A 55929-nucleotide genomic window follows, 5' to 3' on the forward strand; every position below is an offset into this window, starting at 1 on the left:
TCGAGGACGAGGGCGATGCGCTCGAAGCGGCGCAGGCGATGATCGCGGACGGCGATCTCGCCGGCGCGGAATCGCTGCTGAGCGAACTCGCCGGCGGCGAACCGCCCAACGCCAGGGCCGCAGCCGTCTTGCTGCGTCTATATATCGACTCAGGGCGCTTCGATGAGGCGGGGGCGCTGTTTGAGGCCCTTCCCGACGCCATTCGCCGCGACAGCGGCGTCGCGGCGGCTGGGGCCGCGCTTCAGAACGCCCAGCAGGCCCAGGATCTCGGCGAGATCGACGAACTGAGAAATCGCGTCGATCGCCATCCTGACGACCTGCAGGCCTGTTTCGATCTCGCGCTCGCGCTCAACGCGAAAGGACTGCGCGAGGAAGCGGCGGATGCGCTGCTTGAAATCATCCGCCGCGACCGTAGTTGGAACGATGATGGCGCAAGAAAGCAGCTCATTCAGTTTTTTGAGGCGTGGGGACCGATGGATAAGGCGGCCGTGAACGCACGGCGGCGGCTGTCCACGCTGCTCTACTCCTAGGGAGGCGTTCGCCGACATGAGCCTGAACCGTCCCTACGCCGACATCGACGAATTGCCGAGGGTTCTACCGCTCTTCCCGCTTGCGGGCGCCATATTGCTGCCGCGCGGCGAACTGCCGCTCAATGTTTTTGAGCCGCGCTATCTCGCAATGGTCGACGACGCGATCGCCAGCGCGCGCCTGATCGGCATGATCCAGCCGCTGCCGGGCGACGAGACGATCGGCGAAGCGACGCAACTCTATGATGTAGGCTGCGCCGGACGGATCACGCGCCTCGCCGAAACCGGAGACGGCCGCTATCTCATCACCCTCACCGGCGTGGCGCGGTTTCGCGTTCTCGAGGAGCTTAGAGTTCGGACGCAATACCGGCAGTGTCAGGTCGGATATGACGAATTCTTAGAGGATTTGACGACAGGCGCCGGCGCCGACGCGGTCGACCGCGAAAGCATGGTGTCCATGTTGCGCAACTTCGCCGAATGTTCGAAACTTGAAGTCGACTGGGCGAGCATAGACGCGGCGCCGACGGAGACGCTCGTCAACGCGCTGGCGATGATGTGTCCGTTCGGCGCCAATGACAAGCAAGCGCTGATCGAAGCCATCGATCTGAAAACCCGCGCGGAAACGCTTATCGCGCTCGCGAAGCTCGATCTCGCGCAACGAAACGGCGACCGGCCGCAATGGCATTGAAGGAAATTAACGACCATGATTGACGAACGCGATTCCGGCGCCGAGAGACTCGAATCCCCTGCGGAGCCGACGCGGATTGATCCGCGCCTGCTCGAAATCCTCGTCTGTCCGCTGACGAAGACGACGCTCGAATATGACAACGCGCGCCAGGAACTCATTTCGCGATCGGCGCGGCTTGCCTATCCGATCCGGGACGGCATTCCGATCATGCTGCCCGAAGAGGCGCGCCAGATCGACTGACCGGCTCGTCCGCAATGGACGAAACCGCGCCATCCAAGCTTCTGGCGCTTCTCGATCTCGAGGAGGTCGGACCAGACCTCTTCCGCGGCCATAGCCCGGCCTCTTCCGGCCGTCAGGTCTATGGCGGTCAGGCCGTGGCTCAGGCGCTCGTCGCCGCGACGCGGACGGCGCCCAAAGACCGCCCCGTTCATTCGCTGCACGGCTATTTCGTCCTCGCCGGCGATCCCTCGATTCCGATCGACTTCACCGTCGAACGCGTCCGCGACGGCAGGAGCTTCACGACGCGGCGCTGTAACGCCATGCAGCGCGGACGCACGATCTTCTCAATGGAGGCGTCGTTCCAGCGGCGAGAAGAAGGTCTCGCGCACGCCGCCCCTATGCCGGACGCGCCGGACCCAGAGAGTCTCGACGACGTGCATGCGCTCGTCGAGCGTTTTCGCGCCTTCCTTCCGGAACAGGCCGAGAGCTGGCTGAAGCGGCGAAGCGCGCTCGATATGCGCGTCGTCGCGCCCGACGACGTATTTTTTCCCGAACGCCGCGCCGCCGGCCAGATGATCTGGTTTCGCGTGCGCGGCGCGGTCCCGGACGACCCCGCCATTCACACGGCGCTGCTCGCCTATCTTTCCGATATGACGCTGCTCAACACGGCGCTGCTCGTTCACGGCCTGACGATCTTCGATCCGAAGATCCAGGTGGCGAGCCTCGATCACGCCCTGTGGATTCACGGGCCGCTGCGCGTCGACGAATGGCTGCTCTATGCGCAGCAAAGCCCGTGGGCCGGCGGCGCGCGCGCCCTGACGCGCGGGCAGATCTTCACCCACGAGGGACGCCTCGTCGCCTCCGTGAGCCAGGAAGGCCTGGTGCGCCGGCGCGACTCGGCGCGATCCTGAGCCTGCCTAGATTTCAGGCAGCCGTCGAAAGTCTGCGTAACAACTAGGCGTCGAACCGGCCCGCGGCGCCCTAAGCGAAAGCGCTCGGGCGAGCCGCGGACGCCGCCGATCTCGCGCATAATTGAGGCCCGCAAAGGCAATAGCCAACCCGCTGCAAGCTGCGGCGCCGTCGCCGTCACAGCAGATACGCGTCCGGTCGGTAGATTTCAGGCGTCAGCGCGGCTGGCACGGCATTTGAAAGCGGCAAGTCGCCGACGCGGCGGCGTCCTCCCCGCGACTTGCAATCAAGAGACGCCGCCGTCACGCGAGCGACGCTCGCCAACGAGGTCGATAACCAACAGGATTGGCAGATGAAAATCGTCACAGCGATCATCAAGCCGTTCAAGCTCGATGAGGTCCGCGACGCGCTGACCAACATCGGCGTGCACGGCCTTACCGTGACTGAAGTCAAGGGCTACGGACGTCAGAAGGGACATACGGAAATCTATCGCGGCGCAGAGTATGCGATCAGTTTCTTGCCAAAGCTAAAAATCGAAGTCGCCGTCGACGCCGCCCTCGTCGAACAGGTGATCCAGGCAATCTCCAACACCGCGCGCACCGGACAGATCGGCGACGGAAAGATTTTCGTCACGCCGCTCGAACGCGCCATCCGCATCCGCACCGGCGAAACCGACACAGACGCGCTTTGATCGCCTCTCCGCAACATCAGGAGCTATTACACATGAAACTTCCTTCGCCTCGAAGCGCTTCTGTCGCTTCGATCATCGCGGGAGCGGCGATTTCGGCATCGTTGGCGTTTCCGGCCTTCGCCGCGAATGATCCGACTCCCAATCCCGGCGACACCGCCTGGATGCTGACGTCGTCGCTCTTGGTGCTGATGATGTCGATCCCGGGCCTCGCCCTGTTCTACGGCGGCCTGGTGCGCGCCAAGAACATGCTGTCCATCCTGTCGCAAACCTTCGCGATCGTCGCGCTCGTCGGCGTGATCTACACGGTTTATGGCTACTCGCTCGCCTTCGGCGACGGCGGTTCGCTCAGCAGCTATATCGGCGGGTTCAACAAGCTGTTTCTCAAGGGCGTGACGGCCGCTTCCAATGTGGCGACCTTCACCCCCGGCACCGTCATTCCGGAATATGCCTATTTCGTCTTCCAGATGACCTTCGCGATGATCACCCCGGCGCTGATCATCGGCGCTTTCGCCGAGCGCATGAAATTTTCGGCCGTTCTGCTGTTCGTCGCCTTCTGGGTGACGATCATCTACTTCCCCATCGCGCATTGGGTGTGGGGCGTCGCCGATCCGAACGCGCTTGTCGACGCGGCGACCCAACTCGCCGCAGCGGGCGACGAGGCGGCGAAAGCGGCCGCACAGACGAAGATCGATGAGATCAACGCCGCCGTGGGCTGGCTCGCCGGCAAGGGCGCGCTGGACTTCGCGGGCGGCACGGTGGTGCACATCAACGCCGGCATCGCGGGTCTCGTGGGCGCAATCATGGTTGGCAAGCGCATCGGCTACGGCAAAGAAGCCTTGCCGCCGCATTCGCTGACCCTGTCGATGGTCGGCGCCTCACTGCTGTGGGTCGGCTGGTTCGGCTTTAACGCCGGGTCCAATCTCGAGGCGAACGGCGCGACTGCGCTCGCATTCGTCAACACCATGGTGGCGACGGCGGCTGCGGCGCTCTCCTGGATGATCGTCGAGTGGTTGTTGAAGGGCAAACCGTCGATGCTCGGCCTCATCACCGGGGCCGTCGCCGGCCTCGTCGCGGTGACGCCGGCGTCGGGTTATGCAGGTCCGGTCGGCGCCATCGTCCTTGGTCTCGCGGTTTCGCCGATCTGCCTCTTCTTCGTCGACTTTGTGAAGAAGATGGCGGGCTACGACGACGCGCTCGACGTCTTCGGCGTGCACTGCATCGGCGGCATCACCGGCGCCTTGGCGACCGGAATTCTGGTCAGTCCCGACCTCGGCGGCGTCGGCATCACCGACTACACCAATCTGGAAAACTACGCCGGAACCTACGACATGATCGCGCAGATGAAGGCCCAGGGAATCGCCGTCATCGCGACTCTTCTGTGGTCCGGCATCGGGTCGGCGATCCTCTATAAGCTCGTCGATGTGATCGTCGGTCTGCGGCCGACTCCCGATCAAGAGCGCGAAGGCCTCGACATCAGCGATCACGGCGAGCGCGCTTACAACTACTAAGTTCGGTCTCCTGACACGATGCGAAGCGGCGCCCACGGGCGCCGTTTCTTTTTGTGTAGATGCGCTGGCTTCCAAGCGAGGGACTGGAGAAGAAGGGCGGCTATACCTCCCCCTTGCGGGGAGGTCGCGACGCGAAGCGGCGCCGGGTGGGGGTGATGACGTTTCTCCCGGCGCACGTCACCCCACCCGGTTCGCTTCGCAAACCACCCTCCCCGTCAAGGGGAGGGATTCCCACCAACACGTATTGCCCTCGTCATCGAGGGAAGGCAGATTGCGCGTCTTTCCAATCGGATCAGGGCTGGCCTATGTCGCGGTTTGTTAATCGGCGCGTTTTCCTTCTTTTCTTAGCTGTCGCGCTCGGAATCCCGATTCTTCCCGCCCGCGCAGCCGAGCGCGTGGTCAATCTCACCTTCGTCGTCTTTAGCGACATCTACGAAATGGCCGAGAGAGACGGACGCGGCGGCTTCGCCCGGATCGCCGGCGGGCTGAAAGGCGAGCGCGCAAAAGCAAAAAACATCATCGTCGCGCACGCCGGCGACACGCTGTCGCCCTCGCTCACTTCGAGCGTCGACAAGGGGGCGCATATCATCGACCTCCTCAATCGTATCGGCGTTGACGTGTTCACGCCTGGCAATCACGAGTTCGATTTCGGCGAAGCGGTTTTTCGCCAGCGCATGGGCGAAGCGAAGTTCGCTCTGCTCGCCGCGAATCTGCGCGACGCCTCCGGCCGCGCCCTCCCCGGCTTCGCCGACAGCAAGGTCATCGATGTCGACGGGGTGAAGGTCGGAATCTTTGGTCTGACCGACGACGAGTCCGCGAGACGGTCCAGTCCCGGAAGCCTGAAACTTCTGCCCGCGATCGAGACCGCCAAACGCGAGGCCAAGGCGCTGCGCGACGCCGGCGCCGATCTTGTCGTCGTCGTCACCCATTCCGAATGGCAGGATGATCTGCGCCTCGCGAAACTCGGACCGATCGACATTGTTCTGTCCGGGCATGACCATAATCTTCTTGTCGCCTATGACGGCCGCGCCGCCGTCGGCGAGACACAGGCCGACGGCGTCAATCTCGTCGCGATCGATGTCGAGATGCGGATCGCCGACGACGGCGTCAAGCGCTGGACGCCCAAGTTCCGCATCATCGACACGGCGGACGTGACGCCAGACGCCGCGATTGCAGAACGCGTCGCGCAATATGAAGCCGAGGTCGACAAGGCGCTCGACGTCGACATCGGACGCACAAAGACGCCGCTCGACAGCCGAAAGGCGAGCGTGCGCGGTGAAGAGACCGCGATCGGCGACTTTTTCGCCGACACGATGCGCGCCGCCGCCGGCGCCGACGTCGCGATCATCAACGGCGGCGGCATTCGGGGCAATCGCAACTATGCCGCCGGGACAAAACTGACGCGCAAGGACATCGCCAAGGAGCTGCCGTTCAACAATCAGCTGGTGACGCTGGCGCTTACAGGCGCCGATCTGCGTGCCGCCTTGGAAAACGCCGTATGGCTGATCGGCAAGGACGCGGGGCGATTCGCGCAGATTTCCGGCGCGCGCATCGTCGTGCGGCGCGACGCGGTGCCAGGCTCGCGGCTGGCTTCGATCGAGATCGGCGGCAAGCCGCTCGATGACGCAAAGCTCTACAAGGTCGCGACGATCGACTTCCTGGCGCGCGGAAAGGACGGCTATGTCGCGCTTGCGCGGGGGAAACCGCTGGTCAGCGACCTCGAGGGTCCGCTGCTGACGAACGTCATCATCGACGCCATCGAAAAGGCCGGCGCGATTGCGCCCGTGGTCGACGGCCGCATCCGAATCGAATGATCATATTCCACCGAGGCAGACATATTTGATCTCGATGTAATCATCGACGCCGTAGCGCGATCCTTCGCGTCCCAGGCCCGACTGTTTCACGCCGCCAAATGGCGCCACTTCCGTCGAGATCAGCGTCTCGTTGACGCCCACCATGCCGAATTCCAACTGCTCGGCGACGCGAATGACGCGCGAGACGTCGCGACTATAGAAGTAAGCGGCGAGACCGTAAGGCGTGGCGTTGGCGAGACGCACCGCTTCAGCCTCGCTTTCAAAGGAAATCAGCGGCGCGACGGGACCGAAGGTCTCCTCGTTGAAGATGAGCGCGTCGGCCGGCACATTGGCGAGCACCGTGGGTTGAAAGAAGGAGCCGCCGAGCGCGTGGCGGGCGCCTCCGGTGAGAACCTTCGCGCCGCGGGCGATGGCGTCGGCGATGTGACGCTCGACCTTTTCAACGGCCGCTTCTTCGATCAGCGGACCGATGGCGACGCCCTCCTCCGTCCCTTCGCCGACCTTTAACGCGCCAGCCGCCGCCGCGAGTTTTTCGGCGAAGACGTCGACGATCGACGCATGAACGAGGATGCGGTTCGCCGAAACGCAGGTCTGACCGCTGTTGCGGTATTTGGTGGCGACGGCGCCCTCGACGGCGCGATCGAGATCGGCGTCCTCGAATATGATCAGCGGCGCGTTGCCGCCAAGCTCCATCGAGCATTTCTGAATATTCTCGGCCGCCTGCCGCAGGAGAATTCTGCCCACCTCGGTCGAGCCGGTGAAGGTCAGCTTGCGCACGAGGGAATTTCGCGTGAATTCGAGCCCGACCGGCGCGGGGTCTTTCGCCGTCACCACATTGATCGCCCCGGCGGGCACGCCGGCGCGTTCTGCAAGTTCGGCTAGCGCAAGCGCGGAGAAGGGCGTCAGCTCCGCAGGCTTCACGACCATCGTGCAGCCGGCGCCGAGCGCCGCGCCGACCTTGCGCGCAAACATGGCGGACGGGAAATTCCACGGCGTAATCGCCGCGGTGACGCCGATCGCCTGTTTGAAGACGAGCAGGCGACGGTCGGTCGGACCCGGCACCACGTCGCCATAGATGCGCCGGCCCTCCTCCGCGAACCACTCAATAAAGCTCGCCGCATAGGCGATCTCCCCCCGCGCCTCGGCGAGCGGCTTGCCCATTTCCGCGGTGATGATGCGCGCCAGCCGCTCCTGATCGGCCATGATCAATTCGAACCAGCGGCGCATGATATGCGCGCGCTCCCTGGCGGCGCGATCGCGCCAGCCTGGCAGCGCCCGCGCACAAGACTCGATCGCCCGGCTTGTCTCGGCTGCGCCCATGTCGGGAACTTGGCCGAGAACCGCCCCGGTGGCTGGGTTGTTGACGGCGAAGGTTGCGCCGCTTTCGGCGCCGACCCAAAGCCCGCCGACGAATGCTTGCTCGCGAAGGCCTAGGCTGACAGAGTTCATTTCGACTTCCCCCTGGGCGCGCGTCGCGCATTTTTGCTACAAAGGGCCAAAGCGGCGTGACGGTCCTTAACGGGCCGCTCGCGAACCCGCAAAAAAACCGACATAATCGCGGCTCATGGGCAAGCGCCCTTCCGCCGCCAGAGGTCACATTTGGCTCGTTCCACAATCGTCGATCTGACGCGCATTCGCCTGTCCCGTCGCTCTGTTATCGGCGCCGGCGCCGCCGCCTTGATCGCGCCGCGCGTTCTGGCCAAGCCCGGAGCGCCGACCGCCGCCTCCAATCGCTTCGGCCCCCTCGCGCAGGGCGAAGTCGAGAGCCACGGCCTTTCGACCTTTGGCGACCTTGGCGAGCCGGCCGACTTCAAATTTTTCGGCTACGTGAATGCGAAAGCCCCCAAGGGAGGGACTTTGGCGCTGTCGCCGGCAAGCTCGACCTACGACAGTTTCAACGCCTATGTGCTGCGGGGCAATCCGGCGACGGGCATGACGCTCGTCTTCGACAGTCTGATGAATCAGAGCCTCGACGAACGCGACGCCTACTACGGCCTCGTCGCCAAGAAGGTGCGCATCTCGCCCGACAAGCTCACTTACGCTTTTCTGTTGCGTAAAGAGGCGCGCTTTCACGACGGCTCGCCGCTTACGGCGCATGACGCCGCCTTCTCGCTCAACATTCTCAAGAGCAAGGGCCATCCTGTCATCAGCCAGATGCTGCGTGACCTCGAAAGCGCCGAAGCCGAGGCGGACGACGTTCTCGTGCTGCGCTTCGCGCCTGACCGCACGCGCGATCTGCCGCTCAGCGTCGTGGGTCAGCCGATCTTTTCGCGCGCCTATTACAAGGACCGCGATTTCGCAGCGACGACGATGGAGCCGCCGCTCGGCTCCGGGCCCTACAAGGTCGGCGCCTTCGAGCAGGGCCGCTACATCGCCTATCATCGCAATCCCGACTATTGGGCGAAGGACCTGCCAATCGCGACAGGTCAGGCCAATTTCGACGTCGTGCGCTTCGAATATTTCGGCGACAGCCAGGTCGCCTTCGAAGCCTTCAAGGCCGGCGCATTCACCGAGCGAGAGGAAAACATCGCGCGCGTTTGGGCGACGGGCTATGATTTTCCGGCGTTCAAGGACGGGCGCGTCAAGCGAACCACGACGCCCAACAACAATATTCCGCAGATCCAGGGATGGTTCTTCAACACGCGCCGCAAGATTTTTAGAGATCCGCGGGTGCGCGAAGCGATCGGCTACGCCTTCGATTACGAATGGACAAGCCGCAACCTGATGTATGACGCCTATAAGCGCATCTCGTCCTATTTCGAGAACTCCGAGCTTGAAGCGAAAGGCTTGCCGAGCGAACAGGAAAAAGCGCTGCTGGAGCCCTTTCGCGCTGATCTGCCGGCGGAAGTTTTTGGCGAACCCTTCGTCGCGCCGGTTTCCGACGGCACGGGTCAGGATCGCGTCCTGCTCAAAAAGGCGAATGATCTGTTCGTCGCGGCCGGCTGCACGCGCAAGGATGGGGTTCTATGCTTGCCCGACGGAACGCCGCTGGAATTCGAGTTTCTCGACAATTCCAACGTCTTCGAGCGGCACACGCAGCCCTTCATCAAGAATTTGAAGCTGCTCGGAGTTAACGCCCACATCCGCGTCGTCGACGCCGCTCAATACAAGCAACGACTTGAAAACTTCGACTTCGACGTCGTTCATGACGTGCTGATGATGAGCTGGAACCCCGGAGAGGAGCTTCGCGCTTATTTCAGTTCGAAGACCGCCAATGTGCCCGGCTCGCGCAACCTGCCGGGGGTCTCCAATCCAGCGATTGATTCGCTCGTTGAAAAAGCGCTCCAGGCGCAAACGCGCGAAGAGCTCGTCACCTGCAGCCGCGCCCTCGACCGCGCTTTGCGCGCGCAGCGCTATTGGGTCCCGCACTGGTATAATCCGGTGCATCGCTTCGCCTATTGGGATCTCTTCGGCCAGCCCGAGCGCCCGCCGAAGTTCGACACCGGCGTGCTGTGGACCTGGTGGTGGGACGAAGATAAGGCGAAAAAAATCAACTTCACGGGACGCTAAGAGGATTTCCCGGCGCCGTCCGTCGGGAGCCGAAATGCGGCCGATGTAAAAGAACGCGAGACGTTAATGGGAGCCTATATCGCCCGCCGCGTGCTGCTGATGATCCCGACGATCCTCGGCATCATGCTCATCTCTTTCGTCATCGTGCAGTTCGCGCCGGGCGGTCCTGTGGAACGCATCATCGCGCAACTGCAAGGCTTCGACGTCGGCGCGACCGGACGCTTTTCCGGCGGGGGCGGCGACGTCGGACAGGGCGGCGCGAGCCAGACCGGAACGATGGCAGCCGAAACCGCCTCGAAATATCGCGGCGCGCAGGGGCTCGACCCGAAATTCATCGCGGAGCTCGAAAAGCAGTTCGGCTTCGACAAGCCGGCGTGGGAGCGATTCCTGCTGATGGTGAAGAATTATGCGATGTTCGATTTCGGGCGCAGCTATTTTCGCGACGAGAGCGTTCTCAAGCTGATCGCAGAAAAACTTCCCGTGTCGATTTCGCTCGGCCTCTGGATGACGCTTCTCTCCTATTCGATTTCAATTCCACTCGGCATCGCCAAAGCGGTGCGCGATGGAACGAAATTCGATATGTGGACATCCAACGCCATCATCGTCGGCTACGCCATTCCGAGTTTTCTGTTTGCGATGCTGCTGATCGTGCTCTTCGCCGGCGGCTCCTTCTGGCAGATCTTCCCGCTGCGCGGCCTGACCTCGGACGACTTCTGGCAGCTGTCGCTGTTTGGCAAGGTGAAGGACTATCTCTGGCACATCATTCTCCCCGTCTCCGCGATGACGCTGGGGGCCTTCGCAACGCAGACGTTTCTGACAAAGAACTCTTTCCTCGACGAGATCCGCAAGCAGTATGTCCAGACCGCGCGCATGAAGGGCCTGACCGAGCGGCGCGTGCTCTATGGACATGTCTTTCGCAACGCCATGCTGATCGTCATCGCCGGCTTTCCCGGCGCCTTCGTGCACGCCTTTCTCACCGGCTCGGTGCTGATCGAAACGATCTTTTCGCTTGATGGACTCGGCTATCTGTCTTTCGAGAGCATCGTCAATCGCGACTATCCGGTCGTCTTCGCCAACCTTTACATCTTCGCGCTGCTCGGACTTGTGGTGAATCTCATTTCCGATCTCACCTATACCTGGATTGATCCGCGCATCGATTTCGAAACGCGCGAGGTATGACGGTGAGCGCAGCAGCCGACGCCGAAACGCATCTCGCCCCGCCGCTTCATCGCGAGGGCTGGCTGCGGCTCACGCCGCTCGACCGGCGACGCCTCGACAGTTTCAAGGCGAACAAACGCGGCTATTGGTCGTTCTGGGTCTTCATGACGCTGTTCATCATGGCGCTTGGCTCGAACTTCCTGGCGAACGACCGGCCGATTCTGGCCTGGTATAAGGGCGAATTGCTGTTCCCCGCGTTCGTGTCCTATCCGGAAGATAAATTCGGCGGCTTCCTGGCCCGCACCGATTATCGCGACCCTGTGATCGCCGACGAGATCAAAGCGCATGGCTGGATGCTTTGGCCGCCAATTCGCTTCTCCTATGACACGCATAATCTCGAGCTGCCGACGCCCGCGCCCTCGCCGCCGACCTGGATGCTGACGCAGCAGCAATGCGAGGTCGCCGCGGCGAAAGGTCTGCGACCGGGCGAGCCCAATCGCGGCTGCGCCGCGCTGGAATATAACTGGCTCGGCACCGACGATCAGGGCCGCGACGTCGTCGCGCGCCTGCTTTATGGATTTCGTATCTCGGTGCTGTTCGGACTGATCCTGGCGACGATTTCCTCGATCGTCGGCGTCGCCGCGGGGGCGATACAGGGCTACTTCGGCGGGCGCGTCGATCTCGTGTTCCAACGCTTCATCGAAGTCTGGTCGTCGCTGCCGCAGCTCTATCTGCTCATCATCATTTCGTCCTTCCTGACGCCCGGCTTTTTCGTGCTGCTCGGCATCCTGCTGCTCTTTTCCTGGGTGTCGCTGGTGCATGTCGTTCGGGCCGAGTTCCTGCGCGCGCGCAACTTCGAATATGTCAACGCGGCGCGCGCGCTTGGGCTGAGCAATTTTAAGATTATCGTCAAGCACCTGCTGCCGAACGCCACCGTGGCGACACTGACCTTCTTGCCTTTCATTCTCAACTCGTCGATCACCACGCTGACGGCGCTGGACTTTCTGGGGTTTGGCCTGCCGCCGGGCTCGCCCTCCCTCGGCGAACTGTTGCTGCAGGCAAAATCCAATCTCCAGGCCCCATGGCTGGGACTGACCGGCTTTGCGATCATCGCGCTCATGCTGTCGCTTCTGGTCTTTGTCGGCGAGGCGGTCCGTGACGCCTTCGACCCAAGGAAGAATTTCCGGTGACGGCGTGGTAGATTGCAGGCGGAGCATCACGATGAACAGAATTGTGCGTGAACATTATCCGGCGGCGAAGCTTCCCGACGAACTAAGGGATGGCATCGATTCGAACGCCACCGTGACGATAACCGTCGAGATCGAACCCCCGCCTGAGCAAATTCTCTCTTTGGAGGAAATGTTTGCGCTTCGACGCGATGTGTTTATGTCAATTCGCGACGTCGACGAACACGTAAGCGCCATGAGAGACGAGTGGAGCCACTAGCAAAGTGCGCGCCCCGCCAGTCTATATCGACACAAATGTGTTTATCATTGGCTTCGAGTCGCCCCTTGAGCTGGCCACGCCGGTCCAGAAGCTGCTCCTTGCAATACGCGAAAAGCCGCTTTCGGCCGTAACAAGCGAACTAACGCTCGCAGAGTTGTTGGCGCCGGTCATCCGCCCACAGGCTCTGGTTCCGAGCCAAAGGCGGCGTCTATACCTCGATCTTCTTACTGGGAGTCGACTTGTCGAACTGAGGCCAGTGACTCCAGATATCCTCATCCAAACAGCTGAATTGAGAGAAACGACGCCCTGTAAGCTTCCTGATGCGATCCACGTCACAACGGCTGTTCAAGCCAAGTGCGGATTTTTCCTCTCCAAGGATAGGCGAATGCGACTTCCGCCAGGCATGATTCAAGTGGGGCCCGACCATTTTGGCGTTGATCGCATCCTAGCGGCTTCGTCGCAATTATCGTGATGCCAACGATGTCCCCTTCCCTCCTCAACATTCGCGATCTCTCGGTCACCTTTCGGCAAGGCGGGCACGAGACCAAGGCGGTCGACCGGGTCTCCTTCTCTCTTGAGCGGGGCAAGACGCTGGCGCTCGTCGGCGAATCCGGCTCCGGCAAGTCGATCAGCGCTCTGTCGATCGTACGCCTGCTTCCCCCTGGCGCGATCGCATCCGGCGAGGCGCTGTTCGACGGCGAGAATATGCTCACCGTCGACGACAATCGTCTGCGCGCCATTCGTGGCGCGGGCATTACGATGGTGTTCCAGGAGCCGATGACGTCGCTCAATCCGCTGCACATGATCGAGCGGCAGATTGCGGAGATTCTCGAACTGCACGGGATGCGCGGCGAAGATGCGGTTCGGAACCGAGTCGTTGAGCTTCTGGGCGAAGTCGGCATCCCTGATCCTCAGGCGCGGCTGAGCGCCTATCCGCATCAGCTCTCGGGCGGCCAGCGTCAGCGCGTCATGATCGCCATGGCGCTCGCCAACAAACCCGATCTGCTGATCGCCGACGAGCCGACCACCGCGCTCGACGTCACCGTTCAGGCGCAGATTCTCGCGCTGCTCGAGCGGCTTCAAAAAACCTACGGCATGGCGATGCTGTTCATCACCCACGACCTCCGGCTCGTGCGCCGTTTCGCCGATACGGTCTGCGTGATGCAGCAGGGCCGCATCGTCGAGCAGGGCGAGGTGGGAGAGGTCTTCACATCTCCGCAGCATCCCTACACCAAGGCGCTGCTCACGGCGGAGCCCAAGGGCGCGCCGATTATTGAAGACACGCAAGCGCCCGTCGTCGCATCGGCTGAGCAGCTGCGCGTCTGGTTTCCGATCCGCCGCGGCTTCATGCGTCGGATCGTCGGCCATGTGAAGGCGGTGGACGGCGTCACCCTTTCGGTGCGCGAGGGCGCGACCGTCGGCGTGGTCGGCGAGTCGGGCTCCGGCAAGACGACGCTGGCGCTGGCGATGCTGCGGCTCATTCGCTCGGAAGGTCCGATCGTCTTCCTCGGAGAACGCATCGACGGCAAGAGCGTCGACGCCATGCGTCCGCTTCGCCGCGACATGCAAATCGTCTTCCAAGACCCATACGGCTCTCTCTCGCCGCGCATGTCGGTCGCGGAAATCGTCGCCGAAGGACTGACCGTTCAGCGGCCCGAACTTACGCTCAATCAGCGCCGCGAGATCGTTGCGCGCGCGCTGCAGGAAACCGGGCTCGATCCATCGACGATGGATCGCTACCCGCACGAATTTTCCGGCGGCCAGCGGCAGCGGATCGCCATCGCCCGCGCCATTGTGCTCGAACCGAAATTCGTCGTGCTCGACGAGCCGACCTCGGCGCTCGACATGTCCGTGCAGGCGCAGATCATCGATCTCTTGCGCGACCTGCAGCGTCGCCGCTCGCTCGCCTATCTCTTTATCAGTCACGATCTGCGCGTCGTGAAGGCGCTCGCCGCCCATCTCATCGTCATGCGCTATGGCAAGGTGGTCGAGGAAGGGCCGGCGAGCCAGGTGTTTTCCCAGCCCAAGAGCGAGTATACGCGCGCGCTCTTCGCAGCGGCCTTTCGCAACGAGGCGGAGCCCGTTCCGGGCAACTCAGTCGGCGGAAAATGATCCCGGAATCGCCGTGGCGTCGTTTGAACTTACGCCTGCCCGCGCCGGGTCGCGGAAGGCGACGACCGTGACGCTCTGCGTCAGCACGACTTCGCCGCGCTGGTTATAGGTCGCCATGTCCATCGAAACGAAGCCGCGATCGGCATAGCGGCGCGGATGAACAATCCGCGTGACTTCGGCTTCCACCCTCAAGGAATCATCGGGCCGCACCGGGAGTTTCCAGGCGATATGCGCCTCGACGCCGACAAGCCCGCCGGCAAAAGGCGGGTCGGCGGAGTCGATGAGGAGCTTCACGCTCAGCGCGCCCGTTTGCCAACCGCTCGCCACGAGCCCGCCGAACATGCTGTCTTTGGCCGCCTCTTCGTCGAGATGAAAATACTGCGGATCACTGTCGCGCGCGAAGCGGATGATGTCCTGCGCGGTGATCGTGACGCTCGCTGTGCGCAAGCGCTGTCCAACGCGAAGATCTTCCAGATAAAGCCTTTTCGTCATGCCCAAACATCTTTTGCCAGGCGCTTGACGCTCGTGACCGGTCCCGCGCCTGCCGCCTCGTTGCGCGCTCGCACGACGTCGAGCGGCTCGCTGGTGACTTGCATATGCGTCGCGTTGGCGTGAAGCAGCGTCACGGCGTCGCGCATGACGCCGACATGCCCCTTCCAAAAGACGATGTCGCCGCGCATCAGCGGCACGCCGGGATCGAGCGTTGCGCCGAGCGCGGCCTCCTGCATATCGGTGTCGCGCGGCGCTTTCATCCCCGCCATCAGCAAGGAAACCTGCACCAGTCCCGAGCAATCAACGCCCATCCAAGACTTGCCGCCCCAGAGATAGGGCGCGCCTAGAAGCGTCTCGGCCACGGCGACAAAGTCCGGCGCTTTCGCCTCGCATGGCGCGAGATGTTTGCGATAGATGAATCCGAGTTCCGGCGTCACGCCAAAGCCGCCGCGCTCCTCGGCGATCGCGACTTCGGCGCCGAGCGGCAGCGCGTTGAGCGGCGGCAATTTAATGTTCGGACCCGGATAAATGAAGGTTCGCGGAACACAGATTCGATGCGTCGGCGCGCTCAATTCGCGCCACAGCGTATTGGCGGCGATCCAGCCGACATAATTGTCGCGCGCAAGTTGCGCCCACGCCCAGCCTTCCTCCTCATCGTAAACGGTGACGCGCTCGCCATAGATCGCCTGAGTGTCGACGGCGGCGTCGGGACGTGGTTCCCGCCGAAGGTCGACGACGCAGTCTCTGACCTCCATCGCGACGCCTTCGACATAGCGCTCGGCGCTCACGCGTCCCTTGAGATAGGCGGCGGCGACTTCTGGGCGCGCGGGCGTCAGCCGCCGATCGAAATCTTCGCTCACGGCTTCGCGTTCCTCTGCTCGGCGCGCGCCTCGATCAATTCATAAAGCAGGCGCGCCGCCTGCACCTCGCCGCCCTCCGGACGGCCGGGCTTCGTCGACGGATTCCAGCAGTAAACGTCGAAATGCGCCCAGCGTTTTGGGTCAGTCACGAAGCGCCTCAGAAACAGCGCGGCGGTGATCGATCCGGCGAAGGGGCCGCTTGTCACATTGACGAGATCGGAGATCTTGCCGTCGAGACCGCTGTCGTAACTGTCCCATAGAGGCATCCGCCACACCGGATCGTTCACGGCGCCAGCCTGCCCGGCGATCTCTTGGGCAAGCCCGTCATCGCCGGTATAGAACGGCGGAATCTCCGGACCGAGCGCGACGCGCGCGGCGCCGGTCAGCGTCGCGAAATCGAACAGCAGATCCGGCGGCGTTTCGCTCGCATAGGCGAGCGCATCGGCAAGGATGAGCCTGCCCTCGGCGTCGGTGTTGCCGATTTCGACGCTCAGGCCTTTGCGGCTGCGGTAAATGTCGCTCGTTCGAAACGCCGACGCCGAAATCGAATTCTCGACGATCGGAAGCAGCACGCGCAGACGGACGGGCGCATTCCCCTCAAGCAGCATCGCCGCAAGCGAGAGGGTTGTCGCGGCGCCGCCCATGTCCTTCTTCATCAGCGCCATCGCGCTCGAAGGCTTGATGTCGAGCCCGCCCGTGTCGAAGCAGACCCCCTTGCCGACGAGCGTGACGCGCAGACCGTCGTCCGGGCCGTGCTCAAATTCGACGAGCCTCGGCGCCTCCGCAGCCGCGCGCCCGACGGCGTGAATCAAGGGAAAGTTTTCCGTAAGCAGCGCGTCGCCGACAATGACGCGAGTCTTGGCGCCGTGTTTTGCGCCGAGAGCGAGCGCCGCTTCGGCGAGCGCCTCCGGCCCCATGTCGTTGGTCGGCGTATTCACGAGATCGCGCCCGAGGCCGACGGCGCCGGCGATGCGCTCGATGCGCGCGCGGTCGACGCCCTGCGGCGCGCACAGACGCGGGACTTCCCTCTTTGGCGCCTTGTAGCGCGAGAAGGAATAGGTCGACAGAATGAACGCCAGCGCCGCCTGCGCCGGCGCCTCGACGCCATCGCCAAACCGGTAGAGCCCCTTGGGCAGCGCCGTCGCGAGCTTTCCGGCAAAGAACGGATCGCGCGCCTTCGGCGCCCTGCCCTGCGCGCCAAAATAGACGCGCGGCGCGCCGTCGGCGCCCGGCGCGAAAAGAAGCGAGCCAGGCTTCGCCTCAAATCCCGCAAGCTCCGCGAGACGCGCTGTAGGCTCAGGAAGCTTCGCGCGGCGTTCGGGCCAGTCTTCCTTGTTAACGAAATCGATGGCGGTCGCCTCGGGCGACCAGTCTTCAAGCTTCATCCGCTTCCGCCGCTTTCTGCGCTCCCGACGATCGGCTTCTACCTCTACCGGGCGCCCGCATCACAAAAAAGCGAAAGATCGCCAATCTCAAGCGGCATACCGGCGAAGGCAGCGAGCCGCGCCCACACCGCTGACAATGTACGCATAGTGTATAAAACTTAGCCGCCTGGCGCCTTACGACTGGCCAGGCTCGAACTCGACGCCAGGATGCAAAACGATTATTTTATGCGCATAATGGCATGCCAATTGCTGAGACAATGTTCAATCCGCCATCCATGAGGGCATGTCTGCGCAAATGAAGATCATCACGGCGATTATCAAACCCTTCAAGCTCGACGAGGTGCGCGAGGCGCTGACGGAAATCGGCGTGCACGGAATGACCGCGACCGAGGTGAAAGGCTATGGCCGACAGAAGGGCCATGCCGAAATCTATCGCGGCGCCGAATATATCGTCGCGTTCCTGCCCAAGGTTAAGATCGACATCGCGCTCCCTGAAGCGCTCGTCGATCGCGCCATCGAGGCGATCAGACTCGCCGCCTATACCGGCCATATCGGCGACGGAAAAATTTTCGTCTCGCCGCTGGAGCGCGCCATGCGCATTCGCACCGGCGAGACCGATTCCGACGCGCTCTAAGCGCCTTCCCCATCATCAATCAGGATTCACGATGCAGAGCTCGTTTGCGCGCGCGGCTATAACATTCGTCGGCTCGAGGATTCCGCGAGTCCGGTGGGATCGTTTTGGCGCGGCGCTTGGCGCAACCCTTGTGGCCGGCCCAGCCCTCGCGCAGGACGGCGGGGGCAAGATCGACGGCGCCGACACCGCCTTCATGATCGCCGCCACCGCACTGGTGCTGATGATGACGCTGCCGGGGCTCGCGCTCTTTTACAGCGGCATGGTGCGCAAAAAGAATGTGCTCGCCACCATGGCGCAGAGCCTCATCGCCACCGCCCTCGTCTCGCTGCTGTGGATCGGCGTCGCCTACAGCCTCGCCTTCAGCGGCGAGGGCGCCTTTATCGGCGACGCGTCGCGGTCGCTTCTCGCCGGCATCGGGCTCGACACGGTGAACCCATCCGCCAAGACGATCCCTGAAATCCTGTACATGCTCTATGAGATGACCTTCGCGGTGATCACCTGCGCGCTGGTCGCCGGCTCCGTCGCCGAACGCATGAAGTTCTCCGCCTTCATGCTGTTTTGCGCGCTGTGGCTGTTCATCGTCTATGTGCCTTCCGCGCACTGGGTCTGGGGCGGCGGATTTCTGCAGAAGATGGGCCTCCTCGATTTCGCCGGCGGGACGGTCGTGCACATCAACGCCGGAGTCGCCGGCCTCGTCTGCGCGCTCGTGCTCGGAAGCCGCGTCGGGTTCGGGCGCGAAAATCTCTCGCCCTTCGATCTCTCGCTGGCGGTCGTCGGGACGGGGCTGCTCTGGGTCGGCTGGTTCGGCTTCAACGGCGGCTCGGCGCTCGCCGCCAATTCCCGCGCGGTCTTCGCCATTGTGGCGACGCATCTTGCCGCCTGCGCCGGCGCGCTGGTGTGGAGCGGGCTGGAGTGGCTCCAGCGCGGCAAACCGTCGGTTCTCGGCGTCATTTCGGGAGCCGTCGCCGGCCTGGGCACGATCACGCCGGCCTCGGGCTATGTCCTGCCTTGGCACGGCGTCGTCATCGGAATGATCGCCGGCGGCGTCTGCTACTGGTTCTGCACCGTCGCGAAATATAAATTCCGCTACGACGACACGCTCGACGTTTTCGGCGTGCATGGCGTCGGCGGCATCATGGGCACGCTGCTCGCCGGAGTCTTCGCCACGCGCGCGATCACGGCTTCGGAAGGCGATCCGGGCGTCGCGGGCCTGTTGGAAGGCGATCCGCATCAGCTTTACGTGCAGGCGATCGGCGTCCTCGTCACGATCGTCTGGGGCGTGATCGGCACTTTAGCGACGCTGAAAATTGTCTCGATGATCACGCCGCTTCGCGTGACGTACGACGACGAACGCGAGGGCCTCGACATCGCGCTGCACGGCGAAGCGCTGCATCAGTAGCGAACCGCTGGAACGCAGGTCTCCTATGCGTCATGGCCGGGCCTGTCCCGGCCATTCTCGCTATTCGCCGAACTGCTCGCGTCGAACTGCTTCCGCCAAAACGCTCGCATCCATTTCTTCGATGGTCTTGGCGAGGCCATCATAGCAAAGCATCCCGACGACATCATCGACACTCGTCGTCGTCAAAACCGACGCCTCGGCAAACGCGCCATTCTCGGTCGGCTCGTATGGCCGGGCTTGTCCCGGCCATCCACGCCGTGGAGCTTATGCGGGTCTCTCATAGAGTCCTCCGAATGGGGTTCATGTCGAGCATCAGCCGCACTTTCCAAGCCCGCTTTCAATGCTTCATGTTCCGCTCACGTTAGTGTCGCGAATGTCCTCATAGGGCTCGTAAAAAAACTTTAGCTGTAATCCGTATCTTTTTGAATCCCTCGATCCGGCCCTCTCGCTCAGACGCCGGTGTAGAGCGTGCCGTTCGGACTATTCGTCATGGTGTAAACTCACCCGCCCGCATGGGCTGCATTTGCAAGGCGTGGATGGCCGGGACAAGCCCGGCCATGACGGATGGTAGTTGAATTTGCCTAGATTTCTAAGCCCGCGCGCTCCGCAACCTGCTTTTCGATGAAACCCTGCGCCAGCTCTTTTCTTAGGCGAACGAGAAGCCTGCGCCGCGAACGCACGTATACGGTATTATTTTACCACGACGCGCTACATGCGAGTTTATAAAGCTTCCCGCAACTTCGGCAGCCCAAAAACTGCTTGACCTCCCCTCGCCCATCCCCTATCCAACGGCCTCCGAACACACCGTTCACACGGAAATCCCATCTCATGTTTGGCAACACCTATTCGGCGAAACCCGCCGACATCGAAAAGAAGTGGGTGCTGATCGACGCCTCCGGGCTCATCGTCGGCCGCCTCGCCTCCATCATCGCGCTGCGTCTGCGCGGCAAGCACAAGGCGACGTTCACGCCGCATATGGACGACGGCGACAACATCATCGTCATCAACGCCGAAAAGGTGGTGCTGACCGGCCGCAAGCGCGACCAGAAGGTCTATCACCACCACACGGGCTTTCCCGGCGGCATCAAGGAACGCTCGGCGAAGTTCCTTCTCGACGGGCGCTTCCCGGAGCGCGTCCTGGAGAAGGCCGTGCAGCGCATGCTGCCGCGAGGCCCCTTGGGCCGCAAGCAGTTCGGCAATCTGCGCGTCTATAAGGGCGCGGAACATCCGCACGAGGCGCAGAGCCCACAGACGCTCGACATCGCCGCCCTGAACGTCAAGAATAGCCGGAGCGCCTGATCATGGCCGAGTCCACTCTTTCCTCGCTTTCCGATCTTCAGGGGAGCGTCGCCACGGCGCCCGAGTCGCCGCGCTATGTGCAAAAGCTCGACAAGCAGGGCCGCGCCTACGCGACCGGCAAGCGCAAAAACGCCGTCGCGCGCGTCTGGATCAAGCCGGGCCCCGGCAAGATCACCGTCAACGGCCGCGATGTCGAAGTCTATTTCGCCCGTCCGGTGCTGCGCATGATTCTGGCTCAGCCCTTCGGCGTCACCAAGCGCGCGGGTCAATATGACATCGTCGTCACGGTCGCCGGCGGCGGACTTTCGGGTCAGGCCGGCGCGGTGCGCCACGGCCTCGCCAAGGCGCTGACCGCTTACGAGCCGGACCTGCGTCCCGCGCTCAAGAAGGAAGGCTTCCTGACGCGCGACTCCCGCGTGGTCGAGCGCAAGAAATACGGCAAGCGGAAAGCCCGCCGCAGCTTCCAGTTTTCGAAGCGCTAAGCTTCGGGGTCTTCAAGGCAAGCATCTGCAGAGCGGCGCTTCGGCGCCGCTTTTGTTTTGGTCAGTAGACGCAGATCTTGAAGTCGCTTCCGACCCAGCAGGCGGGGTCCGCCTTGGAGCGCTGCGCTTCTCCCCAACGTGAGTTGATCCCATCAGGGGTCAGTCCTTGCACTTCCGCCACTCCCGGCAAAGTGACGGAAACGCTGATCACCGTCGCGCCATCGAAGGCGCTTTTTCCAACTGGCTTTATCGAAAAGCTGCCGCCCATTTCAGGCGAAAATTCGCATTTCCCATTATATGGCGCTGCGCCGGCGCCATTGACGACGCATCTCGCCGGTCTGGCGATCGCCTCCGCGAGCAGGAGCTGCTGCGTCATGATGAAAGACGCGATCCAAACAGCAATTCTCTTCATCAAATCCTCCGCTCGCATGACGCCCGGGTCCGGGCCTATTCGAGTCCCGGCGCATGTCGCCGCTCGTGTAGACCCGCGACGCCCATCAGTCCGATGACCGCCCCGAAGATTAAATAGAAGGCCGGCGCGATCGGCGTCGCGAGATAGTCGATCAGCCAGGCGACGATGAAGGGCGCGAAGCCGCCGAAGATCATCACCGCGACATTATAGGCGATTGCGAGTCCCACGGTGCGGACATGCGTCGGAAACTGCTCGGCGAGCGCCGTCGAGAGCGCGCCAAAGAGGCCCGAGAGAATGACGCAGAAGGCCGTCTGCGCCGCTGCAAGCGCCAACAGCGTGCGCTCGGCCTGCAGCCAGACGAACAGCGGATAGACGCAAAGGAGAAGCATCCCATACGACGCGAGGAGCAAGGGCCGCCTGCCGATGGCGTCGGAGAGAGCGCCGATCAACGGGGTCAGCACGATCAGCAACAGAAGACCCGGCGCCTGGGCGATAAAGGACTGCGCGAGGCTCAGTCCCATCTCGGTCTTTCCGTAGGTCGGCATGTAGACGAGGATCACGTAAAAGGAGATTGTCGCACCAATCGTGGCGGCGAAACAGGCGAGAAGTCGATCGCCCCGCCGCCGAACGAGGTCGAGAAAAGCGCGCGCGACGCCTTCTTCCTGCGACGACGCTTTGAAGGCTGGCGTTTCGTCGAGATGACGTCTGACATAAAGCCCGACCGGGCCGATCAGCAGGCCGGCGAAAAAGGGAAGCCGCCAGGCCCAGTCGTGCAACGCTTCAACCGAAAAGACGCCCGCGACGAGCATGCCGGCGAGCGTCCCGAGCAGGATCGACAGCCCCTGCCCGACCATCTGCAGAGAGCCATAGACTCCGCGCCGACCGGCGGGCGCGACTTCGATCAGAAATGCGGTAGAACTCGCGAATTCTCCGCCGGTCGCAAAGCCCTGCAGCAATCGGCCTATCACGATGAGCACGGGGGCGAAGAGGCCGATCGTCGCATAGGTCGGGGCGAAGGCGATGATGGCGATCGCCGCGGTCATCACGAACATGATGAGTTGCAGCGCCGCCTTTCTTCCTTTCCGATCCGCGTAAAATCCGAAGAAGAGGCCGCCGAGCGGGCGCGTGCAGAAGCCCGCGCCAAAGGTCGCGAGCGCCAGCAAGAGCGAGGCCGTCTCGTCTCGGCTTGGAAAGAACGCCTGCGCCAGAACCGAAGCAAAAAAGCCGTAGACGACGAAATCGTACCATTCCAGCGCATTCCCAATCACGGCGGCCGCGATCTGTTTGGGCGCTGGCGCTCTCACTTGGGGGAAGTTTTGGCGCACATGCATGCAAATTCTCGATTGTCCGCGCGTCGCGTCTTGCCTTCGCAGTCGCACGCCACGGGCGCTAGCGGGAAGTGAGGAGGACGCCGAGCGGTCGCCGCGCAGCCTCGACGATCAGCGCGCCGACGACGCCGAGCGCGCCCATCAGCAGGAAGAAATACACGCTGGCGACGCTCGACCACAAACTGCCGAGCCGTCCCGCCAGGAGATTGCCGAGAAACATCGATGTGAACCACACGCCCATCAGCGCCGAGCGCGATCCTTCCGGCGCGACATGCGACACGAGCGACAGGGCTATCGGCGAGAAATGCAGCTCCGAGACGGTGATGACGGCAAAAAAGGCGAGGAGCCAAAGCCAGCTCGCCGCGCCGCCGTCGCTTGTCCATGCCGCAAGCGCCATGACGCCGTAGCTCACAGCGACGCCGAGACAGCCAAGCGACATTTTACTGATTGTCGAGGGCTCGCGCCCAGCCCGAGAAAGCCGGCTCCAAAAGGAGACGAGCGGCGGCGTGAAGAGAAAGATCATCAGCGGATTGAAGGCCTGAAACCATGTCACCGGAATTTCGGCGCGCCATCCGAAAACATCAACGCTGCGGTCGGTGGACTGCGCCGCCCACAGCGCGATCGTGTTGCCCTGCTGCTCGAAGGCCGCCCAGAACAGCGCGGAAGGCGCAAAGAGCAGCATCAGGATTGCGAACGATCGACGAAACTGCGCGCGCGCCTGCGCGGTCGGGGCGCGCCATTGGCCGTGTATCGGCTCGGGCGGCAGGCTGGGAAGACCCATCACATACGTCACGAGGCCGATCGCCATGCCGACGCCCGCGCAGGCGAAGCCATAATGCCAGCCGATCGTCTCCCCGATCGTTCCGCAAACCAGCGGCGCGAAGAACGCGCCGATATTGATGCCGACGTAGAAGATCGAATAGGCGCGGTCGCGACGGACGTCCGTCGGCGCATAAAGTTCTCCGACCTGGACGGAGATGTTCGGCTTGAAGCCGCCGCAGCCCAACGCGATGCAAAGCAGCGCGATCAGAAACAGACGATCGTACGCCATCATGAAATGGCCGATGGCCATCAACGCCGCGCCGATGACGATCGTGCGCGCGCGCCCTAACCAACGATCGGCGATCGCCCCGCCCAGAATCGGCGCGAGATAAACGAGGCCCGTGTAGAGCCCGTAGATTTGCGAGGCGAAAGGCTGCGGGCCGAGCGGACCGGAAATCGTCTCGAGCCCGCGCTTCAAGGCGTCTAGGCCGAGCGCCGCGTCCATGCGCTCCGGCGTCAGCAGGTAGTCAACCATGTAGAGGACGAGAAGCGCCCGCATTCCGTAATAGGAAAACCGCTCCCACATTTCGGAAGCGAAGAGAAAACCGAGCCCGCGCGGATGGCCGAGAAAATCGTCGCTTCGCTGCATTCGCCCTGCCGGACCATCGTCGCGCCGGCCTGCGGCCCGTGCGGTTGCTATAGACGATGGCTTGATCGGCTCAAATGGCCCCGACGTCGAGGCCTGCCGCGACGAGCATCCCTAGTTCGCGGCATTCATCGACGAAGTCTTCCCGCCATTCGCCTCGGCAAATGAGCGGCTCGCGAACCGCGCGCCAGCGCAGGCCGGTCACGATCGTCGTGACGCCGCGCCGCGTTCCTGTTCCATCGTGGCCGGCGCGAATGTAGAGCGCGTAAGGCAGGCCCTGGGTGCGCTCCAACAAAGGATAGTAGCAACGATCGAAGAAGTCCTTGAGCGCGCCGCTCATGTAGCCGAGATTTTCGGTGGTTCCGAGAATGACCGCCTGGGCGGCGAGAACATGCTCGGGCGTCGCCGCGAAAGGGCTGAGCGTCTCGACCTCGACGCCCTCGATCTCGGGCGCCCGCGCGCCGGCGGCGACCGCGTCCCGCAGCCGCTCGGTATTCCGCGACGGCGCATGCGCGACGATGAGTAGCCGCTTTGGCAAAATGGGCGCGGCTACCAGGGATGAAATTCTGGCACGTAAATAATTTTCATGAAGATCGCCAGGCCGATGACCGCGAGCACACCCAACAGCGCGCTGTATCCGATCACCGAATAGACCGAGACGTTGTAGACCGAATCCAATAATCGCAGCGCGAACGCTCTCAGCCCGCCGTCTGTTTCAGTTACCTGCTTCGCCATGATCTTTCCTCTCAAGGAGGCGGTCAAAACTCAAAACTCATTAATCAATATAGAGCGCTCGATGTCGCCGTCACCACTATTCGCTCGACGCTATCAGAGGTTCGGGTTTGCCTTTGTCGCTGACGCTCATCGAGCGTTTGCGCTTTTCCGCCAGTTCAACGACCTGGGCTCTTTGCGCGTCGGACATCGATATCCAGCCGGCAATCTCGGCGCGCGTGCGGCCGCAGCCGACGCAAACGCCGTCCTGATCGAGTTCGCAGATCTTTACGCACGGACTGTCGACCATCGGGCTCCACTTTATGACTGCGCGCCTCCGCGATTGCGGCGGATGCGTCCCGCCGCGCTATAGGATGACGCGCCGTGCGCGTCAAAAACGCCGGACGGTTCTCGCGACGATCCTTTTTCTCCGTCGCCAAATCGATTAGATGCGGGCCATGACGACGATAACGAAGATCTTCATCGACGGCGACGCTGGCACCACCGGGCTCGAAATTCGCGAACGGCTCGCCGGACGCGCGGACATTTCGCTCGTCTCGCTCCCACAGGAGACGCGTAAAGACGTCGCCGCCAAGCGCGACATTCTCGCTTCCGTCGACATCGCGATTTTGTGTCTGCCGGACGACGCGGCCAAAGAAACCGTCGCGCTCTGCGACGCGCTCGGCGATGAGAGCCCGAGATTGCTCGACGCCTCCACCGCCCATCGCGTGGCGGAGGGTTGGGTCTACGGTTTCGCCGAGCTTTGCAAGGGACAGGCGGCGGCGATCGCCCGCGCGCGCCGCGTCGCCAACGTCGGCTGCTACGCCACCGGCGCGATCGCGCTCCTTCGTCCGCTCGTCGACGCCGGGCTCATCCGGTCGGACCAGCCGCTGACGATCAACGCCATCTCGGGCTATTCGGGCGGCGGACGGCAGATGATCGAATCCTATGAGCTCGGCGAAGCGCCGGCGTTCGAGCTCTACGCGCTCGGGCTCGAGCACAAACATGTGCCGGAAATCATGGCCTATTCGAAGCTTTCCGAGCGGCCGCTTTTTGTGCCCTCGGTCGGCAATTTCAGGCAGGGCATGCTGGTCTCGATACCGCTCGCGCTCGACGCGTTGCCCGGTAAGCCCAAAGCCGAAGATTTTGAAGGCGCCTATGCGGGTCACTACGCCGAGGCGAAACATGTTCGGCTGGCGGCCGCGCCGACAAGCGGCAAGCTCAACCCGCTGGCGCTGAATGGCGCCGACGATATGGAGGTCTTCGTCATCGGCAATGAGGCGCGCCGCCACGCCCTCCTCGTCGCCCGGCTCGATAATCTCGGCAAGGGCGCGGCGGGCGCGGCGGTGCAAAATCTCGACCTGATGATGGGGAAGACCGCCGTCGTGTCAGCCTAGACCGGCGGCGACGCTTGGGAACGCATATCTTGGGCGCGCCTATCTTGGGCGCGCCTATTCAGTATAGGCGGTCGCGCCTCCCGGCAATTTCGCGGCGACGTCCTCATAGCGGCTGGTGCGCTTGTCCATCATCGTCTCGAAGGCTTCATGCACCTCCTGGACCGAGCGAACCTTGAGTCGACGGCCCTGCTGCTCGTAGAAGATCGGCTTGTTGGCCCGCGCCGGCCTCGGTAGCAGCGACGCCGCCGACGTCTGCGGCGCCTCGTCCATGGTCCGCATGAAGCGCTCGGCGTCGTCCGGTCCCAGGAAGTGGATGAGGTATGTTTCGCCGCGGGTCAGAGGACGGCCGATTTTCTCGGCGATCCTGGCGCTGTCCTTCTTTAGCATTTCGGCGGCGAGAACCGCGGAAAGATAGGGATCGTTGCGCAAGCCCAAGATTTGCGCCCGCTTCTGCCCGCTGACGCGCGCCGAATCGTCGCTCGCGATCACCGCCGCCGTCTCGCCGTGCCCATGGCGCCAGCCGAAGGTTTTCATCGCCTTAAGCCAGGTCTTCTCGACGAATTGGAAGAGCCCGCTGGCGGAAGATGTCCGCGCCTTCGCGGTCGAGGAGAAGTTCGACTCCTTATCGGCGATCGCCATGAGCAGCGCCGGGTCCATTTCGGTCGTCTGCGCGGCCTTGACGACGCGCTCGACGATCGACTGCTGCACCTTGATGGACCCGAACCGCATCACGCCCGGCGTATCGAAGGCGTCGTCACTCCCCACCCGATGCGACCAGGTGAGCGCCGCCTGCTCCAATGAGAAGTCCGAGTCGAGCGCCGTATCGTCATCGGCGAATTGCGTCAGCGCCGTCAGCGGAGATGCGGCGACGCGGGCGCGTGCAGCGCGCGCGGTCCGCTCCGGACGACGAGTCTCGTCGCGCTCGGCGGTCATGGCCAGGACCGCCAGCACCGAAAGCAGGGTCGCGACGCAAAGCGCGCGCAACAACGGAGAACAGGATTGATCAAGCAGTAAGCCCGGCAGGGTCGCCTGGGGCGAGGCCTTGGACTGCCGGCCTGAGCGAGGCGACGCGGCCTTCTCGTCCTTGGAAGGCGGCGGGGCGTTCGTCACCGTGACGGTCATGCTTCGCGGTTTCTCCACAATTACGCAAAGTTTGCGTAAACAGAAGGTTACCTGCGATGCGGGGCGAAAGATCGGCGGTCCCAGCCATGCTCGCGCCATAATTAGGGCCGCGCCACAGGCGCGCGGCAGCTGAAAAATGAATTATTGCAATAGGTTATGCAGGCAGGCGCGTCGCTGTCGCCACAATGACGCCACTAGTCGAGGCTCGACCTCGCTGCGGCGGCGTCTCGAAACGAGAGGCGCGTGTCTCTAAAAGAGATTCGACACCTTGGACAGCATGCCCTGGAGCAGATGATATTCGGGGCCGGCGGTCGGCGTCGTGCGGGTGATGAAGTCGATCGGCTTGCCGTCTTCCATGCCGTAATCGGCTACGCGCTGAACTTTCTTCGACTTGTCGAAGTAAACCGCGTAGACGCGCTGATCGGTAATATTCTGAGGCATGAAGGCGAACTGGCGCTCGATACGTTGACTGACGTAATACCAAGCGTCGCCGCCGACCGTCGACGTTGTCGACGGTGTGCCAAGGGTCGCCATCACCTGCTGCGCCGGCATGCCAGGCTTGATCTGCCCGGTGCTGCGCGAATCGAGCACGGCGCCGCGGTTGACGACGCCCTCGTACCCGAGACAACCTGCAAGCGAAACCGCGAGGCCGGCAACAGTCGCCAACCGAGAAAAGACGCGCAAGGCCTGCGCCATGTATATCTCCGAAATCATCCGCCGCAGCGCGCCCGCGCTCGGTCGATCGTCTTTCGCCAAATCCGTAATCTTCGAACGCAGCGAAAGCAAGACGGCTGTTCTCGCGCTGCGCGGCGCTGGCGTCCGTGCGCCAACGCACATATCTGATTATTGAACGCGCGCGCCTTGGAGACGACGCCATGAACGACACTTTCGACTCGCATCCGCCCCTCTCGCGCCGTCTCGCCGTCTCTGAAGTGCCCCCCGAAGGTCTCGACGTCGACATCCGAGCGACGCCGGTCGAATGCGCCGCGCTGGCGCGGCACAACGCCCTGCCCGCTGTCCATTCGCTCCATGCGGAACTGCGGGCGCGGCAACGGCGCGGCGACGGATTGGAGATCGAGGGCGAGCTGCGCGCGAGGCTTCGGCAAATCTGCGTCACGACGCTCGAGGAGTTCGACTCGGAGCTTGTCGAACCCATTCAGATGCGCTTTGCGCCGCCGCGGGACGAGGCGCGGCGCAGCCCAAGGCGATACGAAGAGTCGACCGAAATTACGCTCGATGAGGATCCGCCTGACCCGTTGATCGGCGGCGTCGTCGATCTCGGCGCCGTCGTTTCCGAGTTTTTCACGCTGGCGCTTGATCCCTATCCACGCAAGCCAGGGGCGAATTTCGTCGAACCGCAACCTGGCGAGGGAGCTCAGCCGACGTCGCCTTTCGCCACCCTCGGACGGCTCAAACCACGCCGCGAGGCTTGAGGCGAGACAGAATAGGCACTTGCGCCTATGGCCAGCAAATGGCAAGTCGCCCGCAAGGGCGGGAGCGCGCACGCGCTTCTCGGACGCGTCACAAAGGCCGGCCATGAGTTAAGGCGGCGAATCCAGGCGCGCAGTCGGGAGAAACGGGTTAAATGCCGCAAACTATTCGGATCGCGCTCGACGCGATGGGCGGCGATTTTGGTCCGAAGGTGACCATCGCGGGCGCCGCCAACGCGCTCGAACGGCGTCCCGAGAGCCGCTTTCTGTTGATCGGCGACGAGCCGGCGATCCGCGCGCAGCTTCAGCGCCATCCGCGCCTCGCCGAATGCGCCGACGTGCGCCACTCTTCGGTGTCGATCCGCATGGACGACAAGCCGAGCCAGGCGCTGCGCTACGGGCGGCGGGTCTCGTCGATGTGGCTCGCGATTGAAGCGGTCAAAAAGGGCGACGCGGATGTGGCCGTCTCCGCCGGCAACACCGGCGCGCTCATGGCCATGGCGAAAATATGTCTCCACACGATGGCGCGCGTCGATCGTCCCGCGCTCGCCTGCCTTTGGCCGACGCTAAGGGGGCAGTCGGTCGTGCTCGACGTCGGCGCCTCCATGGGCGCCAACGCCAGCCACCTCGTCGATCTTGCGATCATGGGCGCGGCGATGGCGCGGGTCATCCTGGGTCTTGAGCGTCCCACCGTCGGCCTGCTCAACGTCGGCACCGAAGAAATCAAAGGCATCGAGGAAGTTAAGGCCGCATCGACCCTGCTGCGCGACCTCAACCTGCCCGGCTTCGATTATCGGGGCTTCATGGAAGGCGACGGCATCGGCAAAGGCGTCGTCGATGTTGTGGTCACCGAAGGCTTTACCGGAAACATCGCCCTTAAGACCGCCGAGGGAACCGCGGCGCAGGTCGGCGTCTATCTCAAACAGGCGATGAGCGGCTCGCTGCTCGCCAAGCTCGGCTATCTTCTGGCGCGCGGCGCCTTCCGCGACCTCCGGGCGAAGGTGGACACGCGGGCGACAAATGGCGGGGTGTTCCTCGGGCTCGAAGGAATCGTCATCAAGAGCCACGGCAGCGCCGATTCGGTCGGCTTCGCGCGGGCTGTCGAGATCGGCCACGAGATGGCCGGCAGCGACCTTCTCAATCGTATTCGCGACACTGTCGCGCTGGCGCACCGCCTCGAGGGGCAGGACGGCGCCGATTCAACCAGTCCTCCCCGGGAAACTGCTCAGTGACGACAAGCATGCCTCAACTGCGTTCCGTCGTTCTCGGCGTGGGCGCCTATTTGCCTGCGAAGACGCTCAGCAACGCCGAACTGTCCAAGCTCGTCGATACGAGCGACGAGTGGATTGTGCAGCGGACTGGAATCAAGGAGCGCCATATCGCCGCGGAAGGCGAGACGACGTCGATGCTCGGGGAAATGGCCGCGCGCGATGCGCTCGCCAACGCCGGCATTGCGGCGAACGACATCGACCTGATCGTCGTGGCGACGTCGACCCCCGACTGGACCTTCCCGTCAACAGCGACGCAGATTCAGGCGGCTCTCGGCATTACGCACGGCGTCGCGTTTGATCTGCAGGCGGTATGCTCGGGATTCGTTTTCGCCGTCGCCACGGCGGAGAAATTTCTGCGCTCGGGTTCGCACAAGCGCGCGCTTGTGATCGGCGCCGAGACCTTCTCCAGGATCATCGATTGGACCGACCGCACCACCTGCGTGCTGTTTGGCGACGGCGCCGGCGCGATGGTGCTCGAGGCGCGACCGTCGCAGGGCGAATCCAACGAGCGCGGCGTGCTGACGACTCATCTGCGCTCTGACGGACGCCATCGCGCGAAACTCCATGTCGACGGCGGCCCGTCCGCGACTCAAACCGTCGGTCATCTGCGCATGGAGGGAAAAGAGGTGTTCCGCTTCGCGGTGGGCCAAGTCACCGACGTCGTCAAGGACGCTTTCGCCGCAACGGGACTGACCCCCGAGGATCTCGACTGGTTCGTGCCGCATCAGGCGAATCGCCGAATCATCGACATGTCGGCGCAAAAGCTTGGGATTGCGCCGCAAAAGATCATCGCCACCGTGCATTTGCACGGCAACACCTCCGCCGCGTCGGTGCCCCTGGCTTTGGCGGTCGCGGCGGCGGACGGACGAATCAAACAGGGCGATCTCGTCATGCTGGAAGCTGTCGGGGGCGGCTTTACCTGGGGATCTGCGCTGATACGCTGGTAAGCTGGCGTAATACAACAACTATTTCAATGTAAGCAAATATTCGAAAGAAAAATTACACGCGCGGTTACAACCTGCGCTTGATTTCTGCATTCAATTCTGAAAAATTCCGACAATAGCCGGTGGCGAATACCCGCGGTGGGCGGGATTCGGGGCGCTAACGCGCCGCCCCTGATCGCGCTCCGTCGTCCCCCGGCGCGCTCCGGACAGCCCACGACCGTTGTTTTTAATGAATTGTAGGGCAGAAAATGGCCAAGGGGGACGCGACCGCTAAGCCCAACGGCGAAGCGACCGAAAAGCGCATGGCAAGGAGGGGCGCCGTGACCCGTTCGGACCTTGCAGACGCAATCCATCGGAAAGTCGGAGTGCCGCGCGCGGACTCCGCGAAATACGTTGAAATGGTGCTTGAAGAGATCTTCGAGCGCCTTGTCGCGCGCGAAGACGTCAAGCTCTCTTCGTTTGGCGCTTTTATGGTGCGCTCCAAGAAGGAGCGGCTGGGACGCAATCCGAAGACGGGCGCCGGCGCCAAAATTTCGGCGCGGCTGGTCGTCTCCTTCAAGCCGTCCAACATCATGCGGGCGAGAATCAACGGCGACGAGTGACGCTTGCGCCGTCGGGCGCGCTTACCCGCTTGACAAGCGTCGGCGCGCCATGCGCCAAGCATGCATGGCCAAAAGCCGCGCGGTCTACGTCTGTCAGAATTGCGGCGCCGTCGCGTCGCGGTGGCAAGGCCGCTGCGACTCCTGCGGCGAGTGGAACAGCCTCGTTGAAGAGTCGGAGGCCGGCGCGCCCGCCGTTTCCCGCCGCGCCGCGCGCGGCCGCGTGTTCGAACTCGAGGGTCTCGCTGGCGAAGGCCGGGCCGCCCCAAGAATTGCGACGGGAATCGACGAATTCGACCGCGTCACCGGCGGCGGCTTCGTGCCTGGCTCGGTGCTGCTGCTCGGCGGCGAGCCGGGCATCGGCAAATCCACTCTGCTGATCCAGGCCTGCGCGACTCTGGCGCGCCGCGGCGCGCGCGTCGTCTATATTTCGGGCGAGGAAGCCGTCGCCCAGGTGCGCCTGCGCGCAACCAGGCTCAATCTCGCCGACGCGCCGGTGGAGCTGGCCGCCGCAACTCAGGTCGAGGATATTCTCGCCACCTGCGCGACAGGCGCCCGCCCGGCGTTGATCGTCATCGATTCGATTCAGACGATGCACACCAACTTGGCGGAGTCGGCGCCCGGAACGGTGACGCAGGTGCGCGCAAGCGCCCAAGCGCTCCTGCGCCACGCCAAGACGACGGGTTCAGCGATCGTTCTCGTCGGCCATGTCACGAAGGATGGGCAGGTTGCAGGTCCGCGCGTGGTCGAACACATGGTCGACGCCGTCCTGTCCTTCGAGGGCGACGGCGCGCATCATTTCCGCATGCTGCGGGCCTCCAAGAATCGATTTGGCGCGACAGGCGAAATCGGCGTCTTCGAGATGACCAGCCTCGGCCTCGCCGAAGTCGCCAATCCGTCGGCGCTTTTTCTTGCCGGCCGCGACGCTGGCGCGCCGGGCGCCGCGGTCGTCGCCGGCATGGAGGGGCAGCGTCCGCTGCTGATCGAAATCCAGGCGCTCGTCGCGCCGACCTCGCTCGGCACGCCGCGACGCGCCGTCGTCGGTTTCGACCAGAATCGGCTGTCCATGATTCTGGCCGTTCTCGAAGCGCATGGCGGGCTGAAGCTTGGCATGCACGACGTCTATCTCAACGTCGCGGGTGGATTTCGGGCCCATGAGCCGGCCGCCGATCTTGCAGCGGCCGCCGCGCTCGTCTCGTCGCTCACCGGCGCCGTCCTGCCGCCTGACATGTGCTTTTTTGGCGAGATCGGGCTCTCCGGCGCCGTGCGGCCCGTCATTCACGCCGGCATGCGACTGCGCGAGTCGGGGAAACTCGGGTTCCATCACGCCGTCGTCCCGCAATCCCAACAAATTTCCGATGATGGGCGCGGCTCCGGCGTGACGATCCGTCCCTGCGCGGACGTCGGCGGCCTCGTCGCCGCCATCGCCCGCATATCGACGCGCGAAAGAACGATCGCGCGCGGCTAAAGAGGTCGCGCATTAGTGTTTCCGGCTGGCCTCAAGATGCGTTAGAAGGCTGCCAGTGCGAAAACGAGACGCCTGCCGGACCGACGCTTGCCTACCCGCGGCGGCGCAAAGTTGACACAGGTTCTGGAGAGGGTCGTGCGGATGCCGCCCGGAAGGCGGCCAACAGCCCATTCAGAAGCGTTCAGAGCTCGGGGCGAACAAGCAAGGGGCTAGCGATGCCATCATATCTTGATTTGGCTGTGATTACCGTCGTTCTGATTTCGGGGATGCTCGCTCTGTTGCGCGGCTTCACCCGCGAAGTCCTTGCAATCCTGTCTTGGGTTGCAGCCGCGGCGGCGGCCTATTTCTTTTATCCGCTCGCCCTGCCCTACATCAAACCATATGTCAGCAAGGACGAGATCGCACTCGCGGCTTCCGTGGCCTCCGTGTTTTTCGTCGCTCTGATCGCCGTTTCTCTCGTCACGGTGAAGCTCTCTGACGTCATCCTCGATTCGAAGGTCGGCGCGCTCGATCGCACGCTCGGCTTCCTGTTCGGCGCCGTTCGCGGCGCCCTGCTCGCCGTCGTCGCCTTCGTCTTTTACAGCTGGCTCGTGCCCGAAACCAATCAGCCGGAATGGGTCAAGGACGCGCGCGCCAAGCCCTTCCTGACGGCTGGCGGCGAGAAGCTGCGCGAAATGCTGCCCGACGACATCGACAGCCTCGTCGCCAAGATCAAGGCCAAGAAGGGCGCGCCGACGAATGAGGAGCCGCCGGCCGACGTCGAGCCGGACAAGATTCAGCCCGCGCCGACCGACGCAAGCTCTGAGGCTCCGGCTGAGGCGCCAGCCGAGGCGGCGCCTCAGTCGGGCGACAAGCCTGAATGATGGTCTTGCGGATGGGCCCCGCCGCTGGCACATATGACGGGAATACGACGCCGGGCGCTCGGGAGTGCTGAGCGGCGGCGTTTCACGGGGGACCAAGCATGACGGAGGCCGCCGAGGATCTTCAGCGATCCTCATCGCGCGAGATTGACGCGATAGACGATCTCGACGGCGACAGGCTTCGCGAATATTGCGGCGTTTTCGGCGTTTTCGATCTGCCGGACGCCGCAGCGATCGCCGCCTTGGGCTTGCACGCCCTGCAGCATCGCGGCCAGGAGGCGGCCGGCATCGTCAGCTTCGACGGCGGACGCTTTCATGGCGAGCGCCGATTGGGCCTGGTCGGCGATCACTTTTCCCAAGAAAACACGATCAAGCGCCTGCCCGGCGCCGCGGCGATCGGACATGTGCGCTACGCCACCACCGGCGAAACCATGCTGCGCAACGTGCAGCCGCTGTTCGCGGAGTTGAACACGGGCGGCTTCGCGGTCGCCCACAACGGCAACCTCACCAATGCCCAGACGCTGCGCCGCGAACTGATCCGCGAAGGCGCGATCTTCCAGTCGACTTCGGACACCGAGGTCATCCTTCATCTCGTGGCGCGCAGCCGCAGGCCGCTGCTCATCGACCGTTTCATCGAAGCGCTGCGCTCGATCGAAGGCGCCTATTCGCTCGTCGCGCTCACCAACAAGAAGCTGATCGGCGCGCGCGATCCGCTCGGCATCCGGCCGCTCGTCATCGGCGAATTCAACGGAAAATATATTCTCGCGTCGGAGACTTGCGCGCTCGACATCATCGGCGCGCGCTTCGTGCGCGACGTGATGAATGGCGAGATCGTCATTATCTCCGAGGACGGAATTCAGAGCTTGCGGCCGTTTCCGCCGCAGCCGATGCGCCCCTGCATCTTCGAATATATCTATTTCGCCCGTCCCGATTCCATCGTCCATGGCCGTCCAGTCTATGAGGTGCGCAAGGCGATGGGCGCCGAACTCGCGCGCGAGCGCCTGATCGACGCTGACGTCGTCGTGCCCGTGCCGGACTCCGGGGTGCCGGCGGCGCTCGGCTATTCGCAGCAATCCGGCGTGCCGTTCGAACTCGGCATTATCCGCAATCACTATGTCGGACGCACCTTTATCGAGCCGACGCAGATCGCCCGCGATTTCGGCGTGCGCATGAAACACAGCGCCAACCGCTGCGTCGTCGCCGGGAAACGCGTGATCCTCATCGACGATTCCGTCGTGCGCGGCACGACGTCGGTGAAGATCGTGCAGATGATGCGCGACGCCGGCGCGACGGAAGTGCATTTCCTGATTTCATCGCCGCCGATCACCAATCCGGACTACTACGGCATCGACACGCCGCAGAAGGAGAATCTGCTCGCCGCGACGCATACGCTCGAGGAAATGCGCGAATATATCGGCTGCGACTCGCTGGGCTTCCTGTCCGTCGATGGCATCTATCGCGCCATGGGCTACGAACGCCGCGATCCCATCCGGCCGCAGTTCACCGATCACTGCTTCACCGGGGATTATCCCACGTCGCTGACCGACCTTGTCGGCGAAAACCGCGCGCAACTGTCGCTGCTGGCGGAGGCAAGCTGATACATGACAATCGCGCTAACGAGATCCCCATGCCATGGCGAGTGAAGTAACAGCATCCGCGGTCATGCCCTCCGCGACGCCGACTGAAGCGGAGGTGGAAGAATGGCGCCGGCTGCCGCGAGACGAACAACTGCGGAGACTCCGCGCAGTTCTCGCAGATGCTGAGAGCTCTACTGCGTCAGAGGCGACCATGGCTGATATTCTAAAGGAAGCTCGTTGTCGCGCTGACCAACTTCGTGGCTGAATTCCGTCTTTCTCGCCGCGCCCGAGCCGATCTAATAGACATTTACACCTTTACCGAGGCGAAGTTCGGACCCTATCAGGCCGAAGCCTACTACTCGGGACTAGAACGCTCATTTGGCCTGCTGGCGACTTTCCTGCTATAGGAGTCAGCCGCGAAGAGACTCTCCCGCGCCTTCGACAGTTTCGTTTCCAGTCGCATTTGATTTTCTATTGCGACGAAGGAGACTATGTCTTCATTCGAGCGCTGATCCATGTGCGTCAGGGCCTCAGGCCGTCCTTATTCGAATAGATTGTCATGACTCTCCCTTCCGACCACATCGCACTTGTCACCGGCGCCTCGCGCGGCATTGGACGCGCCCTGGCGCTCGAACTCGCCCGCGACGGCGCGCATGTCGTGGCTCTGGCGCGCACGCAGGGCGCGTTGGAAGAACTCGACGATGAAATCCGCGCGCAGGGCGGGCAAGCGACGCTCGTTCCTTGCGACCTCGCCGATTTCGACGCCCTCGACCGTCTTGGCGCCGCGTTGTTCGAGCGCTGGGGCAAGCTCGACGCCTTCATTGGCAACGCGGGGATTCTCGGACCTCTATCGCCGCTCGCGCACGTCGACCCGAAGGACTGGAACCGCGTCATGGCGGTCAACGTCACCGCAAACTGGCGTCTGATCCGTTCCCTTGATCCGCTCCTGCGCACGTCAGGCGGCGGGCGCGTTCTCTTCATTACCTCAGGGGCGGCGCATCGCGAGGCAATGAAGCCGTTCTGGGGCCCTTATGCGATCTCGAAGGCGGCGCTCGAGGCGATGGCCCGCACTTATGCGTCTGAGAGCGCCGGCGATGGCGTGACCGTCATGCTCGCCAATCCAGGCCCGCTGCGCACGCGCATGCGCGCTCAGGCGATGCCCGGCGAAGATCCGATGACTCTCAAGACGCCTGAAGAATTCGCAAAAAAATGCCTCGCGCTGCTGGCGCCGGAATGGCGCGAGAGCGCGAGGCTTTACGATTTCCCCACCGACCGGCTGCTGAGTTTCACCGCGCCCGTCTGACGGGGGGGCACCCCTTAGTGGTGGTGATTGCTCGTGTGATGGTGGGTGTGGCCCTGATGCCCGTGGTGATGATGATGGACATGGCCGCGGCGCGGCGCGAGCGGCGGAGGCGGCGGGATATAGGCCAACGTCAGGCTTTCGACGCCGGCCGTCCACCCCACGCCAGAGCCGGCCTGAACGTTGAAGGGCTGCAGCGAGAAGATGTTGTCGGATCCGCCGACGAGCGCCGCGCCCCCGCCCCCGACCCCGAGCTTGGCTGAAACTCCCGGGCCGATATAGGAGCCCGCGAGAGCGCCGGGTCCAAGGTGGTCCGTCGCCGCGACGACGCCCCAGGACAGTTGGCCAGGGCCATTGATCGTCACATTTGCGCCGACCTTGGTGAGCGCGCCCGCATAGTGGGCCGGCGCCGCGCCTTCGGCGTTATCGCGATAAATGCAGTCCATCTGCTGATTTTCGACTAGAACGCTGATGCCGTTGCCGAGCAGCCGGCACTGCAAGATCCCGACGCGGTCGCCCGCAAAGGCGCTCGCCGGCGCCAGCATGGCCAGAGCGAAAACGCCGCTCAGCGCGCGACCCAATCCAAACTTCAGCATTCAGTTCTCCTCTTCCTGATCTGCGCCCCGTCTGACGCGGAGCCGCAAAGCACGCCCTGCAGTACAGGACGACCAGGGAAATGCAACAGCGCCGCTCCAGCTCTAAGCTATGGCGCCTGATATCATGTGCGCCGGCGCACGAGCGAGCTTGCGCGCCCGCTGCTCGCCACACCTTTGCCGCGCTTGCAAAGGACGTGGAAGAGTCCGATTTCTAAAGGTGTAAAGAACCGAGGATTCCGTGGCGAACTCCTATCCGCTTCCCGTTCTCGTGGACCAGGGCCTGTCCCAGTCCGACGTCGAAGCCCTCCGCGCCGCCGTCGTGGCGTTGGAACGACAGAGTTTTGCAACGCGGCTTGCCGGATTGGCGGGCCGGCAGCTGAGTTTTGGCTCGATGACGCTGCCGCCGCGACTGCAGGCGACGGTCGCCTCGGCGACGCAAAAGGCGCTCGCCGCGGCAATGAAGATAGCCTTGGCGAGCCTCGACGCGCAGCCGGCGAAGGACACCATACGCATTCACCGGCGTCTGGCGGCGCTGACGGGAGGCGTCGGCGGCGCCGTTGGACTGGCGAGCCTGCCGATCGAATTGCCGGTGTCGACGACGATCATGCTGCGCTCGATCGCGGAAATTGCGCAGGCCGAGGGAGAGGACCTGCGCCACCCGGGCGCCGCCCTCGCCTGTCTCGAAGTTTTTGCGCTGGGCGGCCCCTCCGCCGAAGGCGCCGTTCTAGAGGGCGGCTATCTCGCGCTCCGCGCGCTTCTCGCGAAATCCGTGTCCGACGCTGCACGTTTTATGACTGTCCATCAGATCTCCAGCGAAGCGGCGCCTGCCCTGGCGCGGCTGATCGGCGCGATCGGGGCGCGCTTCGGCATGGTCGTGTCGCAAAAGACCGCTGCGCAGGCCATCCCGGTGATCGGCGCGATCAGCGGCGCGGCGATCAATGTCGCCTTCACCGAACACTTCCAAAGTCTCGCGCGCGGCCATTTCGTCGTGCGCCGACTGGAGCGGCTCTACACTCCTGCCCTGGTGCATGCCGAATACGCCAAAATCGCCCGCTCAGAGGGCTATTGGGATGATCCGTCGCAGGCGGCGTGAGCCGCGGCGAGCGTGCGTGATCGCGCTGCAGATGGGTAATGGCCTAGTTTGAATTTCGCCTTTTGACGGAACGCGGAAACATTTGGTTGGCAGCCGGGATGTTCGCATCGCGCCAAAAAAGCGAGGTTCCATGATGGCGCGTTATGCTATGCAAGATCGCCGCTATCGTTAAGCCGTGGCCTCGACGTGTTTCTTGAAGTTGTTCAAAATTGTTTGCCACCCCTCGCGCTGCTGTTCGATTGAGTGTTCGGTTTCTGCATCGAAGGTGCTGCGCACTGTTACGCCATTCGCACTTTCCAAAAATTCCACGGCGCCGCTACGGTCTCCGAAGGAATATTCGATCAGCTCGTGCCGAACGATCTTGGTGTAAGTTCCGGCAAAGTCGAAACCAAAGCTGCCGTCTTTGGCCTCCATGCGGGAGGAGAAGGCACCGCCCTCGCGCAGATCGACTGTGGCGCGCGGGCAATGCCAAGTGTCGACCGCGAAGTTCCACTTCGTGATGTCGGCCGATGTGGTGTAGGCAGACCAGACCCTGGCGATCGGCGCATGGACAAGCGTTTCGACAGTAAGTTTCATTGATCGTGATCCTGCGGCATAGTTTTCTCGAATTAGACTCTTGAAGTCCGCTATGTCGCGAGCCGCGCTTTCTGGCGACGTGGCGAAACAAGTTGATAGTTCAAACGCGCATCCCGATATCTCCCCGCTTGCGGGAGATAGTCAAGGTGAGGGCAGCGCGATCGGGTGAAGGGCTTCCTCATCCTGAAGAGCGCGCGCAGCACGGATTCACTTAATTCCGCATCTTCACTAAGGCAAACGGCGCAGCGCCTCGGCGAGATGCCCAACCTGCTTCGTCGTGGCGATGCTCGATTCATTTTCTTCGAGCAGGATGAAATCAGCGCCCGCGAGGTTCTCATCGAGTTCCTCTGTCGTGGCCGGCAGCCGTTCGCCGTTCGAGGCGTCGCCTGGCGCGCGCCGATAATGGCCGAGTTCGACGCTGTTGTCCTCGGTCCGCATATAGAACCAATAATCGATTTGCGGCGGACAGGGCGCGAGGGTCGCCGCCGCCAAAACTTCATGCAGAAAGCTGCCGCCGAGCGCGAGCAGCCGCGGCGGGCGGGCGCAATCGCCCTTCTCCCCTGCCCGGCCAACCGCCGCCGTGGGATAATGCGCGTCCGGCGATAAGAGATTGAGGAGATCCAGCAGGTCGCGGTCGGTGCCTAGGGCTTCTGGCGCCGGCGCAGACGCAAAGGCCAGCACGCCGACGGGAGAAGCGGGAAGCGCGCGTGTCGCTTCACGCATGGCCAGCGCGCCGCCAACGCTGTTCCAATGCGTGCCGCCGCGCGGAAAGAGCGGTATCGGTTGTTTGGGCTTTTCCGCCGCAATGAGCGCCGGGCCGTCCACATAGCTGACATGCGCTTCATCGAGCGCCGCGCGGTAAGGCGCAAGCTTTTCGGGCATCGCCGTCGCGCGCAGGGCGCAAGCCGCGGACTTTGGCAGATCTTCCGGGTAGCGCGCCGCCTTTGACGGCGAAATGAGATAGACGAAGCTCTTGCCGCGCGCCTGCGCGCTCTCCTGAATTTCGTGCAGCGTCAAAGACCACGCGCCGAGCCGCGCGGAATCGAAGGCGCCGTCGCGTGCGCAAAATTCGTCGATGTAGAACTGCTCATAGAGCTGGCCATTACGCCCGATTACGACTCCGGGCGCGGCCGAACCGCCGAAAAGCGAAAAGACGAGTTGATTTTTCGCGCGCACCGAGATCGGAAAAACCGGCGACATTCGACCAAGATTGATTGAGACCGCCTTTTGCGTTTCTCCTGAAAGAAAGGCGTCGAACGTCCAGGGCGCGGGCTTTGGCTTCGCGACGCCGTAAAGCGGCCAGGCGCTGCGGATACGCAGCTTCGGCCAATCGCCTTCGACGGCGAAATTCCACAGATTGGCGAGGAAGAGGAAGGCGATGAAGCCGGCGCAACCGGAGATCGGCAGGCGCGCAAGCGTGAGCGCCTTCATGAAGGCGCGTCGTGTAGCGACGCTTTCAGCGCGCGCGGGCGCGTGCGACGCCGCGCCGCTTTCTCCTTCATGTCGCGCGGCGGGCTTTTTCTTTTCGGCGAGATCGCTCATGCGACTCAAAACCGGAAGTAGATGAACGGCTTGAAGGGATCGGCAAGTCCCTTCGCCAAAGCCGCAAGGAAGAGCATGGACAGCGCGCCGTTCGACGCCAAGGCGAAGCGCTGCGCCGCGACGCCCCAATCGAAGTCCTTGGCGTAAAGCGACAGGCGCTGCGCGACGCAGATTGCCGCGGCGACCAGCGCCACGACAATATATTCGGGAGGAATGGCGACAGGCGCGCTGGCTTGCGCCCATGGAGTCGCCATCAACGCGAGCAGCGCGCCGGCCTGCGACAGAGAGGTTGCGCGAAAGAATGTCCAGCCGACGATCACGATGATCATCGCAATCACATTTGCGAGCCAGTCCGGCAACCGCTGCAGGCGATTGACGAGAAAGAGCCGATCAAGCACGAGGAACACGCCATTATAGGCGCCCCAGGCGATATAGGTCCAAGCCGCGCCGTGCCAGAGTCCCGAAGCGAAGAAGCAGATCCACAGATTGAGGTAGGTGCGCGCTTCGCCGCGCCGATTGCCGCCGAGCGGGAAATATAAATATTCGCGAATCCAGCTGGTGAGAGAAATGTGCCAGCGTCGCCAGAAATCGGTGATGCTTGTCGCGACATAGGGCATGTTGAAATTTTCAAGCAGCCGAAAGCCGAACATGCGCGCCAGCCCGATCGCCATGTCGGAATAGCCGGAAAAATCGAAATAGATTTGGAAGGTGAAGAACAGCACGCCCGCCCAGGCCTCCGCGAAGCCAAGGGAGCTGACGTCATGCGCGAAGATCAGGTCCGCGCCGCTAGCAAGCGTATCGGCGAAGAGCAGCTTCTTCACGACGCCGAGCATGAAGCGGGAAAAGCCCACGATAAAGTCGTCGACGTCGGCGTGCGGCATCGCCTCGAATTGGCGCGCGATGTCGTGATATTTGATGATCGGGCCGGCGAGGAGCTTGGGAAAGAAAAAGACGTAAAGCCCATAAAGCAGCGAACTACGCGCCGGCGCCGTGACGCCGCGATAGACGTCGACGAGATAGGTGATCTTTTCAAAGACGATGAAGCTGACGCCGATCGGCAGCGCGATCTGCGGGATGTTGATCCCCGGCAGCGTCAACGCCTTCAAAAGCGCGTCGACATTGAGCGCCAGAAAACCCGTATATTTGTAATAGATAAGGATCGCGAGATTGCCGACGACGCCGAGCGCCAGCCAGCGTTTGGATGTGTCGCTCGCGGCCGATGTCGCGATCTTCTGCGCCACATAGAGGTCGAGCCCGACTGACGCGAAGACAAGGAAGATGAAGACCGGCTCGCTCCAAGCGTAAAAGGCGACGCTTGCCGCAAGCAAGATGACGGCCCGCCGCCAGCGGACTTCTCCAAAGAAGAGATACAGGAGGTAAACCGCCGGGCCGAACAGGAACAGGAACAGCGGCTCGTAGAAAAGCATGATTGTCCTGCGTTTCTCGGCGCGCTGGCGCGAGCGCGAGGCCTGCGGCTTTTACCAAAAGCCCAGCAGTGGAGCAAGAAAGCGGCCTCGGAGGTTCTAACGTGCTATCGCGAGGCGTGACGACGGCCCGCTCTCTTCTCCCGCGGCGCGAAGCGCCGGATCGAAGAACTCGCCGACAAGCAAGAAACACCGACCCCTCCCAACCCTCCCCCGCTTCGCGGGAGAGGGGGGATCGCGCCCATCATTAGGGCCGCGGACCGCTCACCGGCCGAGCAACTCGACGCCGGCGAGTCGGGCGAATTTGCGGTCGAACGTCACCGTCCTTTGACACTGTCGCGACCTGCCCACCTCGTGAATGATCGCGTCGACAAGATCGACGCTGGAATGATTCAGCGCCGCACGCACGGCGTTTGCCTCGCCGATGACAATCTGCCGCGTATCGAGAAGCGCTTTGATGATCGAAACAACCTCCGTCCTTTTCAGATCATAGCGGCTTTCGAGCACCCAAATGATCTCGCAAAGAACGATCGCCGAAATGAACCCTGGATCGCCGGCCGTCAGCGCCTCTTCGATAAATCGCGTCGCGGCTTTGGCTTGCTCGCGGTCGTCCTGGGCGAGGTAGCGAACGAGCACGTTTGTATCGAGTGCTATCACTTTTCGCTGGCCCGGCTTCGGATCGCCGCTTCCATTGCCTCGAGCGTGACTGGCGTCGCGGGCGCCGGAACAACGCCTTTAAGGCGTCGTATGTCTCCAGAGGCGGCGCGAACGAGAAAGGCGTCGCCGCTTGTCTGTTCGAAAACCAGACTGTCGCCAGTATCTACCCGCAAGGCTCGGCGTACTTCGGCGGGCAGAGTGATTTGACCCTTGCTGGTTAGGGTCGCCTTCGACATTGGGGGCCAAGCTCCTTCTCGTTAGAACTCCTTACATATCGTAAGGGGCCATTAATTTCAACCAGAACTCTCAAGCCGGGCTCGCTTGCGCGGGCGCCGCGTTGCGCCTATCACCCGGCCTCATGACTTCCCAAAGCGATTTCACCCCAAAATCCGACTTCCTGCGCGCGCTAATCGAGCGCGGCTTCGTGCATCAATGCTCCGATTTCGAGGGCCTGGACGAGAAGGCGCGCTCCGGCGCGCTTTCCGCCTATATCGGCTTTGACTGCACGGCGCCGTCGCTGCACGTCGGGTCGCTGCTGCCGATCATGATGCTCGCCTGGCTGCAGCGCGCCGGCGGCAAGCCGTTGCCGCTGATGGGCGGCGGCACGACTCGCGTCGGCGATCCTTCCGGCAAGGACGAGAGCCGCAAGCTGCTCACCGTCGAGCAGATCGACGCCAACAAGGCGTCGATCCGGACCGTCTTCGAACGCTTTCTCACCTTTGGCGACGGCGCCACAGACGCGCTGATGCTCGACAACGCCGACTGGCTGGCGGGTTTAAACTACATAGACTTCCTGCGCGACGTCGGCCGCCATTTCTCCGTCAACCGCATGCTGACGATGGATTCGGTGAAGCTGCGTCTCGAACGCGAGCATGAACTCTCCTTCATCGAGTTCAACTACATGTGCCTGCAGGCATACGACTTCGTCGAGATCAACAGGCGTTACGGCGCGCTGCTGCAGATGGGCGGCTCGGACCAATGGGGCAACATCGTCACGGGCCTTGATCTCGGACGCCGCATGGGCTGCCCGCAACTCTACGCGCTCACCTCGCCGCTGCTCACGACGTCCTCGGGCGCGAAGATGGGCAAGACCGCCGCCGGCGCCATCTGGCTCAACGCCGATATGCTGTCGCCCTATGACTACTGGCAGTATTGGCGCAATACGGAAGACGCCGACGTCGCCCGCTTTCTGAGGCTTTTCACCTTCCTGCCGATGGAAGAGATCGCTCGGCTCGCGGCGCTGCAGGGCGCCGAAATCAACGAAGCCAAGAAGACTCTCGCGACGGAGGCGACGGCGCTCATTCACGGCCGCGCGGCGGCGGATGAGGCGGCGGATACCGCGCGCACGACGTTCGAAGAAGGCGCGCTCGCTTTGTCACTCCCCAAGGTCGCCGTTTCGGCTGAGGAAGTCGCCGCCGGCCTCGGCGTGCTGACGGCTTTCGTCAAAGCCGGTCTCGTCGCGTCGACCGGCGAAGCGCGACGCCAGATCAAGGGCGGCGGGCTGCGCGTCAATGATGCGCCGGTGACCGACGAACGCACCGTCATCGGCGAAGCGGCGTTTGCGAGCGACGGCGTCGTCAAACTCTCGCTCGGCAAGAAGAAGCACGTGCTGCTCGAGCGTGCGTAAGCTCGAAGACTACCGCTGCTGCGGCATTCGCGCGGTGCCGTCGATGACGCCCATGATCTTGCGCATCAACCCCGGCGCGATCGCCGAGAGCGGATTGACGTTGATCGAGGGCGATGAGAGCGCGCCATAGAGGCGATAGCTCAGCGCAAAGACGCCTTCATGCTGCCCGCCGGCGAGCACGACGCCGACGACCGGAATATTCGACAACAGATTGTTCAACGCATAGGCGGGGACATATGAGCCCACAAGGTCCAGCCGCTCGCGCGGGAAGTCGATGTAGCCATCGAAGGTGAGGCCGATCTCGGGACCCGACAGCACGCCCTCGCGCACGGTAAGCTGTCCGCCCGACCAGCTGAAGTCGCTCTCCAACCTGCCGACGCGAACGAGGTCGGGGTCGATGCGGTAGTTGCCGCGATCGTCCGCGCGCGCCGTTCCGCTTTGCGCCATCAGCTGACGCACGGTCGGTTCGCCGCGCACGAAGAAGTCGCGAATGCGCAAAGCGCCATCGGCGCGGTTTTGACTAAGCTGTACGGTCGCGGTCAGGGCGCCGCTGTCCATCTTCCGATAGATGTCAAAGAAGGAGAGCAGCGAGCCGCCGTCGTTTGTCGCAATTTCGAGTTGCGACTGGTTATCCTGACCGCGCCCCATGCCAACCGTGAGCTGCTCGCGGCCGAAAAAGCCCTTAAGCGCCACCCCGCGGGGCTTGCCGCCGCGACGCTCCAATTTCAGTTCGACGTTTGAGAGAATTTGCTTGCCGTAGCCGGTGACGATCGGCGACTTGAAGTCGAGATCGAGGTCGTCGACGCTGCCCTTGCCGCGTTCGGCACGCAGCAATCCCTGCATGATCGGACGTGCGTCGAAATTCGCGCCGCGCGCGACGATCTTCACCAGTTCGCCGCTGCGCTGCACGTCGACGCGCATGTCGTCTCCGGGCGAGAGCCGCGCCTGCGCGAGACGGGCCGCGCGGAATGCGCCTTCACGGCCAAATTCGATGACGCCCTGCGCCTGCGTCGGTCCGGCGTCGAACACGAATTGTTCGAGCGACATCGCCTCGCCGTGGCGCGTCAGCGTGAACGAAGACTTTGCCGGCTTTCCCGCCGGCTTCATCAGGCCCGGGAGCGGATTGTCGAAATTCGTCCGGGTAAGATCGAGTTCGATCTGCGTATCGACGTTCTCGACCGGGATCGGCGTGCGTATCGTCGCGAGAATCGGGCCGCTGACGCCGGCGATGGCATAGCCGGCGCGCTGGCGCGCCGCATCGTCAAAAGTGAATGCGACCTGCGCCTGTGCGGGACCCTTATCGCCAAAGCCGCGGCGCACGTCGAGGGTCGCCGGCGCGCCAAAGAGTCGGCCGGTTCCGTTGACGCGCAGTCCGGCCCGGTCAGCGACGATATGCAGCGCGCCGCTCTCGAGCTTCTCCCGGCCGATCAGCTTATCGATCACAAGGTTCGACGTCGTCGCATCGATGGCGAAAGTCGTCGCCGCGTCGCGCGCGGTCGCCCCTGTCTCGAAATCGACGCGCAGCCGACCCTCGATGGTTCCTTTCAGCTCGCTCGCTTCGACGGGGACAGACGCGTGGTCGGCGATCGCGGGCAATGAAAGCAGGTCAGACACGGCTTCGACGTCGCCGCCCACGGCGACCTCGACCATCGCGGGCGTCGGGCGCAGCGCGCTGTCGGCGACCAGGAAGCGGCCGGACGACAGGGCGAGGCGTCGCCCTGGCCCAGTCTCCATGACGCCTGAAGTCGCGTCGAAAGACGCCGTCTGCCCGGTGATCCGCAGTCGCCCGTTGATGCCGGTGAGCGGCGCCATGCCCGGCAGGATGTCGGAGACTGTCGCATCAACGATGTCGCCCTCGGCGAACAGCGAGCGATCCGGCGGCGCCTGCTCATAGCGCATCGCGTTTAGCGCCGCGCCGTCGAAATCGGCGGCATATTGGGCGCGCTTTAAGACGCCGACCGGCACATGATCGACGAACCAGGTGCGCACGGACGGCGCGACATGGGTCGGCCATAGACGCGCGAGCGCGCGTATCTGCGTCTCCTCGATTCCCATCTTGAGTATGACGCGGATGTCGTCGCGCCAACTCAATACGCCGTTGAGGTCGACGCGCGCATCGGGACCGGCAAAGGCGAATTTATCGAAGACCATCTGGCGTTCGTCACGAAACAGGCGCGCATTGAGCAGTCCGTTGTCAATGCGGACATTCTTCTCTCCGGCGCGCTCGGGCGCGACCACGGTTGGCGCTTTCAGGCGCAACGCGATCGTCCATGGCCCATCCAGGCGCGCCGCATCGGCGATGGTCTTCGCCCCGTCAGGTGGGCGCGCCTCGCCGACGATGGTCATGTCGAAACCGCCGGCCTTGAACACAAGCGGCGCGACGGCGACCTTGCGCGCGGCCCTGTCCCAAACCGCCACGCCGGCGATCTTTTCGATCATCACCGGCTCGTGATCTGGCTCGTCGAAGCGGAAATAGCCCCGGCCGATCTCCATTTGACCCGATGCTTCGAGAACCTCGTCGCCCGGACCGAGCGCAAATCTCAGGTCGAACGAGAGCGGCGCGTCGGTGTCGAAGCGGGTTGTGCGGAAGCCGCCGGCAAGCGAAATCTCGTCGATCGAGAAATTACGAAACTGCGCGTGGAAATCGCGCCGTCCTCCCGGAGCCCCCTTTGCGACGGCGACGGCCGTCCAACGCCCCGAGGGACCATTGGCCGCCGCGGAAAAGCGCATGCCGGCGCCGCCCTTGTCGAGGCTGAGCGTCACGTCTTCATAGCGGATGGCGCGGTCGATCGTGCGGTCGTCGATGGTGAGCCGGCCGTGCGCCACGCCGAGACGATCGAGCGCGGCGATTGGACTGTTCGGGCTCGTGGCGAAGTCCATGAGCCCGCGCAGGGCGCCCGCCGCGTCGCGCAGCAGAGTCACGCGCTCCGACCCGGCGCCGTTCGCTGGCGCGCCGGGCGCAATCGCTGGCGCCGGCGCAGGAACAGGTTGCGCGCCGGCTGAAATCTCGACGGCGCCGTCTGGATTGACCGACAGGCGCAAGTCCAGATCAAGAACCTCCAGCCGGCGCAGCTTTATGCGGCCGATCAGCAAGGAGCGAAGGTCGAGCGACAGCTCCGCGCGCGGCGCCGCGACGATGGGACGACCGTCTTTCTTGACGATGAAATTGTCGACGGACAGCGTCGGGCCATGATCGCCATTGCCGATCGCAGCGGCGCCCAGCGAAAACTCGTACCGGCCGCCTGCAAGTTCGTCGAGCGATTCGACGATACGCGGCGCGAGCCAGGCAAAGGTGATGGAGCCTTGCGAAAGCAGCAGGAAGAAACCGCCGAACGTCAGCGTGCACAGCAGCGTTGCGGCAAGCCCGCTGAGCATGAGCAGGCGGGGAAGTCCGCGGCGCGGCGCCCGAAAAAATGGCGGTCGCCACGCTGCGCGACAGGCCCGCTGAATCGCGCGCCGCGCCCCGTCGACGACGACTCCGCCGCCGCTAGGCTTGCGCCCCGTCCTGTCGGTCAATTGGCCTCGCTCTCGGCTCGATCGCAGCGCGGACGCGGGCAATGCGCCGGTCTTGCCGGCTGGCGCGCAGTCTGCATTCTACGCACTGATTTTAGCTGCAGATGCGACGAAAGGAAGGCGCCATGAGCACGACCGTCGGCAAGGCCGAAACCACACTTAAGGAGGGGGAGAAAGAGGGAAGCTTGAAGGAGGGAGATTTGGCGCCCGCCTTCGATCTCCCAGGGGCTGGCGGCGAAAAGATCTCACTCGCCGCGCTGAAGGGCAAAAAAGTCGTGCTCTATTTTTACCCTAAGGACGACACGTCGGGCTGCACGAAGGAAGCAATAGAATTCAACGCCTTACGCGATAATTTCGCGAAGGTGAAGGCCGTGGTCGTCGGCATGTCGCCGGACCCCATCAAGAACCACGACAAATTCCGTGCGAAATATCAGTTGTCGCTGCCTCTCGCGTCAGATGAGGGAAAGGACACGCTCGGTGCCTATGGCGTCTGGGTCGAGAAAAGCATGTATGGCCGAAAATATATGGGCGTCGAGCGCACGACGGTGCTCATCGGTCCGGACGGGCGCATCGCCAAGATTTGGCGCAAGGTGAAGGTTCCGGGCCACGCCGAGGAGGTTCTGGCGGCAGCCAAGGCGCTGTAACGCGCGCCTTTCCGCCTCCGGGCTTCAATTGTGGTCGTGTTCGGCTTCGGAAGGCGCGGCATCGGCCGGCGTCGCCGCGCCCGAGCCCTTTTTGGCGATGAGCCTGGCCATGTCCTGCGATCCCTTCTTCGCCGCGGCGAGGTCAGGCTTGGCCGCCAGCGCCGCGTCGTAATCGGTCTTGGCGCGGGCGAAGTCCTTCTTGGCCCGCCAGGCGTTGGCGCGGTTGACAAGCGCGCCGACGTAGCTGGCGTCGATTTTCAGCGCGGCGTCGAAGTCGGCGATCGCCTTATCGAATTCGCCCTTGGCGTAGTGGCAGGCGCCGCGTCCGTTGCGCGCCGCCGCGAGTTTGGGATCGCGCTTCGCCGCCTCGGAAAATGCGGCGATGGCGCGGTCATGATCGCCTTTCCCGTGATACAGCGCGCCCGCCGCGACGTCCGGGGCCGTTGATTTTGGGTCGGCCTTCGCCGCGTCCCCGAGATCGGCGAGAGCCTTCTCGACATCGCCTTTCGCGCGCCAAACATAGGCGCGCGCCAGAAGCGCGGCGGCGTTCTTCTTGTCCGCGGCGATCGCCTGATCATAGTCGGCGAGCGCGCTGTCGAGGTCGCCCTTGGCATGATGCGCGGCGCCGCGTGCGGCCAGAATCACCGATGATTTGGGTTCAAACTCCAGCGCTTTGCCAAAGTCCTCGAGCGCGTGCGCGTAGTCGCCTTTCGCCTGATAAGCGCCGGCGCGGTTGACATAGGCCGCCACCTTGTTGTGCGGGGTCTCCTTGTCGATCTCCTGAATGACGAGCGTGCAGCCTGCGATGCGCGCGTCGGGGTCAGGCGCGCGGCACTGGCCCCACGCGGGGCTGACGCCGCCCTTATGCGCAGCCATGGCGGGCGCGCTGACGACGAGAAGTGAAGCGGCGATGACAGCCGCCGGACACCGCGCGCGCGCGGCCGCGCGCGCTGCGAGAGTGAGACGCTCATGCATGAATTGGGTGGCTCCCCGGATTGAGTGGCGGCGGCATGCTACCCCATCAGGCATCGGCCGCAACTTGGAAATCTTGGAATTCCAGAGCCCAGGGCTGTCTTTTTGCGACAGTTGAGCGGTCTACGCGCCCCCTGCTGGACCGCATCGGCGCCACGTTGCAGCTTTTCGCCCGGTCCAGTTGCGGACGTGGCGTCCGATGGTCTGCGAATTTTCTGTAAAACCGTGTATTTTGGTCGGGCCGAAGCCGGCCGAGCGCCGCTGAAACGTCCGAAGTCGCTCCTTGGGACTTCAGACCTGGACCAAAAACGTTTAGAACCAATTCAATGAGTCTTCTTACCACCAATCCCGAACTGACGGCGGTCTGCGACCGTTTCGCTCAGCATCCATTCGTCACGGTCGACACCGAATTCTTGCGCGAAACCACGTTCTGGCCGCAGGTCTGCGTGATCCAGCTGGCGTCGCCGGAAGAGGCTGTGGCGATCGACGCCCTTGCAGAAGACCTTGATCTTGCGCCTTTTTTCGGGCTCATGGCCAATCCCGACGTCGTCAAGGTGTTCCATGCCGCGCGCCAGGATCTCGAGATCATCTGGCGCCTCGCCCGACTCATCCCTGCGCCGATCTTCGATACGCAGGTCGCCGCCATGGTCTGCGGATTCGGCGAACAGGCGTCCTATCTCGAACTGGTGAAAGCGATCACGCGCGCCAGTCTCGACAAATCGTCGCGATTCACCGACTGGTCGCGCCGACCGCTGTCAAACGCCCAGATCGAATACGCCATCGCCGACGTCACCCATCTTCGCGACATATACACCGCCTTGCGGGCGCGGCTCGAACGTTCCAATCGCCTCGAATGGCTTGTGGACGAGATGCAGACGCTCACCTCGCCCGCGACCTATGAGCAGCATCCCGAAAACGCCTGGGAACGGCTTCGCCATCGCGCCCGCAAGCCGCGCGATCTCGCCGTTCTGATGGAGCTGGCCGCCTGGCGCGAGTTCGAAGCGCAAACGCGCGACGTGCCGCGTTCGCGCGTCCTGAAGGACGACGTGCTCCTCGAGATTGCTCAAGCCGCGCCGCGCTCTGTCGAAGCGCTCGGCAATTTGCGGTCCTTTCCAAAGGGCATGGAGCGCTCCCGCGCGGGAACCGAAATCATCGCCGCTGTGGAGCGCGGCCTTGCGCGCGATCCCGCGACAGTGCCCCGCATCGAGCGCGACCGACGCAATTCAAACGGCGCGACGGTCGAGTTGCTCAAGGTGTTGCTGCGTCAAGTGTCGGAGGAGACGGGCGTCGCCGCCAAGATGATCGCGACGGTCGAAGATCTCGAAGCCGTCGCGCATGACGATCACGCCGACGTTCAGGCGCTGAAGGGCTGGCGCCGCGCGATCTTCGGCGAAAAGGCGTTGGAGTTGAAGCGGGGCCGCCTCGCGCTTTCGGTGGAAAATGGCCGGGTCGTCACCTTTGACTGGCAAGCGGCGGACGAACCCGCGAACGCCGAATAAGCCTCAAGGTTCCGCCGCAGCGCAGCATGCCGCTGCGCCATTTTTGCGCGCAGGCAAGCGACTGACGGATATTTGTGCGCCATTAAATACCATTGAATATCATATAGATAATGCGACATTACGATAAGTTATTGCAGTGCGGTGTTGTCGTGCTGCAATGCGGTAACTACCTTCCATCCCGAGTGGGGCGCAGTTCGCTGCGACGGTTTCGCGTTACGCCGGCCCCGCTCCGAAACGGAAGGATAAGATATGACTACAGGAAATCGAATTGTCGCGGCGGCGCTCGGCGGAGCGCTGTGCCTTGCAGCAAGCTCGGGCCTGTCCGCCGCTGACGCCTCCTTGACGATGAAGCCACTCATGGCGGCGAGCTTTGACGCTGGCTCAAAACATGTCGTGAGCTATTTCGTGGGCGGCGAGAACGGCTGCCGTCTGACCATGATGGTCATCGATTCCGCGCTGGACCAGGATCCGACGCCGGCGACCCAGGCGACGCGCCTCGTCGTCACCGTCACGGACGGAAAGGCGGCGTTTTTCGACTCTGCCGTCGGCACATCCCTGCGCTTCAACTGCGCCGCTGGCGCACAGACCATGCGCGTGGACAAGATCAATCGAGTCGCTCGCGCGCCAGCTGAGTAAAGATCAGAAGCGGCGCGTCCCGTGACGCGCCGCCAAGACCCAGAAACGCCAAGCGCGTCAGTGCGACAGGAACAAGCGCGTCAGTGCGACAGGAATTTGAACGGCTCGGCGGGAACGAATTTGTCCGAAACTTCGCCCGCCAGAATCGGGCTGCCCGCAAGGTCGAGCTTCGCGGGCTTGGCGCCCGGTTCGAGCTTCAGTTTCGTCAGCTCCACCCAAAAAATCGAAGGGTTCAGCGTCGGCTCGAAATAATAGAGCCGATCCTTGATGTCGGTGACCGAACGCCATCGCGTCGAGGCGATGTTCGGCTCCTGCGGCGTTGATATCCCAAGCGGCACCGAGACGTTCCGAATGATGGCAAAGACGCTGGCGATCGCCACGCGCTTGTCGTCGACTTTCGGCGTCGCGTCTAAATTCCAACTGGCGCGGGCGAAGCGATCGGACGCGCGATGCGTGCCGGGAAGGAATTTCGACCCCCCGATCTCGACCCAGTAGGTGTTGAGCGCAAGCTGCTGATCGAAGGGCGGGGAGTTAGTCATCACCGTGTATTTTGGGTTGTGATGAATGACGAGCTTGCCGCCGAGATATTCGAGTATGGCGCTGTCGCCTGACTGATCGGCCAGCGCCATATGGCTCGCCGCTTTGACGCCGCCGGGAAGATCGGGCGCGACGATCGCGAAGGGCTCCTTTTGCAGCGCCTTCACCGCATCGGCGACATTCGCGTAGTTGTCGAGAACATATTGCGCCCAGCCGCCGACGGACAGCAGCGGCTTCTTGGAGGCCTTCGGGTCTCCGTAATCCGCCTCGGCCAGATAGAGAAGATTAACCGCGAGCCCTGCGTCGTTCATACCTTCAGCCGTGGCCGCGTTGTAAAAGTCGGCGATGAGCGACCCATATTTCGAGGTCCATTTGATCGATCCCGGACCAACGCCGCCGTCGCGCGCCATGCCGCGCGGGAAGGACCACAGGTTGGTTCGCGGATCGACGTCCCAGTCCATCGTCCGACCCACAAGATAGTCCTTGTCGCTGGTCCCATAGAGCACGCGCGTGCAGGCCTCGGCGCTCGCGCTCATCAATGCGACCGCGACGGCGGCCGACAGAAGCCCTTTTGCGAATTGCTTGTCCATATCGAATTCCTTTCAAATAAGTTCGTTGGAGAGTGAACCTTGGTTCAGGGCGCGACCTCTATCTGCGCGTCGGCGCCCATGAGCTTGCCGAGCGCCTTCAGACGATTGAGCACGCGCTCGCTCGCAAGATCGGCGTAAGCGGCAGGCAAAGTGAGCGTCGCCGCGCGATCGCAGACCCGCAAGCGCGTGCGCGGCAACACGCCGGGCATCGACGCTGACAATAAATAGGCGACCCGCATGAGCGCCCCGAGAATGCGCGCGCGCGCGAACAGTCGCGTCGTCAACAGCGTGCGCAAATCCGAAAGGCCCTCCACCCCGTCGAGTCCTTCGTGCCGGAAGACGATTGCAAGCGACAGGAAGGCGCGGCCGGGATGATCAATGGCGACGAAGGGCCCCTGCGTCACGATGTTCATGGCGCGCTGCGCGCGATATTCCGGATGAGCGCGCCACGCGATGTCGGAGAGCAGGCAGGCGGCGTGGCGCAGCCGGCGCTCCTCGTCGGTTTCGTCTATGCCGCTCTTTTCCATATAGGCGTCCGTCCAATCGATGAGATCGTCGCCATAGCCCGGCGCGCGGGCGAATGTCGCTTCCAATTCGCGCGTCGCCGCGATCAAGGGGTCGACGCGCCGCTCGGCCGGCGACAGGCGCTCATACAACAAGCCCTCACGCACGCCCGCGGCTGAAATGACGATTTCGCGAGGCTTGGCGCGGCGGATGATCTCGTCAAGCACGATTGCGCCATAGGCGAGCAGAGGCCGGCGCGCCGCCGAAACGAAGTCGATGTCCTCAAGCGCCTCACTGTCGATATGTTCGACAAGCTCAGCGAAGTCTGCGGCTTCGCTCGTCTGGATGCGGTAATGATGCATGACGCCGAGCGCATAGTTGCGCTGACGCATGTGAAGTTTGGCGAGCGATCGCCAAGTGCCGCCGACCGCGTAGAAGGTGCGGCCCTTAAGATGATCGAGCGGCTTCGCGTCGGCGATCGCCTTGCGGGCGATGCGGGTCGCCTCGCGCATGGAGCGCCGCGAGGCGTCCATCAGCGCGAGTCCGCCGAGCGGCAGGGTGATCCCCTTGCCGAGCGCTTCCTTGTGGACGTCGATCAGTTCGAGCGACCCGCCGCCGAGGTCGCCCACGACGCCGTCCGGCTCATGGATCGCCGAAATGACGCCAAGCGCTGAAAGCTCCGCTTCTCGGCGGCCAGACAGCAGCGAAATGTCACGCCGAATGGCGTCGCGCGCCGCGTCCAGAAAAACGTCGCCGTTTTTGGCGCCGCGCACCGCCGCGGTGGCGATCACCTCGATGTCGTCGACGCCCATCGTCTCGCAAAGCGCACGATAGCGGCGCAGCGCTTTCATCGCCTTTTCGACGCCCTCGTCGGGCAGTCGGCCTGTCGTGACGACGCCCTTGCCGAGACCGCACATCGCCTTTTCGTTGAAGATCGGGGTCAGCGCGCGCGCGAGCGCCTGATAGGCGACGAGACGCACCGAATTCGAACCGATGTCGACGATTGCGACAGGTTTTGGCGCGGAGTCGGAGCGCTGCGTCGCGCCGCGCGCCGCCGCCTCAAGCATTTTGGCCGCGCTTTAAGAGCGAGCGCGGCCGCCAATCCTTGAGCGACTTGCCGCGTCCCGAAAGCGAGGGATTGGTCATGAAATATTTGTGCGCGTTGAATCGCTCCTCGCCCTCGGGCGGAACGATGCGCAGCGACGAGCCGTCCGGCAGGACGCGATAGCTCTGCTCATTGTCGATCAGATTGGCCAGCATGATCTGATCGAGCACCTGCTGATGCACCGTCGGATTGACGATCGGCATCATCACTTCGACCCTGCGATCGAGATTGCGCTGCATCAGGTCGGCGGAAGAAATGTAGACGTGCGCGCGCGGATGCGGCAGCACATGGCCGCCGCCGAAGGCGTAGACACGCGCGTGTTCCAGAAAGCGGCCGACGATCGACTTCACGCGTATGTTGTCGGACAGTCCTGGGACGCCGGGGCGCAGACAGCAGATGCCGCGCACGATGAGTTCGACCGAGACTCCCGCCTGCGACGCCGCATAAAGGGCGTCGATGATTTCGGGATCGACAAGCGCGTTGCATTTCGCCCAAATGACGCCAGGTTTGCCGGCTTTCACAAAGGCGATTTCCTGCTCGATATGTTCGAGAAGCTTCTTCTTGAGCGAAATCGGCGACACCGACATGCGCTCGAGCCCGGCGGGCTCCGCATAGCCGGTGATGTAATTGAAGATACGCGAGATGTCGCGTCCGATCACCGGATCGGCGGTGAACACCGAAATGTCCGTGTAGATGCGCGCCGTCACCGGATGATAATTGCCGGTTCCGACATGGCAGTAGGTGACGAGGCCGTTGCCTTCCCGGCGCACGACGAGCGACAATTTGGCGTGCGTCTTGAGCTCGATGAAGCCGAAGACGACTTGCGCGCCGGCGCGTTCGAGATCGCGCGCCCAGCGAATATTCGCTTCCTCGTCGAAGCGGGCCTTCAATTCGACGAGCGCGGTGACGGATTTGCCGGCCTCCGCCGCCTCCACAAGCGCGCGAACGATCGGGCTGTTGTTGGAGGTGCGATAGAGCGTCTGCTTGATGGCGATGACATTGGGATCGCGCGCCGCCTGTTGCAGGAACTGCACGACGACGTCGAAAGATTCGTAAGGGTGATGGACCGCGAGATCCTTCTGCTTGATCGCGAGGAAACAGTCGCCGCCATTGTCGCGCACCCGTTCCGGAAAGCGCGGGTTATAGGGCTTGAATTTCAGTTCCGGCCGGTCGAGCGCGACGAGTTCGGAAAGATCGTTGAGCGCCAGCATGCCGTCGATCTCGAAAGTCTCCGGCTCGTTGACGTCGAGTTCCTCAGCAACGAGCGCGCGCAAGCTCGCCGGCATATCCGCCGCCACTTCGAGCCGGATCACCGAACCGCGCCGGCGCCGCTTCAACGCGGTCTCAAAAAGCAGCACGAGATCTTCGGCTTCTTCCTCGACTTCGAGATCGCTGTCGCGGATGACCCGGAACAGCCCCTGCGCCCGCAGCAAATAACCAGGAAACAGCCGCTG

Annotated in this window: 55 protein-coding genes (2 of these 55 only partly in view); 31 read left to right on the plus strand and 24 right to left on the minus strand. The window is 63.3% G+C overall.

The window, feature by feature from the left end:
* The 7 genes from IYX23_RS09545 to IYX23_RS09575 all read left to right on the plus strand — a co-directional run.
* Positions 1-530, plus strand: partial view of a co-chaperone YbbN gene (locus tag IYX23_RS09545; protein WP_246716613.1) — the 3' portion only. It extends 364 nt beyond the left edge of the window; 530 of the gene's 894 nt are visible here — the last part of the coding sequence; its start codon lies beyond the left edge, outside the window; its stop codon occupies positions 528-530.
* A 16-nt stretch (positions 531-546) separates the two neighbouring features.
* A complete protein-coding gene (locus IYX23_RS09550; RefSeq protein ID WP_196392554.1) occupies positions 547-1215 on the plus strand; it encodes an LON peptidase substrate-binding domain-containing protein in 669 nt (222 codons plus the stop codon).
* A gap of 15 nt (positions 1216-1230) precedes the next feature.
* Positions 1231-1455, plus strand: coding sequence for a Trm112 family protein (locus tag IYX23_RS09555; RefSeq protein ID WP_196392555.1), 225 nt, complete (start codon positions 1231-1233; stop codon positions 1453-1455).
* 14 nt (positions 1456-1469) lie between these two features.
* On the plus strand, positions 1470-2345 hold the full coding sequence (locus tag IYX23_RS09560; protein WP_196392556.1) for an acyl-CoA thioesterase II: 876 nt from the start codon (positions 1470-1472) through the stop codon (positions 2343-2345).
* 350 nt (positions 2346-2695) lie between these two features.
* The gene (locus IYX23_RS09565) at positions 2696-3034 is read left to right on the plus strand and encodes a P-II family nitrogen regulator (RefSeq protein WP_026222881.1); all 339 of its coding nucleotides are present in this window, start codon (positions 2696-2698) and stop codon (positions 3032-3034) included.
* A 32-nt stretch (positions 3035-3066) separates the two neighbouring features.
* A complete protein-coding gene (locus IYX23_RS09570) occupies positions 3067-4542 on the plus strand; it encodes an ammonium transporter (protein WP_196392557.1) in 1476 nt (491 codons plus the stop codon).
* A 305-nt stretch (positions 4543-4847) separates the two neighbouring features.
* Positions 4848-6356, plus strand: a complete 1509-nt coding sequence (locus tag IYX23_RS09575) for a 5'-nucleotidase C-terminal domain-containing protein (RefSeq protein ID WP_196392558.1) — start codon at positions 4848-4850, stop codon at positions 6354-6356.
* Here the strand turns inward: IYX23_RS09575 and IYX23_RS09580 are convergent, their stop codons facing one another.
* Positions 6357-7805 (minus strand): NAD-dependent succinate-semialdehyde dehydrogenase, encoded by a 1449-nt coding sequence (locus tag IYX23_RS09580; RefSeq protein WP_196392559.1) that lies wholly within the window; start codon positions 7803-7805, stop codon positions 6357-6359.
* 150 nt (positions 7806-7955) lie between these two features.
* Here IYX23_RS09580 and IYX23_RS09585 point away from each other — a divergent pair, with 150 nt between their 5' ends.
* The 5 genes from IYX23_RS09585 to IYX23_RS09610 all read left to right on the plus strand — a co-directional run bounded on the left by IYX23_RS09585 (position 7956) and on the right by IYX23_RS09610 (position 14582).
* On the plus strand, positions 7956-9866 hold the full coding sequence (locus IYX23_RS09585) for an extracellular solute-binding protein (RefSeq protein ID WP_196392560.1): 1911 nt from the start codon (positions 7956-7958) through the stop codon (positions 9864-9866).
* A 66-nt stretch (positions 9867-9932) separates the two neighbouring features.
* Complete coding sequence (locus IYX23_RS09590) at positions 9933-11045, plus strand: microcin C ABC transporter permease YejB (protein WP_018407804.1); 1113 nt, start codon at positions 9933-9935, stop codon at positions 11043-11045.
* Positions 11042-12214 carry an ABC transporter permease gene (locus IYX23_RS09595; RefSeq protein WP_196392561.1) on the plus strand — a complete coding sequence of 391 codons (1173 nt, stop codon included), beginning with the start codon at positions 11042-11044 and terminating at the stop codon, positions 12212-12214. The genes IYX23_RS09590 and IYX23_RS09595 overlap by 4 nt, the downstream gene beginning before the upstream one ends.
* A 31-nt stretch (positions 12215-12245) precedes the next feature.
* Complete coding sequence (locus IYX23_RS09600) at positions 12246-12470, plus strand: hypothetical protein (RefSeq protein WP_196392562.1); 225 nt, start codon at positions 12246-12248, stop codon at positions 12468-12470.
* Positions 12471-12941: 471 nt separating this feature from the next.
* A complete protein-coding gene (locus tag IYX23_RS09610; protein WP_196392564.1) occupies positions 12942-14582 on the plus strand; it encodes an ABC transporter ATP-binding protein in 1641 nt (546 codons plus the stop codon).
* On the opposite strand, the gene IYX23_RS09615 is transcribed toward IYX23_RS09610, so the two are convergent.
* Genes IYX23_RS09615 through IYX23_RS09625 form a run of 3 tightly spaced genes read right to left on the minus strand, consistent with a single transcriptional unit; the run spans position 14565 to position 17319 of the window.
* On the minus strand, positions 14565-15074 hold the full coding sequence (locus IYX23_RS09615) for a MaoC/PaaZ C-terminal domain-containing protein (protein ID WP_196392565.1): 510 nt from the start codon (positions 15072-15074) through the stop codon (positions 14565-14567). The two genes, IYX23_RS09610 and IYX23_RS09615, sit on opposite strands and share 18 nt — an antisense overlap.
* On the minus strand, positions 15071-15934 hold the full coding sequence (locus tag IYX23_RS09620) for an NlpC/P60 family protein (protein WP_196392566.1): 864 nt from the start codon (positions 15932-15934) through the stop codon (positions 15071-15073). The genes IYX23_RS09615 and IYX23_RS09620 overlap by 4 nt, the downstream gene beginning before the upstream one ends.
* Positions 15931-17319 (minus strand): leucyl aminopeptidase family protein, encoded by a 1389-nt coding sequence (locus tag IYX23_RS09625; RefSeq protein WP_196392567.1) that lies wholly within the window; start codon positions 17317-17319, stop codon positions 15931-15933. The genes IYX23_RS09620 and IYX23_RS09625 overlap by 4 nt, the downstream gene beginning before the upstream one ends.
* A 283-nt stretch (positions 17320-17602) precedes the next feature.
* On the opposite strand from IYX23_RS09625, the gene IYX23_RS09630 reads away from it, so the two are divergent.
* Together IYX23_RS09630 and IYX23_RS09635 are read left to right on the plus strand one after the other, a co-directional pair.
* The gene (locus tag IYX23_RS09630) at positions 17603-17953 is read left to right on the plus strand and encodes a P-II family nitrogen regulator (protein ID WP_275548818.1); all 351 of its coding nucleotides are present in this window, start codon (positions 17603-17605) and stop codon (positions 17951-17953) included.
* 31 nt (positions 17954-17984) lie between these two features.
* Positions 17985-19352 (plus strand): ammonium transporter, encoded by a 1368-nt coding sequence (locus tag IYX23_RS09635; RefSeq protein WP_210330538.1) that lies wholly within the window; start codon positions 17985-17987, stop codon positions 19350-19352.
* Positions 19353-19412: 60 nt separating this feature from the next.
* Here IYX23_RS09635 and IYX23_RS20505 read toward each other — a convergent pair whose 3' ends face one another.
* Complete coding sequence (locus IYX23_RS20505) at positions 19413-19538, minus strand: hypothetical protein (RefSeq protein ID WP_281431782.1); 126 nt, start codon at positions 19536-19538, stop codon at positions 19413-19415.
* 642 nt (positions 19539-20180) lie between these two features.
* Between IYX23_RS20505 and rplM the strand changes: the two genes are divergently transcribed.
* Both rplM and rpsI read left to right on the plus strand, forming a co-directional pair.
* On the plus strand, positions 20181-20651 hold the full coding sequence (gene rplM / locus IYX23_RS09640; protein ID WP_196392568.1) for a 50S ribosomal protein L13: 471 nt from the start codon (positions 20181-20183) through the stop codon (positions 20649-20651).
* 2 nt (positions 20652-20653) lie between these two features.
* Positions 20654-21133: a 30S ribosomal protein S9 gene (rpsI, locus tag IYX23_RS09645; protein WP_018407795.1), complete on the plus strand. Its 480-nt coding sequence runs from the start codon at positions 20654-20656 to the stop codon at positions 21131-21133.
* 61 nt (positions 21134-21194) lie between these two features.
* On the opposite strand, the gene IYX23_RS09650 is transcribed toward rpsI, so the two are convergent.
* From IYX23_RS09650 to IYX23_RS09675, 6 genes are all read right to left on the minus strand, one after another.
* The gene (locus IYX23_RS09650) at positions 21195-21545 is read right to left on the minus strand and encodes a hypothetical protein (protein ID WP_246716615.1); all 351 of its coding nucleotides are present in this window, start codon (positions 21543-21545) and stop codon (positions 21195-21197) included.
* A 35-nt stretch (positions 21546-21580) separates the two neighbouring features.
* On the minus strand, positions 21581-22876 hold the full coding sequence (locus IYX23_RS09655; RefSeq protein WP_196392570.1) for an MFS transporter: 1296 nt from the start codon (positions 22874-22876) through the stop codon (positions 21581-21583).
* A 58-nt stretch (positions 22877-22934) separates the two neighbouring features.
* On the minus strand, positions 22935-24284 hold the full coding sequence (locus IYX23_RS09660; RefSeq protein WP_196392571.1) for a peptide MFS transporter: 1350 nt from the start codon (positions 24282-24284) through the stop codon (positions 22935-22937).
* 70 nt (positions 24285-24354) lie between these two features.
* Positions 24355-24819, minus strand: coding sequence for a flavodoxin family protein (locus tag IYX23_RS09665; RefSeq protein WP_210330539.1), 465 nt, complete (start codon positions 24817-24819; stop codon positions 24355-24357).
* A gap of 11 nt (positions 24820-24830) precedes the next feature.
* Positions 24831-25016, minus strand: a complete 186-nt coding sequence (locus tag IYX23_RS09670) for a hypothetical protein (protein WP_196392572.1) — start codon at positions 25014-25016, stop codon at positions 24831-24833.
* Between the two features lie 76 nt (positions 25017-25092).
* Positions 25093-25302 (minus strand): DUF1289 domain-containing protein, encoded by a 210-nt coding sequence (locus tag IYX23_RS09675; protein ID WP_196392573.1) that lies wholly within the window; start codon positions 25300-25302, stop codon positions 25093-25095.
* A 148-nt stretch (positions 25303-25450) separates the two neighbouring features.
* Between IYX23_RS09675 and argC the strand changes: the two genes are divergently transcribed.
* Positions 25451-26389, plus strand: coding sequence for an N-acetyl-gamma-glutamyl-phosphate reductase (gene argC, locus IYX23_RS09680; protein ID WP_196392574.1), 939 nt, complete (start codon positions 25451-25453; stop codon positions 26387-26389).
* Between the two features lie 54 nt (positions 26390-26443).
* On the opposite strand, the gene IYX23_RS09685 is transcribed toward argC, so the two are convergent.
* Positions 26444-27511 carry a transglycosylase SLT domain-containing protein gene (locus IYX23_RS09685; protein WP_196392575.1) on the minus strand — a complete coding sequence of 356 codons (1068 nt, stop codon included), beginning with the start codon at positions 27509-27511 and terminating at the stop codon, positions 26444-26446.
* A gap of 249 nt (positions 27512-27760) precedes the next feature.
* A complete protein-coding gene (locus IYX23_RS09690) occupies positions 27761-28207 on the minus strand; it encodes an outer membrane protein assembly factor BamE (RefSeq protein WP_246716616.1) in 447 nt (148 codons plus the stop codon).
* A 179-nt stretch (positions 28208-28386) separates the two neighbouring features.
* Between IYX23_RS09690 and IYX23_RS09695 the strand changes: the two genes are divergently transcribed.
* From IYX23_RS09695 to IYX23_RS09735, 9 genes are all read left to right on the plus strand, one after another.
* On the plus strand, positions 28387-28944 hold the full coding sequence (locus IYX23_RS09695; protein ID WP_196392577.1) for a DUF177 domain-containing protein: 558 nt from the start codon (positions 28387-28389) through the stop codon (positions 28942-28944).
* 152 nt (positions 28945-29096) lie between these two features.
* Positions 29097-30173 carry a phosphate acyltransferase PlsX gene (gene plsX / locus IYX23_RS09700; protein ID WP_196392578.1) on the plus strand — a complete coding sequence of 359 codons (1077 nt, stop codon included), beginning with the start codon at positions 29097-29099 and terminating at the stop codon, positions 30171-30173.
* Positions 30174-30181: 8 nt separating this feature from the next.
* The gene (locus IYX23_RS09705; RefSeq protein WP_281431783.1) at positions 30182-31159 is read left to right on the plus strand and encodes a beta-ketoacyl-ACP synthase III; all 978 of its coding nucleotides are present in this window, start codon (positions 30182-30184) and stop codon (positions 31157-31159) included.
* A gap of 299 nt (positions 31160-31458) precedes the next feature.
* Positions 31459-31758, plus strand: coding sequence for an integration host factor subunit alpha (locus IYX23_RS09710; protein WP_210330544.1), 300 nt, complete (start codon positions 31459-31461; stop codon positions 31756-31758).
* A 64-nt stretch (positions 31759-31822) separates the two neighbouring features.
* Positions 31823-33223: a DNA repair protein RadA gene (gene radA, locus IYX23_RS09715; protein ID WP_196392580.1), complete on the plus strand. Its 1401-nt coding sequence runs from the start codon at positions 31823-31825 to the stop codon at positions 33221-33223.
* 215 nt (positions 33224-33438) lie between these two features.
* The gene (locus IYX23_RS09720; RefSeq protein ID WP_196392581.1) at positions 33439-34086 is read left to right on the plus strand and encodes a CvpA family protein; all 648 of its coding nucleotides are present in this window, start codon (positions 33439-33441) and stop codon (positions 34084-34086) included.
* Between the two features lie 98 nt (positions 34087-34184).
* Positions 34185-35681, plus strand: a complete 1497-nt coding sequence (gene purF, locus IYX23_RS09725; protein ID WP_196392582.1) for an amidophosphoribosyltransferase — start codon at positions 34185-34187, stop codon at positions 35679-35681.
* A gap of 236 nt (positions 35682-35917) precedes the next feature.
* Positions 35918-36067 (plus strand): type II toxin-antitoxin system RelE/ParE family toxin, encoded by a 150-nt coding sequence (locus tag IYX23_RS20260; RefSeq protein WP_348643645.1) that lies wholly within the window; start codon positions 35918-35920, stop codon positions 36065-36067.
* A 152-nt stretch (positions 36068-36219) separates the two neighbouring features.
* Positions 36220-36963: an SDR family NAD(P)-dependent oxidoreductase gene (locus tag IYX23_RS09735; protein WP_196392583.1), complete on the plus strand. Its 744-nt coding sequence runs from the start codon at positions 36220-36222 to the stop codon at positions 36961-36963.
* 14 nt (positions 36964-36977) lie between these two features.
* On the opposite strand, the gene IYX23_RS09740 is transcribed toward IYX23_RS09735, so the two are convergent.
* Positions 36978-37556 (minus strand): DUF992 domain-containing protein, encoded by a 579-nt coding sequence (locus IYX23_RS09740; RefSeq protein WP_196392584.1) that lies wholly within the window; start codon positions 37554-37556, stop codon positions 36978-36980.
* Positions 37557-37794: 238 nt separating this feature from the next.
* Between IYX23_RS09740 and IYX23_RS09745 the strand changes: the two genes are divergently transcribed.
* Positions 37795-38649: an EcsC family protein gene (locus IYX23_RS09745; protein ID WP_196392585.1), complete on the plus strand. Its 855-nt coding sequence runs from the start codon at positions 37795-37797 to the stop codon at positions 38647-38649.
* Positions 38650-38817: 168 nt separating this feature from the next.
* On the opposite strand, the gene IYX23_RS09750 is transcribed toward IYX23_RS09745, so the two are convergent.
* The 5 genes from IYX23_RS09750 to IYX23_RS20635 all read right to left on the minus strand — a co-directional run bounded on the left by IYX23_RS09750 (position 38818) and on the right by IYX23_RS20635 (position 43084).
* On the minus strand, positions 38818-39225 hold the full coding sequence (locus tag IYX23_RS09750; protein ID WP_196392586.1) for an SRPBCC family protein: 408 nt from the start codon (positions 39223-39225) through the stop codon (positions 38818-38820).
* Positions 39226-39453: 228 nt separating this feature from the next.
* A complete protein-coding gene (locus IYX23_RS09755) occupies positions 39454-40767 on the minus strand; it encodes an alginate O-acetyltransferase (protein WP_196392587.1) in 1314 nt (437 codons plus the stop codon).
* Between the two features lie 5 nt (positions 40768-40772).
* On the minus strand, positions 40773-42194 hold the full coding sequence (locus tag IYX23_RS09760; protein WP_196392588.1) for an MBOAT family O-acyltransferase: 1422 nt from the start codon (positions 42192-42194) through the stop codon (positions 40773-40775).
* Positions 42195-42455: 261 nt separating this feature from the next.
* Positions 42456-42848, minus strand: a complete 393-nt coding sequence (locus IYX23_RS09765; protein ID WP_196392589.1) for a type II toxin-antitoxin system VapC family toxin — start codon at positions 42846-42848, stop codon at positions 42456-42458.
* A complete protein-coding gene (locus IYX23_RS20635; RefSeq protein ID WP_154450938.1) occupies positions 42845-43084 on the minus strand; it encodes an AbrB/MazE/SpoVT family DNA-binding domain-containing protein in 240 nt (79 codons plus the stop codon). Before IYX23_RS20635 ends, IYX23_RS09765 begins: the two co-directional genes overlap by 4 nt.
* Positions 43085-43206: 122 nt before the next feature.
* Here IYX23_RS20635 and tyrS point away from each other — a divergent pair, with 122 nt between their 5' ends.
* Complete coding sequence (gene tyrS, locus IYX23_RS09775) at positions 43207-44475, plus strand: tyrosine--tRNA ligase (protein WP_196392590.1); 1269 nt, start codon at positions 43207-43209, stop codon at positions 44473-44475.
* 9 nt (positions 44476-44484) lie between these two features.
* Here tyrS and IYX23_RS09780 read toward each other — a convergent pair whose 3' ends face one another.
* Positions 44485-47991: an AsmA-like C-terminal region-containing protein gene (locus tag IYX23_RS09780; protein WP_196392591.1), complete on the minus strand. Its 3507-nt coding sequence runs from the start codon at positions 47989-47991 to the stop codon at positions 44485-44487.
* Between the two features lie 122 nt (positions 47992-48113).
* Here IYX23_RS09780 and IYX23_RS09785 point away from each other — a divergent pair, with 122 nt between their 5' ends.
* Positions 48114-48632: a peroxiredoxin gene (locus IYX23_RS09785; RefSeq protein ID WP_196392592.1), complete on the plus strand. Its 519-nt coding sequence runs from the start codon at positions 48114-48116 to the stop codon at positions 48630-48632.
* Positions 48633-48656: 24 nt separating this feature from the next.
* Here IYX23_RS09785 and IYX23_RS09790 read toward each other — a convergent pair whose 3' ends face one another.
* A complete protein-coding gene (locus IYX23_RS09790; RefSeq protein ID WP_196392593.1) occupies positions 48657-49607 on the minus strand; it encodes a tetratricopeptide repeat protein in 951 nt (316 codons plus the stop codon).
* A gap of 323 nt (positions 49608-49930) precedes the next feature.
* On the opposite strand from IYX23_RS09790, the gene rnd reads away from it, so the two are divergent.
* Positions 49931-51103, plus strand: a complete 1173-nt coding sequence (gene rnd / locus IYX23_RS09795) for a ribonuclease D (RefSeq protein ID WP_196392594.1) — start codon at positions 49931-49933, stop codon at positions 51101-51103.
* 249 nt (positions 51104-51352) lie between these two features.
* Positions 51353-51739 (plus strand): hypothetical protein, encoded by a 387-nt coding sequence (locus tag IYX23_RS09800; RefSeq protein WP_196392595.1) that lies wholly within the window; start codon positions 51353-51355, stop codon positions 51737-51739.
* Between the two features lie 80 nt (positions 51740-51819).
* Here IYX23_RS09800 and IYX23_RS09805 read toward each other — a convergent pair whose 3' ends face one another.
* The 3 genes in view from IYX23_RS09805 to IYX23_RS09815 are tightly spaced (at most 44 nt apart) and all read right to left on the minus strand, a layout consistent with a single transcriptional unit that may run on beyond the window.
* A complete protein-coding gene (locus IYX23_RS09805) occupies positions 51820-52866 on the minus strand; it encodes a linear amide C-N hydrolase (RefSeq protein ID WP_196392596.1) in 1047 nt (348 codons plus the stop codon).
* A gap of 44 nt (positions 52867-52910) precedes the next feature.
* Positions 52911-54437 (minus strand): exopolyphosphatase, encoded by a 1527-nt coding sequence (gene ppx, locus IYX23_RS09810; protein WP_196392597.1) that lies wholly within the window; start codon positions 54435-54437, stop codon positions 52911-52913.
* Positions 54430-55929 carry the 3' portion of an RNA degradosome polyphosphate kinase gene (locus IYX23_RS09815; protein WP_196392636.1) on the minus strand. 735 nt of this gene lie beyond the right edge of the window, so the window shows 1500 of its 2235 coding nt (coding positions 736-2235); its start codon lies off the right edge, out of view; its stop codon occupies positions 54430-54432. Before IYX23_RS09815 ends, ppx begins: the two co-directional genes overlap by 8 nt.

The organism is Methylocystis sp. L43 (assembly GCF_015709525.1).
In the GTDB taxonomy this organism is placed as follows: domain Bacteria; phylum Pseudomonadota; class Alphaproteobacteria; order Rhizobiales; family Beijerinckiaceae; genus Methylocystis.

Bases quoted from the DNA above. Each gene is read 5' to 3' on its own strand.
- IYX23_RS09550 (WP_196392554.1), top strand. From the start codon at position 547: ATGAGCCTGAACCGTCCCTACGCCGACATCGACGAATTGCCGAGGGTT.
- IYX23_RS09555 (WP_196392555.1), top strand. From the start codon at position 1,231: ATGATTGACGAACGCGATTCCGGCGCCGAGAGACTCGAATCCCCTGCG.
- IYX23_RS09560 (WP_196392556.1), top strand. From the start codon at position 1,470: ATGGACGAAACCGCGCCATCCAAGCTTCTGGCGCTTCTCGATCTCGAG.
- IYX23_RS09565 (WP_026222881.1), top strand. From the start codon at position 2,696: ATGAAAATCGTCACAGCGATCATCAAGCCGTTCAAGCTCGATGAGGTC.
- IYX23_RS09570 (WP_196392557.1), top strand. From the start codon at position 3,067: ATGAAACTTCCTTCGCCTCGAAGCGCTTCTGTCGCTTCGATCATCGCG.
- IYX23_RS09575 (WP_196392558.1), top strand. From the start codon at position 4,848: ATGTCGCGGTTTGTTAATCGGCGCGTTTTCCTTCTTTTCTTAGCTGTC.
- IYX23_RS09580 (WP_196392559.1), bottom strand. From the start codon at position 7,805: ATGAACTCTGTCAGCCTAGGCCTTCGCGAGCAAGCATTCGTCGGCGGG.
- IYX23_RS09590 (WP_018407804.1), top strand. From the start codon at position 9,933: ATGGGAGCCTATATCGCCCGCCGCGTGCTGCTGATGATCCCGACGATC.
- IYX23_RS09595 (WP_196392561.1), top strand. From the start codon at position 11,042: ATGACGGTGAGCGCAGCAGCCGACGCCGAAACGCATCTCGCCCCGCCG.
- IYX23_RS09600 (WP_196392562.1), top strand. From the start codon at position 12,246: ATGAACAGAATTGTGCGTGAACATTATCCGGCGGCGAAGCTTCCCGAC.
- IYX23_RS09610 (WP_196392564.1), top strand. From the start codon at position 12,942: ATGCCAACGATGTCCCCTTCCCTCCTCAACATTCGCGATCTCTCGGTC.
- IYX23_RS09615 (WP_196392565.1), bottom strand. From the start codon at position 15,074: ATGACGAAAAGGCTTTATCTGGAAGATCTTCGCGTTGGACAGCGCTTG.
- IYX23_RS09625 (WP_196392567.1), bottom strand. From the start codon at position 17,319: ATGAAGCTTGAAGACTGGTCGCCCGAGGCGACCGCCATCGATTTCGTT.
- IYX23_RS09630 (WP_275548818.1), top strand. From the start codon at position 17,603: ATGTCTGCGCAAATGAAGATCATCACGGCGATTATCAAACCCTTCAAG.
- IYX23_RS09635 (WP_210330538.1), top strand. From the start codon at position 17,985: ATGCAGAGCTCGTTTGCGCGCGCGGCTATAACATTCGTCGGCTCGAGG.
- rplM (WP_196392568.1), top strand. From the start codon at position 20,181: ATGTTTGGCAACACCTATTCGGCGAAACCCGCCGACATCGAAAAGAAG.
- rpsI (WP_018407795.1), top strand. From the start codon at position 20,654: ATGGCCGAGTCCACTCTTTCCTCGCTTTCCGATCTTCAGGGGAGCGTC.
- IYX23_RS09650 (WP_246716615.1), bottom strand. From the start codon at position 21,545: ATGAAGAGAATTGCTGTTTGGATCGCGTCTTTCATCATGACGCAGCAG.
- IYX23_RS09655 (WP_196392570.1), bottom strand. From the start codon at position 22,876: ATGCATGTGCGCCAAAACTTCCCCCAAGTGAGAGCGCCAGCGCCCAAA.
- IYX23_RS09660 (WP_196392571.1), bottom strand. From the start codon at position 24,284: ATGCAGCGAAGCGACGATTTTCTCGGCCATCCGCGCGGGCTCGGTTTT.
- IYX23_RS09670 (WP_196392572.1), bottom strand. From the start codon at position 25,016: ATGGCGAAGCAGGTAACTGAAACAGACGGCGGGCTGAGAGCGTTCGCG.
- IYX23_RS09675 (WP_196392573.1), bottom strand. From the start codon at position 25,302: ATGGTCGACAGTCCGTGCGTAAAGATCTGCGAACTCGATCAGGACGGC.
- argC (WP_196392574.1), top strand. From the start codon at position 25,451: ATGACGACGATAACGAAGATCTTCATCGACGGCGACGCTGGCACCACC.
- IYX23_RS09685 (WP_196392575.1), bottom strand. From the start codon at position 27,511: ATGACCGTCACGGTGACGAACGCCCCGCCGCCTTCCAAGGACGAGAAG.
- IYX23_RS09690 (WP_246716616.1), bottom strand. From the start codon at position 28,207: ATGGCGCAGGCCTTGCGCGTCTTTTCTCGGTTGGCGACTGTTGCCGGC.
- IYX23_RS09695 (WP_196392577.1), top strand. From the start codon at position 28,387: ATGAACGACACTTTCGACTCGCATCCGCCCCTCTCGCGCCGTCTCGCC.
- plsX (WP_196392578.1), top strand. From the start codon at position 29,097: ATGCCGCAAACTATTCGGATCGCGCTCGACGCGATGGGCGGCGATTTT.
- IYX23_RS09705 (WP_281431783.1), top strand. From the start codon at position 30,182: ATGCCTCAACTGCGTTCCGTCGTTCTCGGCGTGGGCGCCTATTTGCCT.
- IYX23_RS09710 (WP_210330544.1), top strand. From the start codon at position 31,459: ATGGCAAGGAGGGGCGCCGTGACCCGTTCGGACCTTGCAGACGCAATC.
- radA (WP_196392580.1), top strand. From the start codon at position 31,823: ATGGCCAAAAGCCGCGCGGTCTACGTCTGTCAGAATTGCGGCGCCGTC.
- IYX23_RS09720 (WP_196392581.1), top strand. From the start codon at position 33,439: ATGCCATCATATCTTGATTTGGCTGTGATTACCGTCGTTCTGATTTCG.
- purF (WP_196392582.1), top strand. From the start codon at position 34,185: ATGACGGAGGCCGCCGAGGATCTTCAGCGATCCTCATCGCGCGAGATT.
- IYX23_RS09735 (WP_196392583.1), top strand. From the start codon at position 36,220: ATGACTCTCCCTTCCGACCACATCGCACTTGTCACCGGCGCCTCGCGC.
- IYX23_RS09740 (WP_196392584.1), bottom strand. From the start codon at position 37,556: ATGCTGAAGTTTGGATTGGGTCGCGCGCTGAGCGGCGTTTTCGCTCTG.
- IYX23_RS09750 (WP_196392586.1), bottom strand. From the start codon at position 39,225: ATGAAACTTACTGTCGAAACGCTTGTCCATGCGCCGATCGCCAGGGTC.
- IYX23_RS09755 (WP_196392587.1), bottom strand. From the start codon at position 40,767: ATGAGCGATCTCGCCGAAAAGAAAAAGCCCGCCGCGCGACATGAAGGA.
- IYX23_RS09760 (WP_196392588.1), bottom strand. From the start codon at position 42,194: ATGCTTTTCTACGAGCCGCTGTTCCTGTTCCTGTTCGGCCCGGCGGTT.
- IYX23_RS20635 (WP_154450938.1), bottom strand. From the start codon at position 43,084: ATGTCGAAGGCGACCCTAACCAGCAAGGGTCAAATCACTCTGCCCGCC.
- tyrS (WP_196392590.1), top strand. From the start codon at position 43,207: ATGACTTCCCAAAGCGATTTCACCCCAAAATCCGACTTCCTGCGCGCG.
- IYX23_RS09785 (WP_196392592.1), top strand. From the start codon at position 48,114: ATGAGCACGACCGTCGGCAAGGCCGAAACCACACTTAAGGAGGGGGAG.
- IYX23_RS09790 (WP_196392593.1), bottom strand. From the start codon at position 49,607: ATGCATGAGCGTCTCACTCTCGCAGCGCGCGCGGCCGCGCGCGCGCGG.
- rnd (WP_196392594.1), top strand. From the start codon at position 49,931: ATGAGTCTTCTTACCACCAATCCCGAACTGACGGCGGTCTGCGACCGT.
- IYX23_RS09800 (WP_196392595.1), top strand. From the start codon at position 51,353: ATGACTACAGGAAATCGAATTGTCGCGGCGGCGCTCGGCGGAGCGCTG.
- IYX23_RS09805 (WP_196392596.1), bottom strand. From the start codon at position 52,866: ATGGACAAGCAATTCGCAAAAGGGCTTCTGTCGGCCGCCGTCGCGGTC.
- ppx (WP_196392597.1), bottom strand. From the start codon at position 54,437: ATGCTTGAGGCGGCGGCGCGCGGCGCGACGCAGCGCTCCGACTCCGCG.